This is a genomic window from Segatella hominis (assembly GCF_004535825.1).
Classification (GTDB): Bacteria; Bacteroidota; Bacteroidia; order Bacteroidales; family Bacteroidaceae; genus Prevotella; species Prevotella hominis.
In genome coordinates, this window is the sequence record NZ_SGVY01000014.1 from 1 (window position 1) to 57,160 (window position 57,160).

General features: G+C 42.6%; 65 protein-coding genes and 5 tRNA genes (1 of these 70 cut by a window edge). 10 read left to right on the forward strand and 60 right to left on the reverse strand.

The window, feature by feature from the left end:
* Positions 1-137: 137 nt before the first annotated feature.
* From EXN75_RS06810 to EXN75_RS06835, 6 genes are all read left to right on the forward strand, one after another.
* Positions 138-1,394, forward strand: a complete 1,257-nt coding sequence (locus tag EXN75_RS06810; RefSeq protein ID WP_134843259.1) for an OmpA family protein — start codon at positions 138-140, stop codon at positions 1,392-1,394.
* A 20-nt stretch (positions 1,395-1,414) separates the two neighbouring features.
* Positions 1,415-2,329 carry a FimB/Mfa2 family fimbrial subunit gene (locus tag EXN75_RS06815; RefSeq protein WP_134843260.1) on the forward strand — a complete coding sequence of 305 codons (915 nt, stop codon included), beginning with the start codon at positions 1,415-1,417 and terminating at the stop codon, positions 2,327-2,329.
* 62 nt (positions 2,330-2,391) lie between these two features.
* Complete coding sequence (locus EXN75_RS06820) at positions 2,392-3,306, forward strand: fimbrillin family protein (protein ID WP_134843261.1); 915 nt, start codon at positions 2,392-2,394, stop codon at positions 3,304-3,306.
* A gap of 33 nt (positions 3,307-3,339) precedes the next feature.
* On the forward strand, positions 3,340-4,329 hold the full coding sequence (locus tag EXN75_RS06825; RefSeq protein WP_134843262.1) for a fimbrillin family protein: 990 nt from the start codon (positions 3,340-3,342) through the stop codon (positions 4,327-4,329).
* 31 nt (positions 4,330-4,360) lie between these two features.
* Positions 4,361-5,863: a fimbrillin family protein gene (locus EXN75_RS06830; RefSeq protein ID WP_134843263.1), complete on the forward strand. Its 1,503-nt coding sequence runs from the start codon at positions 4,361-4,363 to the stop codon at positions 5,861-5,863.
* A 249-nt stretch (positions 5,864-6,112) separates the two neighbouring features.
* Entirely contained in the window at positions 6,113-6,421 is a 309-nt protein-coding gene (locus tag EXN75_RS06835; RefSeq protein WP_223176154.1) for a LytTR family DNA-binding domain-containing protein, read from the forward strand.
* Between the two features lie 424 nt (positions 6,422-6,845).
* On the opposite strand, the gene EXN75_RS06840 is transcribed toward EXN75_RS06835, so the two are convergent.
* The 6 genes from EXN75_RS06840 to EXN75_RS06865 all read right to left on the reverse strand — a co-directional run bounded on the left by EXN75_RS06840 (position 6,846) and on the right by EXN75_RS06865 (position 13,339).
* On the reverse strand, positions 6,846-8,156 hold the full coding sequence (locus EXN75_RS06840) for a DUF58 domain-containing protein (protein ID WP_134843265.1): 1,311 nt from the start codon (positions 8,154-8,156) through the stop codon (positions 6,846-6,848).
* A 44-nt stretch (positions 8,157-8,200) separates the two neighbouring features.
* Positions 8,201-9,166, reverse strand: a complete 966-nt coding sequence (locus tag EXN75_RS06845; RefSeq protein WP_134843266.1) for an AAA family ATPase — start codon at positions 9,164-9,166, stop codon at positions 8,201-8,203.
* Positions 9,167-9,212: 46 nt separating this feature from the next.
* On the reverse strand, positions 9,213-10,598 hold the full coding sequence (locus tag EXN75_RS06850; protein ID WP_342776604.1) for a DUF4350 domain-containing protein: 1,386 nt from the start codon (positions 10,596-10,598) through the stop codon (positions 9,213-9,215).
* Positions 10,588-11,274: a DUF4129 domain-containing protein gene (locus EXN75_RS06855; RefSeq protein WP_134843268.1), complete on the reverse strand. Its 687-nt coding sequence runs from the start codon at positions 11,272-11,274 to the stop codon at positions 10,588-10,590. Before EXN75_RS06855 ends, EXN75_RS06850 begins: the two co-directional genes overlap by 11 nt.
* A 37-nt stretch (positions 11,275-11,311) precedes the next feature.
* A complete protein-coding gene (locus EXN75_RS06860; RefSeq protein ID WP_134843269.1) occupies positions 11,312-12,292 on the reverse strand; it encodes a hypothetical protein in 981 nt (326 codons plus the stop codon).
* A gap of 87 nt (positions 12,293-12,379) precedes the next feature.
* Entirely contained in the window at positions 12,380-13,339 is a 960-nt protein-coding gene (locus EXN75_RS06865; RefSeq protein ID WP_134843270.1) for a stage II sporulation protein M, read from the reverse strand.
* Between the two features lie 128 nt (positions 13,340-13,467).
* Here EXN75_RS06865 and EXN75_RS06870 point away from each other — a divergent pair, with 128 nt between their 5' ends.
* A complete protein-coding gene (locus tag EXN75_RS06870; protein WP_134843271.1) occupies positions 13,468-14,196 on the forward strand; it encodes an RDD family protein in 729 nt (242 codons plus the stop codon).
* Position 14,197: 1 nt separating this feature from the next.
* Here the strand turns inward: EXN75_RS06870 and EXN75_RS06875 are convergent, their stop codons facing one another.
* Positions 14,198-17,236 (reverse strand): PEP/pyruvate-binding domain-containing protein, encoded by a 3,039-nt coding sequence (locus EXN75_RS06875; protein ID WP_134843272.1) that lies wholly within the window; start codon positions 17,234-17,236, stop codon positions 14,198-14,200.
* 141 nt (positions 17,237-17,377) lie between these two features.
* On the opposite strand from EXN75_RS06875, the gene EXN75_RS06880 reads away from it, so the two are divergent.
* Positions 17,378-18,103 carry a septal ring lytic transglycosylase RlpA family protein gene (locus tag EXN75_RS06880; protein WP_408005934.1) on the forward strand — a complete coding sequence of 242 codons (726 nt, stop codon included), beginning with the start codon at positions 17,378-17,380 and terminating at the stop codon, positions 18,101-18,103.
* A gap of 170 nt (positions 18,104-18,273) precedes the next feature.
* Here EXN75_RS06880 and EXN75_RS06885 read toward each other — a convergent pair whose 3' ends face one another.
* From EXN75_RS06885 to EXN75_RS07145, 53 genes are all read right to left on the reverse strand, one after another.
* Positions 18,274-19,131 (reverse strand): hypothetical protein, encoded by an 858-nt coding sequence (locus tag EXN75_RS06885; RefSeq protein WP_118116693.1) that lies wholly within the window; start codon positions 19,129-19,131, stop codon positions 18,274-18,276.
* Between the two features lie 180 nt (positions 19,132-19,311).
* Positions 19,312-19,809, reverse strand: coding sequence for a 50S ribosomal protein L17 (gene rplQ, locus EXN75_RS06890; RefSeq protein ID WP_118116695.1), 498 nt, complete (start codon positions 19,807-19,809; stop codon positions 19,312-19,314).
* A 28-nt stretch (positions 19,810-19,837) separates the two neighbouring features.
* Entirely contained in the window at positions 19,838-20,833 is a 996-nt protein-coding gene (locus tag EXN75_RS06895) for a DNA-directed RNA polymerase subunit alpha (RefSeq protein ID WP_118116698.1), read from the reverse strand.
* A 12-nt stretch (positions 20,834-20,845) separates the two neighbouring features.
* On the reverse strand, positions 20,846-21,451 hold the full coding sequence (rpsD, locus tag EXN75_RS06900; RefSeq protein WP_118116700.1) for a 30S ribosomal protein S4: 606 nt from the start codon (positions 21,449-21,451) through the stop codon (positions 20,846-20,848).
* Positions 21,452-21,502: 51 nt separating this feature from the next.
* Entirely contained in the window at positions 21,503-21,892 is a 390-nt protein-coding gene (gene rpsK / locus EXN75_RS06905) for a 30S ribosomal protein S11 (RefSeq protein WP_022122153.1), read from the reverse strand.
* Positions 21,893-21,912: 20 nt separating this feature from the next.
* On the reverse strand, positions 21,913-22,293 hold the full coding sequence (rpsM, locus tag EXN75_RS06910) for a 30S ribosomal protein S13 (RefSeq protein WP_006848813.1): 381 nt from the start codon (positions 22,291-22,293) through the stop codon (positions 21,913-21,915).
* Between the two features lie 98 nt (positions 22,294-22,391).
* A complete protein-coding gene (gene rpmJ / locus EXN75_RS06915) occupies positions 22,392-22,508 on the reverse strand; it encodes a 50S ribosomal protein L36 (protein WP_006848814.1) in 117 nt (38 codons plus the stop codon).
* Between the two features lie 17 nt (positions 22,509-22,525).
* Positions 22,526-22,744 carry a translation initiation factor IF-1 gene (gene infA, locus EXN75_RS06920; protein ID WP_022109852.1) on the reverse strand — a complete coding sequence of 73 codons (219 nt, stop codon included), beginning with the start codon at positions 22,742-22,744 and terminating at the stop codon, positions 22,526-22,528.
* Positions 22,745-22,746: 2 nt separating this feature from the next.
* Positions 22,747-23,547: a type I methionyl aminopeptidase gene (gene map / locus EXN75_RS06925; RefSeq protein ID WP_118116702.1), complete on the reverse strand. Its 801-nt coding sequence runs from the start codon at positions 23,545-23,547 to the stop codon at positions 22,747-22,749.
* Between the two features lie 15 nt (positions 23,548-23,562).
* Positions 23,563-24,900, reverse strand: a complete 1,338-nt coding sequence (gene secY / locus EXN75_RS06930) for a preprotein translocase subunit SecY (RefSeq protein ID WP_118116704.1) — start codon at positions 24,898-24,900, stop codon at positions 23,563-23,565.
* Positions 24,901-24,904: 4 nt separating this feature from the next.
* The gene (gene rplO / locus EXN75_RS06935) at positions 24,905-25,351 is read right to left on the reverse strand and encodes a 50S ribosomal protein L15 (protein WP_118116706.1); all 447 of its coding nucleotides are present in this window, start codon (positions 25,349-25,351) and stop codon (positions 24,905-24,907) included.
* 25 nt (positions 25,352-25,376) lie between these two features.
* Positions 25,377-25,553 (reverse strand): 50S ribosomal protein L30, encoded by a 177-nt coding sequence (rpmD, locus tag EXN75_RS06940; protein ID WP_134843273.1) that lies wholly within the window; start codon positions 25,551-25,553, stop codon positions 25,377-25,379.
* 16 nt (positions 25,554-25,569) lie between these two features.
* Complete coding sequence (gene rpsE, locus EXN75_RS06945; protein ID WP_118116710.1) at positions 25,570-26,082, reverse strand: 30S ribosomal protein S5; 513 nt, start codon at positions 26,080-26,082, stop codon at positions 25,570-25,572.
* A 6-nt stretch (positions 26,083-26,088) separates the two neighbouring features.
* A complete protein-coding gene (rplR, locus tag EXN75_RS06950; RefSeq protein WP_118116712.1) occupies positions 26,089-26,433 on the reverse strand; it encodes a 50S ribosomal protein L18 in 345 nt (114 codons plus the stop codon).
* A gap of 18 nt (positions 26,434-26,451) precedes the next feature.
* A complete protein-coding gene (rplF, locus tag EXN75_RS06955) occupies positions 26,452-27,024 on the reverse strand; it encodes a 50S ribosomal protein L6 (RefSeq protein WP_118116714.1) in 573 nt (190 codons plus the stop codon).
* Positions 27,025-27,038: 14 nt separating this feature from the next.
* Positions 27,039-27,434 carry a 30S ribosomal protein S8 gene (rpsH, locus tag EXN75_RS06960; protein ID WP_118116716.1) on the reverse strand — a complete coding sequence of 132 codons (396 nt, stop codon included), beginning with the start codon at positions 27,432-27,434 and terminating at the stop codon, positions 27,039-27,041.
* A gap of 76 nt (positions 27,435-27,510) precedes the next feature.
* The gene (rpsN, locus tag EXN75_RS06965) at positions 27,511-27,813 is read right to left on the reverse strand and encodes a 30S ribosomal protein S14 (RefSeq protein WP_118116718.1); all 303 of its coding nucleotides are present in this window, start codon (positions 27,811-27,813) and stop codon (positions 27,511-27,513) included.
* A gap of 5 nt (positions 27,814-27,818) precedes the next feature.
* Positions 27,819-28,373 (reverse strand): 50S ribosomal protein L5, encoded by a 555-nt coding sequence (gene rplE / locus EXN75_RS06970; RefSeq protein ID WP_022122149.1) that lies wholly within the window; start codon positions 28,371-28,373, stop codon positions 27,819-27,821.
* Complete coding sequence (rplX, locus tag EXN75_RS06975; RefSeq protein WP_118116720.1) at positions 28,373-28,690, reverse strand: 50S ribosomal protein L24; 318 nt, start codon at positions 28,688-28,690, stop codon at positions 28,373-28,375. Before rplX ends, rplE begins: the two co-directional genes overlap by 1 nt.
* A gap of 19 nt (positions 28,691-28,709) precedes the next feature.
* The gene (rplN, locus tag EXN75_RS06980) at positions 28,710-29,075 is read right to left on the reverse strand and encodes a 50S ribosomal protein L14 (RefSeq protein ID WP_004369535.1); all 366 of its coding nucleotides are present in this window, start codon (positions 29,073-29,075) and stop codon (positions 28,710-28,712) included.
* Positions 29,076-29,077: 2 nt separating this feature from the next.
* On the reverse strand, positions 29,078-29,344 hold the full coding sequence (gene rpsQ / locus EXN75_RS06985; protein WP_006848827.1) for a 30S ribosomal protein S17: 267 nt from the start codon (positions 29,342-29,344) through the stop codon (positions 29,078-29,080).
* Positions 29,345-29,346: 2 nt separating this feature from the next.
* Positions 29,347-29,541: a 50S ribosomal protein L29 gene (rpmC, locus tag EXN75_RS06990; RefSeq protein ID WP_006848828.1), complete on the reverse strand. Its 195-nt coding sequence runs from the start codon at positions 29,539-29,541 to the stop codon at positions 29,347-29,349.
* Between the two features lie 2 nt (positions 29,542-29,543).
* Positions 29,544-29,972, reverse strand: a complete 429-nt coding sequence (gene rplP / locus EXN75_RS06995; protein ID WP_118116722.1) for a 50S ribosomal protein L16 — start codon at positions 29,970-29,972, stop codon at positions 29,544-29,546.
* Positions 29,973-29,986: 14 nt separating this feature from the next.
* Positions 29,987-30,715 carry a 30S ribosomal protein S3 gene (gene rpsC / locus EXN75_RS07000; protein ID WP_118116724.1) on the reverse strand — a complete coding sequence of 243 codons (729 nt, stop codon included), beginning with the start codon at positions 30,713-30,715 and terminating at the stop codon, positions 29,987-29,989.
* 8 nt (positions 30,716-30,723) lie between these two features.
* On the reverse strand, positions 30,724-31,128 hold the full coding sequence (gene rplV, locus EXN75_RS07005; protein WP_118116726.1) for a 50S ribosomal protein L22: 405 nt from the start codon (positions 31,126-31,128) through the stop codon (positions 30,724-30,726).
* A 36-nt stretch (positions 31,129-31,164) separates the two neighbouring features.
* The gene (gene rpsS, locus EXN75_RS07010) at positions 31,165-31,431 is read right to left on the reverse strand and encodes a 30S ribosomal protein S19 (protein ID WP_006848832.1); all 267 of its coding nucleotides are present in this window, start codon (positions 31,429-31,431) and stop codon (positions 31,165-31,167) included.
* Between the two features lie 10 nt (positions 31,432-31,441).
* Positions 31,442-32,269, reverse strand: coding sequence for a 50S ribosomal protein L2 (gene rplB, locus EXN75_RS07015; protein WP_118116728.1), 828 nt, complete (start codon positions 32,267-32,269; stop codon positions 31,442-31,444).
* A gap of 8 nt (positions 32,270-32,277) precedes the next feature.
* Positions 32,278-32,571 (reverse strand): 50S ribosomal protein L23, encoded by a 294-nt coding sequence (rplW, locus tag EXN75_RS07020; RefSeq protein WP_118116730.1) that lies wholly within the window; start codon positions 32,569-32,571, stop codon positions 32,278-32,280.
* A gap of 17 nt (positions 32,572-32,588) precedes the next feature.
* On the reverse strand, positions 32,589-33,218 hold the full coding sequence (gene rplD, locus EXN75_RS07025) for a 50S ribosomal protein L4 (protein WP_118116732.1): 630 nt from the start codon (positions 33,216-33,218) through the stop codon (positions 32,589-32,591).
* A complete protein-coding gene (gene rplC / locus EXN75_RS07030) occupies positions 33,218-33,832 on the reverse strand; it encodes a 50S ribosomal protein L3 (RefSeq protein WP_118116734.1) in 615 nt (204 codons plus the stop codon). Before rplC ends, rplD begins: the two co-directional genes overlap by 1 nt.
* 20 nt (positions 33,833-33,852) lie before the next feature.
* Complete coding sequence (rpsJ, locus tag EXN75_RS07035) at positions 33,853-34,158, reverse strand: 30S ribosomal protein S10 (protein ID WP_006283658.1); 306 nt, start codon at positions 34,156-34,158, stop codon at positions 33,853-33,855.
* Positions 34,159-34,267: 109 nt separating this feature from the next.
* Positions 34,268-36,382: an elongation factor G gene (fusA, locus tag EXN75_RS07040; RefSeq protein WP_118116736.1), complete on the reverse strand. Its 2,115-nt coding sequence runs from the start codon at positions 36,380-36,382 to the stop codon at positions 34,268-34,270.
* A 24-nt stretch (positions 36,383-36,406) separates the two neighbouring features.
* Positions 36,407-36,883 carry a 30S ribosomal protein S7 gene (gene rpsG / locus EXN75_RS07045; RefSeq protein WP_118116738.1) on the reverse strand — a complete coding sequence of 159 codons (477 nt, stop codon included), beginning with the start codon at positions 36,881-36,883 and terminating at the stop codon, positions 36,407-36,409.
* 180 nt (positions 36,884-37,063) lie between these two features.
* Positions 37,064-37,444, reverse strand: a complete 381-nt coding sequence (gene rpsL, locus EXN75_RS07050; protein ID WP_022110378.1) for a 30S ribosomal protein S12 — start codon at positions 37,442-37,444, stop codon at positions 37,064-37,066.
* Positions 37,445-37,784: 340 nt separating this feature from the next.
* Positions 37,785-38,105, reverse strand: a complete 321-nt coding sequence (locus EXN75_RS07055; protein ID WP_118116740.1) for a DUF3467 domain-containing protein — start codon at positions 38,103-38,105, stop codon at positions 37,785-37,787.
* A 335-nt stretch (positions 38,106-38,440) separates the two neighbouring features.
* Entirely contained in the window at positions 38,441-42,772 is a 4,332-nt protein-coding gene (gene rpoC, locus EXN75_RS07060; protein ID WP_118116742.1) for a DNA-directed RNA polymerase subunit beta', read from the reverse strand.
* Positions 42,773-42,803: 31 nt separating this feature from the next.
* Entirely contained in the window at positions 42,804-46,616 is a 3,813-nt protein-coding gene (gene rpoB / locus EXN75_RS07065; protein ID WP_134843274.1) for a DNA-directed RNA polymerase subunit beta, read from the reverse strand.
* Between the two features lie 108 nt (positions 46,617-46,724).
* The gene (gene rplL, locus EXN75_RS07070) at positions 46,725-47,102 is read right to left on the reverse strand and encodes a 50S ribosomal protein L7/L12 (RefSeq protein ID WP_089543935.1); all 378 of its coding nucleotides are present in this window, start codon (positions 47,100-47,102) and stop codon (positions 46,725-46,727) included.
* Between the two features lie 57 nt (positions 47,103-47,159).
* Positions 47,160-47,678: a 50S ribosomal protein L10 gene (gene rplJ, locus EXN75_RS07075; protein ID WP_118116747.1), complete on the reverse strand. Its 519-nt coding sequence runs from the start codon at positions 47,676-47,678 to the stop codon at positions 47,160-47,162.
* An 18-nt stretch (positions 47,679-47,696) separates the two neighbouring features.
* Positions 47,697-48,389, reverse strand: a complete 693-nt coding sequence (gene rplA / locus EXN75_RS07080; protein WP_118116749.1) for a 50S ribosomal protein L1 — start codon at positions 48,387-48,389, stop codon at positions 47,697-47,699.
* Between the two features lie 21 nt (positions 48,390-48,410).
* The gene (rplK, locus tag EXN75_RS07085) at positions 48,411-48,851 is read right to left on the reverse strand and encodes a 50S ribosomal protein L11 (protein WP_118116751.1); all 441 of its coding nucleotides are present in this window, start codon (positions 48,849-48,851) and stop codon (positions 48,411-48,413) included.
* Positions 48,852-48,909: 58 nt separating this feature from the next.
* Complete coding sequence (gene nusG / locus EXN75_RS07090) at positions 48,910-49,452, reverse strand: transcription termination/antitermination protein NusG (protein ID WP_118116754.1); 543 nt, start codon at positions 49,450-49,452, stop codon at positions 48,910-48,912.
* Between the two features lie 12 nt (positions 49,453-49,464).
* Positions 49,465-49,653, reverse strand: coding sequence for a preprotein translocase subunit SecE (gene secE, locus EXN75_RS07095; RefSeq protein ID WP_118116756.1), 189 nt, complete (start codon positions 49,651-49,653; stop codon positions 49,465-49,467).
* Between the two features lie 16 nt (positions 49,654-49,669).
* Positions 49,670-49,742, reverse strand: a tRNA-Trp gene (locus EXN75_RS07100).
* A gap of 58 nt (positions 49,743-49,800) precedes the next feature.
* Positions 49,801-50,997: an elongation factor Tu gene (gene tuf / locus EXN75_RS07105; RefSeq protein WP_118116758.1), complete on the reverse strand. Its 1,197-nt coding sequence runs from the start codon at positions 50,995-50,997 to the stop codon at positions 49,801-49,803.
* Between the two features lie 71 nt (positions 50,998-51,068).
* Positions 51,069-51,140: transfer RNA gene (locus EXN75_RS07110), tRNA-Thr, on the reverse strand.
* Positions 51,141-51,154: 14 nt separating this feature from the next.
* Positions 51,155-51,227, reverse strand: a tRNA-Gly gene (locus EXN75_RS07115).
* A gap of 13 nt (positions 51,228-51,240) precedes the next feature.
* Positions 51,241-51,322: transfer RNA gene (locus EXN75_RS07120), tRNA-Tyr, on the reverse strand.
* A 14-nt stretch (positions 51,323-51,336) separates the two neighbouring features.
* A tRNA-Thr gene (locus EXN75_RS07125) sits at positions 51,337-51,410 on the reverse strand.
* 101 nt (positions 51,411-51,511) lie between these two features.
* Positions 51,512-51,811: a ribosome hibernation-promoting factor, HPF/YfiA family gene (gene hpf / locus EXN75_RS07130; protein WP_022110492.1), complete on the reverse strand. Its 300-nt coding sequence runs from the start codon at positions 51,809-51,811 to the stop codon at positions 51,512-51,514.
* 22 nt (positions 51,812-51,833) lie between these two features.
* Positions 51,834-52,715, reverse strand: coding sequence for a tyrosine-type recombinase/integrase (locus EXN75_RS07135; protein ID WP_118116790.1), 882 nt, complete (start codon positions 52,713-52,715; stop codon positions 51,834-51,836).
* Positions 52,716-52,855: 140 nt separating this feature from the next.
* Entirely contained in the window at positions 52,856-53,047 is a 192-nt protein-coding gene (gene rpsU, locus EXN75_RS07140) for a 30S ribosomal protein S21 (protein ID WP_006848852.1), read from the reverse strand.
* Between the two features lie 224 nt (positions 53,048-53,271).
* Complete coding sequence (locus EXN75_RS07145; RefSeq protein WP_134843275.1) at positions 53,272-55,077, reverse strand: aminopeptidase P family protein; 1,806 nt, start codon at positions 55,075-55,077, stop codon at positions 53,272-53,274.
* Between the two features lie 550 nt (positions 55,078-55,627).
* Here EXN75_RS07145 and EXN75_RS07150 point away from each other — a divergent pair.
* Positions 55,628-56,620, forward strand: coding sequence for a malate dehydrogenase (locus EXN75_RS07150; protein ID WP_118116762.1), 993 nt, complete (start codon positions 55,628-55,630; stop codon positions 56,618-56,620).
* Between the two features lie 322 nt (positions 56,621-56,942).
* A protein-coding gene (locus EXN75_RS07155; protein WP_134843276.1) for a DUF3737 family protein crosses the window boundary here: on the forward strand, positions 56,943-57,160 show its start. 643 nt of this gene lie beyond the right edge of the window; 218 of the gene's 861 nt are visible here — the first part of the coding sequence; it begins with the start codon at positions 56,943-56,945; the stop codon falls past the right edge of the window.

Consider the following 57,160-nt stretch of genomic DNA (forward strand, 5'->3'; position numbering starts at 1 on the left):
CGCTTTATGGGGTAAGGGGATTTTGTGTCTGCGACATTTCTGTTGTGCAAGAAATATGTACAATAAAATGAATTTTGTCGCTTTGCAAGCAAAATCCCACTAAACCCTATAGGTTGCGGATTTGAGGGGTAAAAAAAATGAATGATATGATAAATTATTTGACAACAAAAAATCGGTTGCTGGTTGCAATACTTGCATTTATTCTTCCATTTTCTTTTGCGAGAGCAGAAGTAAAAGAAGATGGAAAGACTATTTCGCAAGGCTGGTACGTCGGTATTGAGGGTGGAATGCCTTTCGGTTTCTCTACTTTCTCAAGTTTCGGACATGACAAGACGCACCTCGGTTGGGCTGCTGGCTTATATGGGGGCTATCGTTTTAACTCCATCTTCTCGGCAGAGTTATCTGCTAAGTATGGAGAGATGAACTTGTCTGCACAAGACTGCTGCGTAGAACGTAACTATTGGTTGGGTAGCGACGGTATGCTTTACAACGCAGGTGTCTTAGGCATGGATAGTTGGGAGTATGCTAATCTGAAAAGCCATGTCAGGATGGGCAGATACGGAGCAAGAGTGAACGTTCATCTCCTTGGGCTGTTCCATAAGACAGCTAACAGCCGATGGGATTTGGCTGTTTCACCTCATATATATATGGTGACAACCAAGGCAGACGTTCAGACTTTGGCAGATGATGCCAAGGTAATGAAAGGTTCTACCAACTGGCATTTGGGTTATGGTGCAGACTTGCAGGTGGGCTACCAACTGACTTCATGTCTGAAATTGGGCATCTATTCCGGTTTGACTCGTCTTACTGGCGAACGTATGGACGGAATGCCAGAACATCTGCATAAGAACAACTTTGTTTGGGAAAGTGGCGTAAGATTAGGAATTAACCTCTCAAAAAAGAAGAACAAGGTAGCAGAAACTCCATCAGTTCCACAAAAGGAGGTTCTACAACAGGAGGTTCTACAACAGGAGGTTCTACAACAGGAACCAACTTCTTCGGAGAATGTCAATCAGAAAGAAACAGTGGATAAGGCTGAAACAAAAGTTGTTGAACAAGACATAAAAGAATCTGCAAAGGTGACTTTCCCTGTCATATATTTCACCTTCAATAGTATCGACATCCAACAAAATGAAGAGACTAAATTGAATGATATTCTCAAAACATTGAAAGAGAATCCGAACATGAAGGTGACGGTAACAGGTTGGTGTGACACAAAAGGCAGCGTGGCTGTCAATAAACGTATATCTCGCCAGCGTGCAGAAACCGTAAAAACTTGGCTTGTGAAGAATGGCATAGAGGCTAATCGCATTACTGCCATAGGAAATGGTAGCGATGACACCCAAGATGCGGATAAGGCTCGCCGAGTAGAGACTAAAGACAATCATAAGTAACCCATAAAACAAGACAGATAATGAAAGCAAAAAGAAGATTTAATATTTGGTTATGGGTGCTGTTATGCGTCCCATGCCTGTTGGCAAGTTGCGACCATAATGTTCATGATGGTGAGGAAGAAGGTGGCTTGTCAGTATCGCTCCCTTGGGCAGATGAAGCCGACCAAGGTACGGATGTGAATGACGTGAAACTCTGGATATTCAATGCCGATGACGGTTCGCTTGTAGAGGAAAAACATTATGGAAGTGCGCAGGAGGTGGCAAGCCAACGCTTCGCTCTTCCAGTTGGGCATTATCAGATTCTGGCTGCCACTAACCTTATAGAACCATTCTTTATCGGTGAGGCTACAAGGGCGACCCTCAACATGAACCAACTCATGTTTGGATTGTCCAATCCAAGTGCCTCTCCCGACCATGCCTATTATGGTGTCACGGACATCGGTATAGACAAATCAAATGTCAACTACATAACAAAAAATGAAATGCGCCATATACTTGCAGAATTGACCATCTTCATTGAAGGAGTTCCTGACAATTTTGCAATGATAGGTAAGGTTCTGAATGTGGCAACCGGACTCCTTCCCCTGCAAAGGAATGAGGATGGAACATTCGGGACGGCAAGCTATACCAAGGAAGAGTGTGATATACCTTTGAGAATCGCAGTGCCTGGCGAAACTTTAAAAACGGAAACATTACGCTTGATGCCGACAGCCAACGGTTTACATACCACCAAGTTGTTTATCCAACTGATTTCTCCTGGGGGAGTAGTTAGCAACTACGACATCGAAGCACCCGTCATGAAATCTGGCGGCAAGTACAAGATTAATTTGGAATTTGAGGAGATGAAACCTTACATGTATCTTACGAGCACGAAGATAGATGATTGGACTGAGGAATGGATTTATCGTGGTGAAATCCTGAATCCTGAAGATTAAGCAATCCTCTCATTTAAGCAAGAATCAAAACAAGAATATAAACATAAATATAGTAAAAGACAATGAAAAAGAAGACTTATCTCTTTGCCCTGATGGCAATGGCTTTGACATTGGGCAGTTGTTCTGACAACGAGAACGGTATCGGAGGCGAGACCTCCAAGTATATCACCGTTTCAACCAGTATCGGCAATATGACACGTGTTGCCACAGATGAGAAGGGTGGACAAACCTTTGAAGAGGGTGATGAAATCAGTGTATATGCCTGGACTGGCGATGCAACTGTTGCTCCAGAGACACGCGAGCGTGTGGTGAATAACGCCATCAACAAGTTGACTAACGGTTCATGGGTATCCACTCCACAAATGCTTTGGAAGAACAACCGTGACAAGCATTATTTCATCGGTGTGTATCCAACTGCAGCAATATCCGACCTTTCTGCCGGAGAATATACATTCGATGTGAACAAGCAAACAGAAAGCGACCTCTTGGTGGCAGTCAACAAAGATGGCTTATCCTATAATGTCGATGAACAGCAACCTGTTCCTCTTACCTTTACCCATGTAATGGCAAAACTTGTGGTGAACCTTACCTATAAGAACCAGTGGGGAACAGAGGGACCTACCGTAGATAAGGTAGTTGTAGGCAATGCCGCAAAAAAAGCAACCGTCAATTATCTGACCAAGGTTGTCACCCCATCTGCTGTAGCAGAAGATAAAGCAGATTTCGACATGCCGGTTTTAACTGCCAACAAGAAATATGCTTCCATCATCATCCCGCAGGATGGTGTTCAGAAGATTACCATCACCATTGGCGGCAAGGACTTCATCTACGACAACGGCACACCTTTCAAGTTTGAGAGTGGCAAGATTACCACCATCAACCTGGAGGTAGGACGTGACGTCATAAAACTTGGCGATGTAAACATCTCTGACTGGGGTTCTACAGGCGAACCTATCAAGGGTGAGGCTTACGATTAACTTTCTTAAAATTAAAACATAAAATTCAACAATATGAAAGCAATTAAAATATTAACAATGGCAGCTTTGGCAACGGCAGTTTTTGCCAGCTGCTCCAACGATGAGGATTTGGCACAGAGCAATTATCCAATGAACAATGTGGTTAGAATCATGACAAGTGTAGATGGCATGAATACCCGTGCCTCTTACGGAAACAGCACCGATAAACTTAATTCGTTTGGCTTCTGCATCAACAATGCAGGTAGTGACAAGTATACCTATGATAATATCAAGGTAACAAAGGAAGGCAACAATTGGAATCCTGCTACCCAAATGTTGTGGCAGAATTCAACTACCGCTGTTGACATTCTGGCTTATGCGCCATATCAGGAGACTACCGAAGATGCAACTGGCAAAGTTAAAGTCTTCGGAAAGACTGATTATGCCTTTTCTGTAAAAGAAGACCAAAGCAATGCTGAAGACTATTCATCCGACCTTATTGTATATAAGCAAACGGGATTCACGCCTGGTACGAATTTGAATACCAACCAGGCGGTTAATGTCGCATTCACCCATCTTCTCAGCCAGCTGAATCTCACTATCGAGTTGAGAGACCAGTTTAATCAGGATGAAAAAAAGCCTGTTACGTCAGCAACCGTAACTGATGTCAAGGTGGATGGCACCTTTATCCGCAGTAAGGTGAATTTTGCAGCAGACCCTATAAGTGTTCAATTTGACGGCATGGCATCAAAAGCCATTACTCCAGAAACTGTAGCATTCACGAAGGCTGATAAAACAACCGACCATGCCACCTTCAAATATTCTGCCATTGTGATTCCGCAGAGAGTTTACGCAGGACAATTATGTATTAAGTTCAAGGTGGATGGCACTGATTACATCTGGACTGGCACCGACAATGCGCTATTTGAATCTGGTAAAAAATATGAGTTGCATCTGTTGGTTGGTAAGGATGTAGTGCAAGGGGGCGTCATAACAGCGAGGCCGTGGGGAGAAGAAACCATTATCGAAAAAGAGACTGATTAAAGAATTGTTTGACATTTAAAATAGACAAGATATGAAGATTACAAGATATATGGGAGCATTTGCAGTTATAGCAATGCTTGCCGCTTGCTCTACAGATGACGAGCAGGGCACTAACACTGCTGCCAATGAGGTGAAGATTACTGCCAACGTTGGTGGAAACAGCATTTTTACCCGTAGTAATCCATTGGGTACAGAAGCGGAACAACAGAGTTTTAATGAGAACGATGTAATCAGTGTAACGACTGAGGGCAAAACCGTTATTTATAAGAAGACGGGCGAGGTATGGGCACCTGCGAATGCTGGTGACTATCTGGTCTGGACGGGTAATGCCCAGGCTTTCGAGGCTTGTTATCCTGAGAAGGCGGATGAAAGTACCACCAATTCTTTCTCTGTAGGTTATGTCTCAGCAGACCAATCTACAGTTGACAAAATAGAGAAGTCAGATTATATGATAAGCAGAGAAGCTATAGAAAAGGCATATATACCTTCCGACAGACAGTTGACATTGAACTTTGAACGTCAGACGGCTCGCGTCATTGTCAAAGTAAGCGGGTTTGGAGATGAGTTCAAAGATCTTAACCCTACGCTTTCTGCCGTAGAAGTTTATTCTAAGCTGAAAGTTCCTGCAGGAGAAAGTGACAGCTACGCAGCCATCAAAACTTATAAAAAAGAAGAAAGTGGCAACAATGTGTTCTATGCTTTGGTATCTCCTGGAGATGCCAATTCTACAGAGAAATTCCTCAAACTCACTGTGACATACAATGATGGTGAGGGCAAGGCAACTCAGACTACAAAACTGGATGTAACGGGAATTCCTGCTCTTGACAAAGCTATGAGCTATACCTATGATGTAAAAATAGGTAAGGACAAAGCTACAATAGGAAATGTAAGTGTTACGGATTGGGGTCCTGGCGATGACATTACTGGTGGCGATGCTGTAACAACTACAGAAAATGCTGTACTAATTATAAAAAATGCTTTGGCTGCGGGCAAAAAGAACATTGAAATCAAAAATTTGCCTGCAAATGCAGATAAGAGTGTGTTTGATGCTATAAGAGAAGCTCTAAGCAGTGCAAGTGAAGGCAGTATAGATTTAACTGTTTATGGAGTTGAGGCTTTGCCGTCTAGTGCATTTTTGAATTGTAAACCGCTGAAAGTTATTAACTTGCAAGATGTAAAGAGTATAGAGTCGGTGGCTTTTCAGGATTGTATTGGTCTTAAAACAATCTATGCTCCGAGAGTTTCATCTATAAGTGACTTTGCCTTTGCCGATTGTCCACAACTAAAATCGGTGACATTAGGTAATATTTCCGCTGCAGGTATCCGTATCTTTGATAATGTATATACTGAAGTTGTAGATTTAACTTTGTCAAAAGATCAAAAGGTTATGACAAAAAAAGATATTGAAGCGTGGCAATCTGATGAATCTAAGAATTATATAAATTCTGAGGATCATAAAAGTGTACAATTTCTTGGAAAACGTTTCCTATCCATAAAATGTGGAAGTAGAATATATAAATCAACAAATATTTAGAAATTAATAACATTAGATAAACTCCTAAGCTGGGCAGGAGTATTAGGTGCTCAGCAATTATATTTACCCGCACCTCACGGGAAACGACAAGGGTCTATATGCCACGATGACAAGTGGCGTATAGACCCTTCATCGTACCCTGATGTCTGTTTGGTGGATAATATGGCTGTATGGTGGTTTCGTGCTACCTGTTTTCATGGTTTGAAGTACCTTTGCGTTAATCGTGAGGTGCTCAAACAAAATTATATTATGAGAACAGAAATGAAAGCATCAAACGAGTGTTTGTACCCTACCGATGTATTCTTGGTTAGTTGTGGTATGGGATGCAAGCGCATCACCGTCACTGACATTGCTTATATTGAGGCAATGAAGGACAACTGTGTTATTCACATGATTGACGGCAAGTGTTATACTCAATCTTGTCCTATGGGAGACATTGAGCCAGAGTTGAATCTCATAGTTTTGGAAAGTATAATGAACTTACATCTGGATATTTTTCCATTGAAGGATCTACACAAAGCCACAAACTTACTCTTGGATCATAGTATTTCACTTTGACAGCAGCTTTAAGCTGTGCAATGTGGAAGCGTTTCTTTAGGTATAAAATAGTATGCCATTGTAAAAGTTTTTATACTTTTGCAATAGCATAGTTTAATGATACAAAATAATGATGAAACAAACTTTTATACTTCTGTTCTCCTGTTGGTGGCAAGAGTTTGCAGTCTTGAGGTGGAGTGTAATTTACTGATTTCCAGTAATATAGATGATAGAAAATCTGCATGACCTAACGAAGCGCTTCATTAAGGTCTAATGATGCGCTTCATTAACACTTAACGATGCGCATCATTAACACCTAACGATGCGCATCATTAGACCTTAATAAAGCGCATCGTTAGAGTTCGTACTTGCACTTCTTTAGAGGAAATGGAACTTAAATATATATTTGTTAATAAAAATATCAAATTCTTAAATCATTTTCATATCACAACAATTCACGAGTCTTGATTTCGAGATATTTATTAAGTACATCAACCGAAAGAGCCTCGGGCGTGGTAAGCAAAGCCAAGATGCCACGCTGCTTGAGCGAAGAAACGATGAGACGCTGCTCGTAAGCAAACTGCTCGGCAACAACATGACGATAATATTCCTCATCACTTTCGGAACGAGTGGCAAGATAGTCTTTCACTTCATGATCCTCAAAGAACACCACCAAAAGACGATGACGGCGGTTGAGCTGAAGGAGATAAGGCAACTGCCTCTCCATGCTGATGCGATTGGCAAAGTTCGTATAAAGTATCAGGAGTGAACGCTTGGTGATGTGCTGGTTGACCTCTGCCACCAAAGCTGAATAATCGGATTCGGCAAAGCGGGTCTGCTGGCGATAAAGCATTTCAAGAATATTCTGCATGTGCCCTGTACGACGGGAGGCTGGAACAAAATCCTCAAAATGGTCGCTGAACGTTACAACACCTGCCTTGTCTTCCTTTCTCATCGCAATATACGAAAGCACCAGCGAGGCATTGATGGCATAATCAAGGTAGGTCATACCCCGGAAAGCCTGTTGCATCACCCTACCCTTATCAATGATATTGAAAACCTGCTGAGAACGCTCGTCCTGATATACATTCACCATCAATCTGGAAGTGCGGGCTGTGGCTCGCCAGTTGATCAACCGGAAATCATCGCCCGAAACGTAATCCTTGATTTGTTCGAATTCCGTATGATTGCCCACCTTCCGTATTTTCTTGATACCCATTTCCGCAAGATTGTTGCTCATAGCCAACAATTCATAACGGGTAAGCATCAGATAGGAAGGATACACCTTGACATCACAAGGCTGGCACAGCGTAAACCGACGCTGCACCAAACCTATCGGTGTGGAAGCGAAAACACGGACATGCCCAAAGGAATAAACTCCACGCTCCGTAGGACGTAGCTTATACCTGATATTCTTTCCCTCTCCCATCGCCAACTTCAAACGAAAGAGAACATCTCGGCGCTGGAAAACCGGCGGAATCTCATCTATGATTTCCAACCGAACAGGAAAGGAATAGATACTCTCCACCCGGATGTTCACTTCATTGTCGTCGCCATTGGAAAATCGCTCCGATAAAGTGCGACTGGCCATCATTCCCCGCTCATGATACAACAGGAATAATTCAACAAAAACCAGAATGACAAGGGCAAGGAACATCCATCTCCCTACATCAAACAGCAGGGGGAAAACATACCCAGCCCCCGTCATCAAGACCAAGAAGGCAAGTACTATATAAAATCTCTTCGTTAAATACACCTTAAATCAATTGAATTCTTCACTCTTCGTTCTTCACTCTTCACTTACTTCGGCACCTCCACCTTATCTATCAGCCGTTGTGCCACCTTATAAGCCGTATAGCCTTCCATCTCAGCTTCTGCCGTAAGCATGAGTCGATGCTGCAAGATAGATGGTGTTACGAACTTGATGTCTTCTGGAGTGACAAAATCACGACCTTGCAAAAGAGCGTATGCCTTGCTCGCCTGCAACATGGCAACTGAGGCACGAGGGGAAGCACCCAGATAAACGGCACGTGTGGTGCGGGTCTGCTGAACGATCTGTGTGATATAACGCAGAAGGCTCTCATCAACAACGACAAGGTGCATATAAGAGCGCAACTGGAGCAATTCTTTCTTTGTCAACACAGGTTGGATATCAGTCAGTTTCACCAAATCAGTTTGATGTTCATGGCGCTTCAATATTTCCAGTTCTTCATCAGCCGTAGGATAACCCATCGTTACTTTCATGAGAAATCTGTCGAGCTGCGCTTCGGGTAAGCGATAAGTTCCTTCTTGTTCCACAGGATTCTGGGTAGCAAGGATGGTATAAAGGTCACCCATCTTGTGGGTACAGCCATCTATGCTGACCTGACGTTCTTCCATCACCTCGAAAAGAGCAGCCTGAGTCTTTGCTGGTGCACGGTTGATTTCATCTACCAATACAATATCAGCAAACACAGGACCTTCATGGAACTCAAACTCCTGATTCTTGACATTGAAAATATTTGTACCCAACACATCACTCGGCATCAAGTCGGGAGTAAACTGTACACGACTAAACTTGGCATCTACCAACCGGGCCATCAATCGCGCCAAAAGGGTTTTGGCAACTCCAGGCACACCCTCCAAGAGCACATGACCATTAGCCAAGAGGCAAGTCAAGACCAGATCCACCGCCTTGTCCTGTCCTACTATCACCTTGGATATTTCTTCACGAAGACACTCTATCTTTTCTGAAAAAAGAGTCAAATCCAATCTTTGTTCTTCCATTGTTTCCTATGATTTTAAATAAAAGACTTACTTTTCTTATCCTACGCTAACCATTCTTAGCGTGCCTAACTATAGTATCCATTGCATCTATCAAACTCCGCATTTCTTCAACTGAGATATTGCCCTCCGAATGTAGGACCAAGCGAATTTGTCGAATCACCTTCTTCAATCTATCGCTGTTCATACCAGTTTTCTCGGCAAGGAGCAGATATTCACGGTCATCAGTATTCACATCAGATATGTCCACACCAGCCGTTTTTCTCAATTCCTCTGCGAAGAGTTTAAACTTTTTCCTGACCAAATCCACATGATCCTTACGTTGATAGTAGAGTGTTCCAATGAGTTGGATAAACTCCAAAGACCGATTGGCAGGCTTCGACAGGATAGGGATGACCCGTTGCCTACGACGAGCGGTAAATATCATAAAGAGAACGACACCCAACAGCGCAAGATAAAGAGCCCATCGCAATGGTGGGCGCTTGATGAACTCCCGGAATGGAGATTGCTCCGCCACAAGCATGGCATCGGTCTTGACATACGCCTCCGTTCTATACACTGGCAAATCCGCCAGATAAGACATCAATCGGAATATATAGACAAATGTGTTGCCTTCCAACATTCCATAGTTGGTGAAAAGCAATGGCGAAGAGACGAAAATGACCTCACCCTTTCCATACGGAACAGACACCGCCGTAGGTACTTTCTTGATGGCGAAAGTATCGATTCGTTCTATCCTTTCTTTTTCATCCACAATAGTGTCAAAGCCAGTAAAATCTCCGACATACAAAGAGTCTTGTCTGTAATCATACCCTGCCGTTGACAAAGTATAAGCCAGTCTTTTCACCTTTGGAACAGAATCCACGAAAAGGGTTCCACCTACCATATTGTAGAACATTCTATAAGACTGAGCTGCATACATCGTCTCCCGGTTATTCCAATAAATGGTATCGTACATATCATTGTCATGCGCTTTGAGACCGGCTAAGATGCCACGCAACGAAAAGTACGTTCCGTCTTCTATTCTCACATTGAAGGTACGTTCCAATTCATCCACCACTACCGTATCGGCATTCCGACCATCATCAAAACTACTTGAAGCAACCACCATGACCTTGCCTCCACGGCGAGCGATATTGCAGAGATACTTGACATCCAACTGTTTCAAATTTTGCTGATCCACGACCATCAACACGGAGATTTTCTCCTTGGCATGCTCCTGATCAAGTTGGAAAAACGTCTTTTTCGTCACATGATAACCATTGGGCAAAGATTGGGTCAAGACACTGTCAAAGACAAAACAGCCCAAAGGTTGCTTATCTACATGGCTAAAGGTAGGAGACCATACGAACTTCTTGGGCAGATTGACTTGCAAAAGACAGAACAGCACAAAGAGGACTAACATGACAAAAAGGAAATTACGACTACTTTTCATCACGACCTCCTTCCTTCTTGAAAGTTCCTACATTTTGTTCGGCAGAACCATCTCTATCTGAGTTCTTTACAAAGTTATCCACACTTGCCTGCAGATTGTGCATATCTCGAATCATGTCCTTGTCAGCACCAAAGCCACCATAGCGAATTCGCACAAACAGACTGGTCATTCTCTTGAAGTCGGCCTGTCGGAACTCAAACGTATATTGAGTAGGAGTCTTGAAAGGTTGCCACTCTATTTGGTGATAGTCACTCAAAGACTTCAATGTCTGAAGATACATCAATCGCAATGCCTCACGGAAATTCTCATTCTCCAATGCTTTTTTTATTTCACTTGGGAAATCAATGCCATATATCGTATCTTCCGTAACCTCGTATTCCATCGGTTTCCTTCGTCCTGAACGAGCGAACAGCTCAGGATGCTTCCACAAGAGGAACGCCAAGACTGCTCCCAATGCCGCCAATCCGATACATATCCATAAAGTGTCATGATGGTCCTGATAGAAATTGCTGCCAAAGATATTCTCGAAAAATTCGTTCAGCCTTTTCGCTATCCAGTCCATCAAGCTATCTTGGGAAGGCACTAACTCTCGACCATAAGCGTAATCGTCATCCCGCCGCCAAACTTGCAGTCGGGCGGTATCAATAACCAAGGTGTCGGAAGGATTGGAAAACATATCTCTCTACAACAAATATAAATAATGTATAAAATGATTAGACTTTGAATAGATCGTCATCATCCTGACTCTTGTCTGCCATTTCCTCAAAATCGTCAATACCTTGACCAACAGACATATCATCAAGTTTCTCAGCGGCATGACTATAGAGATAACCCGTACTGATAAAAAACAAGTTGTAAATCAAATAAGAGCCTATCCACATGACAACGCCAAAGATATATTGGAGAATAACAAAGGCAACACTACCAACAAATGTTTCCTCACCTGCATAAGCCTGCACGAATAGCGTCTTGACAAAGACACACACCTCCCAAGGCATGACAAAGACAAAAGAAACGACATTCGACAACAGGCTCAAGACAAATCCCAAGCCAAAGATTCCTCCCCATGTGCTCCATCCCAAGCGAAAGCCACGAACATAAGCCCGCCATACAGAGATATCCTCAAATATATAGGTAGGTGTAACCAATATCAAAGGTACACCAAAAGCAACGACCGCCGCTACTGCCAAGAAGCAAAAGATGGCTGTCATCGCTCCAGAATTTATCGCTACCCCTAAAGCTATCACGGTAAAAAAGACTGCCAAGAACGCGATGCCTATCAGAGAACCAACCAGTCCGCATTTGAACAAACGCCAAGCATTTCGGCGGAAAGAAGGTTTCAACTCCTGGAAAGTAACACCTTGCAAGCCATCGTCATGAGCATTATAAAACTGCATCATAGAAAACACAACCGTTCCTATCCAAATATAAGCTGCCAAAGAAGTTGGCAACAAGAGGGCGTAAGAAAAGAGCATACTGTAACTGAGTTCATCATCAAACATGGAATTACCAGAACTAACATCCACCATATTTTGCATCAAACTGTTCAGCGACAAGGCTCCTACGAATGCCAACGGCAAGATACCATACAAAGCATAACGAAGCAGTATTTTCCAATTCTGCTTGACAAACTCGAAAGTGACATTAAACTTCTCTCCGAAATCCCTCTCTTTGTAAAATACGATTTTATCCATAAGCTATCTTTATTAAATAATTCAAAACTGACTGGTTCTTAATGAATGAAGTTGTAATCTAAAGGACATTCTTTTCTGCCTATCAACTTACTTTTTCTTCTGCCGATGTCTGATCTGGGGTAAAACCACAAAATAACCTATGACAAAGACGAAAGAGACGATGATAATCGACAAGCGAAAATAATTAGAAATTTCCGTATGTCGTGTTACAAATCCTTCGATAAAACCAGCGAATATAAATATAGGTACAGTACCGACAATAATCTTCATTCCCCTTTTCGCACCATGACGAAAAGATACGATACGCGAATACGTGCCAGGTAACAGCCAGCTGTTACCCATCGCCAACCCTGCCGCTCCTGCAATAATCAATGCAGAAATCTCAAGTGTTCCATGAAGGAAAACGGCAAGAAAAGATTCATACAAGAGACCATGCTGGGCGAAGAATGTCTCAAAGCATCCCAACATCACACTGTTTTGGAATATCAGAAAACCCGTGGCGATACTGGTAAATATACCAGAAACAAATTCCAGGAATGACACACTAATGTTATTGAGGGTAATGCCCAAGAACATATTCAGTTCATCTCCACCATCATAAACCGCCATCGGTTTTCCATCCTTGATATTCTGCAATGTCATATCCACATAATAATCTCCCAATATAATACGACAAAAGTCGGTATCAAAGCATTGGGATACCACACCGATGAATACACTGATGAAGAATATGCAGAAAGAAGCCAAAAGTAACTTTCGAGCCTCAAACATCGTCAAAGGAACTTCCTGCGTCCAAAACGTAATCAGGCGAGACCACTTCTCCCGTTTGTTACGATAAATGGAATTATGAAGGCTTGAAGCCAGATTGTTGAGATAAAGGGTAATACGAGAATTAGGGTAATGTGTTTGCGCAAAAGCCAAGTCAGATGTAAGGTCGGTATAAGTATCGGCCAAAACATCCGGCGTTTGGGAAGCGGCATCGTCAATAATGATCTCTGCACGTTGCCATTTATCTATGTTATTTCTTATAAAGGCAAATTCTTTCACAATTCTTTTATTATAAGGGAAAATTCGGTTACGATTATTTTATTTTTCCTAAAAATTGATGCAAATTTAAGTAATTATTCTTATATTTGCAAACAATTTAAGCATTATCTTCTTAAAACAATAGAAAAATGACAAATTCAAACATCATAACCAATCAATTTGTAAGAATCAACCAAACACCAGCGAGTATCGGTGAACGAGTGTTGGCTCGCATCCTTGACACCATATTCATATCTTTTGGATTCACTGGTGTCTATTTTTTGTTTGATGGGCTTATGGGGAGCATGGACGAAACACGTTGGCTCATGTTCTTATTCTTTATGCTTGTCATATTTATCTGGATGTATGATTTCTGGTGGGAAACATTAAACAACGGACAGACTCCGGGGAAATATATCATGAAGTTAAGAGTCATCAACAAGAATGGGTCACGACCAACCATGGGTTCTTTTTTCATGAGATGGCTTCTCAGCACAATAGACGTAGGATGTGGGGGTATTGGCATGCTCTTCATCATACTCACCAAAAATTCACAACGATTAGGAGACTTGGCAGCAGGAACAATGGTCATCAAACTTACCGACATCCGAAAGATACACATCTCCCTGGACGAATTCTATTATGCCAAGAAAGATTACCATCCTGTATATGAGGAAGCCAAGAATCTCTCACAAGCACAAGTCGCCGTCATAGAGAAAGCCCTGTATTCCTCCAATGGCAACCATGAAAACCAAATAGAGACCTTGGCAGATAAAGTTGCGAAGTTCCTCAAGGTGCAGCCCAAAGAAAATAGCAAGGAAAAATTCCTTGCTACCATTCTTTATGACTATAATTATTATCTCATGGAATTAATCTAAACTACCCATGCAGGAGCACGGCACCCTCCTGCTTCTTGCCATCCATCAGAATTTTCATCGGATGCTCGAAGCAAACATGGCGCACATACTGCGTTTCCTCTACCGCCGGCATCGCATCCAATATCTCCTTATTGACGAATCCTCCTTCTTCTGTGTTTGTATCTACCGTAAAGTAACCTACCCCGAAAGAGGTAAGATTCTGGAAGAAATGGGTGCCCTGACTTGGGTCGATATTATAGTTCTTCAACGCTACTTCTACGATGACACGGGCGGCACTGATATGCGGCCACTTGACCGGAACGCCTAAATAATGATCGCTTGAACCCCAGCGGCCAGGTCCTATCAAGACGTAATTCTTTCCTTCGGCAAGGAACTTGCGGTTGATTCGTTCTATATCATCAGCCACATAGAAATTGTTCATCGCAGAGAACTGATCATCATATTTAACATAGACTACATCTGTGACGTCCTCACTGATTCCATGTCCCAATGAATTGTGGGAACGGAGCAGACAATCTGCATCTGGTATCGCCTTCACATCCTCATCAAGCATCTCCTTAGCATCCACTATCGGACGAATCTGGAGAAGATAGAACTCACAGGTTTTATCATCATTGATATTGCATGCAAACTCGATTTCCACAGGACGGCGCATCGCCTCGGATCCAGATTTCATCGACATCTGCATCAGCTCCGGCAGTGGTACCACGCCATGCTGGAGTACACTGGCAAAGGTAATCAGCTTTCTTCCCGTTTCATACACGCCATCATTGATGACCTGATCGTATGGGTCGAAAGTAGAGGCGATATAGGTAAGACTCTGGTCTTCTACCGCATCCTTCACACGGAGCTTGAGGATATTGAAGCCATCATCCACCTTGAAATCCTCACCCACATGTTTCATGTCGAGAGCATAGAACTGGGTTTGGGTATCACGCAAAGCCATCTCCATCTCTGAAGTCTGTAACACTTGGGTTGGATGATAAGGGCAAACTCTCAAGGTTTGTCCACCATCAACGATATATTTCCCCAATCCAAGAGCCAGACTGGCAATACCTTCCTCCGCCGTTTCGTCGCCAATCGGATAATAATTGAGGGAGCGTAGCACACCACTCATCGTCGGATAAAACCGGTCGCCATAATTCTTACCCACTACCTGTTGCAGAATAACAGCCATCTTCTCCTGATCAATCACATTGCTGGTAGCTGTCATATACGCCTTCGAATCACGATAGAAAACAGAAGCATATACTCCCTTTATCGCACAAGCCAACATCTGGAGCATCTGATACTTATCCTCCAGATATGGAATCATATAGGTGGAATAAATTCCTGCGAAAGGCTGATAGTGAGCATCCTCAAGAAGCGAACTTGAACGGATGGCTATAGGACTCTTCGTTGCCTCAAAGAAAGTGAAAAAATCAGCAATCAGGGAATCCGGTAACTGAGCATGAAGGAAATGCTTCAATATCTCATCATCACTTGCATCACTTAAAGCTATCGGATAGAGATTATTGCTCATCATAAACTCATCAAAAATATCAGTACAAAGCACGACTGTTTTTGGAATCTGAACAGTGGCATTCTCATACTGATTGAACTCCGGATGGCGCTTGATGATATTGTCGAGGAAAGCCAGTCCTCTACCCTTTCCACCCAAGGAGCCTTCACCAATACGGGCAAAGTGGGCATACTTATCGAACTTCATTCTATCAAAGACTGCCACGACTCCAAGATTTTTCATATGACGATATTGCACAATGGCATCAAAGATAATCTGACGGTGGGCATCCACATCTTGAAGTTTTTGCCAGGTGACATGCTTCAAGAAAGCAGATACAGGGAAGATGGCTCGGGCGCACAACCAACGGCTCATGTGATTACGACTGATGTGATAAAGCATCGAGTCGTTAGGAATATTGAAAATATTATCCTGCAGTTCCTTTAAACTGCGGATACGCATGATCTCCTCATGAGTTTTCGGATCTCTGAAAATGAAATCTCCAAAGCCCATGTGTTCCTCCATCAAACGACGCAAATCTACACTCATCTTCTTGGAGTTCTTATCTACAAAACGAAAACCTTCAGCCTCTGCCTTTGCTCGATTTTCACTCTCAGAACTCTCGAGGATAAGGGGCACAAAGGAATCATTCTTTCGGATATAACGGAAAAGCTGCAAACCCGCATCTGGACATTTTTCGCGACCAAAAGTATCCGTTGCATGCTTTGGTTGCACATCCTCATCCACAACATTACCAAAAGCTTTGGCTGCACTCTTTAAAGGAAAACGAGCATCACTAATGACACCAAGGGTATTATCAGAATACTTGTCATATAGTTTTTTTGCCTCTTCATATGTACGTGCCAATACCACTTTCGGACGACCACGCATACGCATGGTAGCTGCATGACGGTTCAGCGCTTCTTTGGAGAAGTTCTTACTCTGTTCAAGAATATAATTATAAAGATTTGGCAGAATAGAACTATAGAAACGTATAGAATCTTCTACCAAAAGTATCATCTGGACACCTGCCTCCTGAATATCATGCTCCAAATTCATCTTATCCTCTATCAACTTAATAATAGAAAGGATCAAGTTGGTATTACCCAACCAACAGAATACATAATCGAAGATGCTCAAATCCTCATTCTGCATACGCTTGGTAATACCATGAGAGAATGGAGTCAACACAACACAGTGAATATTAGGAAACTTACCTTTGATATCGCGGGCAACATCGAAAGCATCATTATCAGCATTACCTGGCATACAAATCACCAGATCTACAATTGTAGAACGCAAGACTCCAGCTGCCTCTTCTGTGGTAGAAACTTGGGTAAAAGTTGGCGGATAACGTAATCCTAACTCCATATACTCATTGTATATCTTTTCTTCAATACGCCCATCGTCCTCTAACATGAAGGCATCATAAGGGTTAGCTACAATAAGTACATTGTATATGCGACGCATCATCAGATTAACAAATGATACATCCTTTAAATAGAATTTATTCCACTCTTGAGGTACATTATTCTCCATAATTGTAAGATTTAGCAATGCAAAGATACTGTTTTTCTTATATTTACTTGCATTTTTCAACATATTTTTTTAAATTTGCAGCATTATAATAGAATTTACTGATATATTACGCTGTAAAATCAATAGATAAACCCATAAACTATGTTTAGATTTAAAGAAGCATTTCTTGCTAAATATAAAGGAAAAGCGATAGCAGACATTAAAGAGGGAGGAAAAATCCTCCTGAAAATCTTGCCGTGCTTTTTCACTATATTCAGCATGCCGTGTATGGCGCAAAAGCAGCATGGAAAAGCATCCTATTATTCAAAAAAAACAACGGGAGCCAGAACTGCCAGTGGACAGAAACTTCACCACGACAGTTTGACGTGCGCCCATAGATTCTATCCATTTGGTACCAAGCTGAAAGTAACAAATCTCAGTAATAAAAAAACAGTTATAGTGAAGGTTACAGACAGAGGCCCCTATGGTAGAGGACGAATTATTGATCTCTCGTGGGGTGCTGCTAAAGCTATAGGTATGTTATCACAAGGTGTAGCTACTGTAAAAGTAGAAATGATAGACAAGCCTATTCCTTATCGCCCAGAAGATCCAAAATTACCTCATATCGACTTTGAAGTAGCAGAATCAGACTATGATTTTCCGCAGAAATGGAATCACAAAGAAAAACATGAGAGTAAGCCACACCAACATGGAACAGAATCAGGCAAAAAAGAACATTTAAACAAACATCAAAAGGATATTAAAGAAGAACAACAAGAGCATAAAAACAAAACCGGGAACTTTGCTGAGCAAAAACATAATTCAGAACATAAACATAATACAGAACACTATCAAAGCAAAGAAGGAAATAAGACAAAAAGGAAATAGAATAAACAAAGATAAAGAATAATTTGAGATTATCATTTTCAAAATAAAAGCAAAAAAGCCTCAGTAAGAAAACTTCAAGATCTTACTGAGGCTTTAAAATATTCTAAATACCATTCTCATAAATAAATAAGAGAAAATGAATGTCTTAAAAAACTAAGAAAACACTAACACTACTTAGTCGTAGGTATATTAAATTCATTCACCTTAGAAATTGCTTTATCTCCATGAATTACAGATACACAAAATCGAGCTATACCAGGCTTTAAACGTGAGTCTGCCTTTACCATTGCAGTATAACGAATACCTTTACCGGCATCTATTTTTTCCACATGTATATTTGGAGATATGTAGATATGCTTATTTCCTGTGGTTTCGACAACTGTAGGAACTACATCATAGACAGGACGATTTCCACGATTGAAGACTTCAAATATAACTTTGCAAGTTTCATTCCTATTCAGCGCGTTATCTTGATTATCATCCACAAAACGAGCATTGACGATTTCCAATAAAGGACAATAAGATAAACCAGCAGTATTAATTTCATCAACTGTGCTGCTTGAACTTGGATAAGAAGTTATAGGCTGTTGAGCACTATATGAACCTGTATAGTCTGAACCCGTAAAATCATATAATCTATCATCTCCACTATTGGTGGAATCAAAACCACTGTTAGTGTTAGGATTATATAAATAGGTATCATCAGCATTATGCGAAGACCTGTCATATCCTTGGTTTCTTTGATAATCTGCATCTTGTCTTTGACGGATACGCTCCCGTCTTTGTTGAATACGCTCCTCTTGTTGCTGATCAGCCTGATTACCTATAGCAGCACCTACAGCAGCACCACCAGCCATACCAATGATTGTACCAATATCAGAGCCACGAGGGCCACCAGCTATTCCACCAATAGCAGAACCTAAAATAGAACCAAACGATCCACCAACATATGCGCCACTACCAGTATAAGTTCCACAACTACTAAGAAGTAACGCAGAACTAAATAATAAAATCAAAGGCTTTTTCATATCTAAATAAAATTAAATCCCACATTTGTGAACATACTATATATTCATTTGATGGTGCAAAAATAAGAAATAAAAAGCAAAGTCTAACAACAAAATCCCTAAAAATATAGGGAAAATCCCTAAAAAACAAAAAAGCGCTTTCATCAAAAAGATGAAAGCGCTCATATTGAGATATTGAAATTATTCAGCCTTTGGAGCTTCCTCAGCTACAGTCTCAGCAGCTGCATTCTCAGCAACTGGAGCATCCTCAGCCTTAGCCTTGCGGCTACGACGAGTCTTCTTAGCTGCTGCCTTAGGAGTCTTAGCCATGTTCTCATCAAAGTCAACAAGCTCGATGAATGCGATTTCAGCAGCATCACCTTGACGAGTACCCAACTTGATAATACGTGTATAACCACCAGGACGATTAGCTACCTTCTCTGCAACCTCACCAAAGAGAGCCTTAACAGCATACTTGTTCTGAAGATAACGGAAAACAACACGACGTGAAGTTGTAGTATCATTCTTTGAACGAGTAATTAATGGCTCAACATACTTCTTAAGAGCCTTTGCCTTTGCAAGAGTCGTAGTGATTCTTTTGTGCTCACTCAAGATAAGAGATGTTGCCATGTTAGCCAACATCGCATTACGATGAGAAGCAGTACGACCTAAATGGTTGAATTTTTTATTATGTCTCATTTTAATTTAAATCATTTAAGACAAGAGATTAACCCTCCTTGTCTAATTTATACTTTGAAATATCAGTTCCAAAAGAAAGATTCAGACTCTCGAGCAAATCATCAAGCTCTGAAAGCGATTTCTTACCAAAATTGCGGAACTTCAAGAGATCAGTCTTATTATACTGAACCAAATCACCTAAGGTCTCTACATCAGCTGCCTTCAGACAGTTGAGTGCACGAACACTAAGATTCATATCTACGAGACGAGTCTTAAGCAACTGGCGCATGTGAAGAACTTCTTCATCAAACTCCTGATTACTCTCTTGGTCTGGACTTTCAAGAGTAATTTTCTCATCAGAGAAGAGCATAAAATGATAAATAAGAATCTTCGCAGCCTCTTTCAATGCATCCTTTGGACTAATGGAACCATCTGTTGTAACTTCAAGAGTCAGCTTGTCATAATCAGTTTTCTGTTCAACACGATATGGCTCAACTGCATACTTTACATTACGAATAGGGGTGTAGATGGAATCGATTGGGAGAACGTTGACGTCAGTGCAGAATTGACGATTCTCATCAGCAGGAACGTAACCACGACCCTTGTTAATAGTAAGATCAATCTGCATCGAAGCTTTGGCATCTAAATGACAAATCACCAAATCAGGGTTTAACACTTCAAATCCAGTCAGATACTTACCAATATCACCTGCCTTGAATTCTGTAGAATTCTCAACGGTGATACTAACTTTCTCATTCTCGAATTCTTCTACTACTTGCTTGAATCGAACTTGCTTGAGATTCAAGATAATGTTGGTAACATCTTCCTTTACACCAGGAACTGAAGAAAATTCATGCTCAACACCACTAATACGGATAGTATTGATTGCATAACCCTCCAGCGATGAAAGGAGAATGCGGCGTAAGGCGTTACCGATGGTAACTCCAAAGCCAGGCTCTAAAGGACGGAATTCAAACTTTCCGAACTTATCATCAGCCTCCAGCATTACTACTTTATCAGGTTTTTGAAATGCTAATATCGCCATTAATTTAATGATTTATTTAGAGTACAACTCAACGATTAACTGCTCCTTAATGTTCTCAGGGATATCGGCACGCTCTGGCTTGTGCAAGAATTTACCGCTCTTAGAATTGTCATCCCATTCGATCCATGGATATTTGCTATGATTGAAACCAGCAAGTGCTGCCTCTACAACTTCGAGAGATTTAGACTTCTCACGAACACCGACAACCATACCTGGCTTAACAGCAAAAGAAGGAATGTTAACTACCTTGCCATCAACAACGATGTGCTTGTGACCAACCAACTGACGAGCTGCAGCACGAGTTGGAGCGATACCCAAACGGAAAACAACGTTATCAAGACGGCTTTCAAGATTCTGAAGGAGAACCTCACCGGTAATACCATCAGCCTTAGCTGCCTTTTCGAACATATTACGGAACTGACGCTCTAATACACCATAAGTGTATTTAGCTTTCTGCTTCTCTGCCAACATGACACCATACTCAGACATTTTTCTGCGACGGTTATTGCCATGCTGTCCAGGAGGGAAGTTTCTCTTGGACAAAACTTTGTCTGCGCCGAAGATTGGTTCACCAAAACGGCGTGCAATTTTAGATTTCGGACCTATATATCTAGCCATAATATAAAAAAAATGCTATAATTATTTGTATCTTAAATACTATATAAAGCGTTATACACGACGACGCTTAGGAGGACGACAACCATTATGTGGTAATGGAGTTACGTCAACAATCTCTGTAACCTCGATACCTGCACCATGAATAGCACGGATAGCAGACTCACGACCATTACCTGGACCTTTAACGTATGCCTTAACCTTGCGAAGACCAAGATCAAAAGCTACCTTAGCGCAATCCTCAGCTGCCATCTGAGCTGCATAAGGAGTATTCTTCTTAGAACCACGGAAACCCATCTTACCAGCAGAAGACCAAGAGATAATTTGACCTTCATTATTAGCAAGAGATACAATAATGTTATTGAATGAGCTATGTACGTGAAGCTGACCAATAGCGTCAACGCGTACGTTTCTCTTCTTAGATGTTGCTTTTTGCTTTGCCATAATTAATTTCCTCCTTAGAATTACTTAGTAGCCTTCTTCTTATTAGCAACAGTCTTCTTCTTACCCTTGCGAGTACGAGCATTATTCTTTGTGCTCTGACCACGAACAGGAAGACCATTACGATGTCTAACTCCACGATAACAACCAATATCCATCAGTCGCTTGATGTTCATCTGGATCTCAGAACGGAGATCACCTTCAACTTTGAACTCAGCGCCGATAATTTCACGGATCTTGGCTGCCTGATCGTCAGACCATTCGCTGACTTTCAAGTCACGGTTTACACCTGCCTTATCCAATATCTTTGCTGAACTACTTCGACCAATACCATAGATATAGGTCAATGCGATTTCGCCACGCTTATTCTGGGGCAAATCTACTCCAACAATTCTTATTGCCATTGTTTAATAAAAAATTAAAAAATTAATACCTTTCGTTAAAAGCGGTGCAAAAGTACGACTTTTTTTTCAAATAGCCATGCTTTTACAAAACTTTAACATTAACCCTGACGTAATTTCATCTTAGGGTTCTTCTTGTTGATAACGAACAGACGACCTTTACGACGAACAATCTTACAGTCTGCTGAACGCTTCTTTAATGATGCTCTTGTCTTCATAACCTTATATATAAATATTATTTATATCTAAAAACAATTCTACCCTTTGTAAGGTCATAAGGGCTCATTTCTACCTTAACCTTATCACCAGGCAAAATTTTGATGTAATGCATTCTCATCTTACCAGAGATATGAGCTGTAATATCAACACCATTCTCTAATTCTACCCGGAACATAGCGTTAGATAACGACTCTACAATTGTTCCGTCTTGTTCAATAGCGGCTTGTTTTGCCATAATTAAAATTTTTGTCCTTCTAAATGTTCAACTTCTACGAATGAAGATAAAATTTCAGCTTTACCTTTTCGAACAACAATCGTATGCTCAAAATGAGCAGCAGGTTTGTGATCCAAAGTAACAATACTCCATTTATCAGCAAGCATACCTATCTTACGATTTCCCATAGTAACCATTGGTTCTATGGCTAAACACATGCCGGATTTTAGCAAAATACCATTTCCTTTACTCCCATAATTAGGAACAGAGGGGTCTTCGTGCATCTCTTTACCAATTCCGTGCCCTGTAAGTTCTCGTACGATACCATACCCGAATGATTGGCAGTAATCTTGTATCGCAAAACCAATGTCACCAATGTGATTTCCAGCTACGGCTTGTTCAATTCCTAAAAATAATGATTTTTTAGTAACTTCAAGCAATTTACGTTTTTGTTCGGAAATATCACCGACCGCAAATGTATAACAGCTATCACCATTATATCCATCAAGTAATGTTCCGCAATCAATAGAAATTATATCTCCATCATCAAGAACATCATTGTCTGAAGGAATACCATGTACTACAACATCATTAATAGATGTACAAATACTAGCAGGAAAAGACTCTCCATATGGATTAGGAAAATTTTTAAACGTTGGAATAGCACCATGATCACGGATAAATTCCTCTGCTATCCTATCCAAATGAAGAGTCGTCACACCTGGTTTTATATGTTTACCTAATTCAGCAAGAGTCAGACCAACGAGTTGGTTTGCCTTACGCATTAGATTAATTTCATCCTCTGTCTTCAGAAATATCTTCATTTCAAAAGAAAAAGATTAATATGCAGCAACACCACCTTGGCGGGTATGGCCCGAATTTAAAAGACCATCATAGTGGCGCATAAGCAAGTGACTCTCGATCTGCTGTAAGGTATCTATAACTACACCCACTAAAATCAACAGAGAGGTTCCTCCAAAGAATTGAGAGAAAGCCTGCTGAACATCGAGAAGTCCTGCAAGTGCAGGCATAATCGCAATAAATGCTATAAATAATGAACCTGGTAAAGTAATACGAGACATTACGGTATCAATGTACTCAGCAGTATCCTTTCCTGGTTTAACACCTGGAATGAAACCATTGTTACGCTTCATATCCTCAGCCATCTGAGTTGGGTTCAATGTAATAGCAGTATAGAAATATGTAAATGCAATAACCAAGATTACATAAACAACATTATACAACAAACTGCGGTTATCCATCAACTGCTGAACAACGCTGGAAGCATTTTCAGACTGATAGCGAACTATCGCCAATGGAATGAACATTAAAGCCTGAGCAAAGATGATAGGCATTACGTTGGCTGCAAAAAGTTTCAAAGGGATGTACTGACGAGCACCACCATATTGCTTATTGCCGACCAGACGCTTAGCATACTGAACAGGTATTTTACGAGTACCTTGCACCAAAAGAATAGAAGCACAAACTACAGCATAAAGGATCAAAATCTCAACGATAAACATAATAAGACCACCACCAGAAATTGCCTGCAAACGAGAAGTAACCTCCTGAACGAATGCCTGTGGCAAACGGGCGATAATACCAATCATAATAATCAGAGAAATACCATTACCAACACCTTTATCAGTAATACGTTCACCTAACCAAAGGATAAACATACTTCCTGCTGCAAGAATAATAGTAGCCGGAATCATGAAGACCGTCCAACTGATACCAGTTGCCAAAGCATTAGCTGCTTGCATCTTCAAGTTCAAAAGGTAACTAGGAGCCTGAAAGACCAAAATGGCTACAGTCAGGACTCTAGTGTACCATTGTATTTTTTTGCGGCCACTTTCACCTTCACGCTGCATCTTCTGGAAATAAGGTACAGCGACAGCGAGAAGCTGCATAACAATTGAAGCTGAGATATAAGGCATAATTCCTAATGCAAATATAGACGCATTGGAAAATGCACCACCAGAGAACATGTCCAAAAGCGACATAAGACCGCCTGAGGTCTGCGACTGAAGTTTTTCCAACATGCTCGGATTGATACCAGGAAGTACAACAAACGAGCCAAAACGGTAAATAGCCGTAAACAGAAGAGTAATGAGGAGTCTCTGACGGAGGTCCTCAATCTTCCAACAGTTCTTTAGTGTCTCAATAAACTTTTTCATTTACTTAGATTATAGTTGCGTTACCACCTACTGCCTTGATTGCTTCTTCGGCAGTCTTTGAGAAAGCATTAGCTTCAACTTCCAATTTTGCTTTAAGTTCACCATTGCCGAGAACCTTAACGAGAGCCTTACCATTAGTAAGACCAGCCTCTTTAAGTTCAGCAATACCAATCTTAGTAAGGTTCTTTGCCTCAGCAAGAGCCTGAAGAGTAGAAAGGTTTACAGCAAAATACTCCTTATGGTTGATATTCTTGAAACCAGCCTTTGGAACACGACGCTGCAATGGCATCTGACCACCTTCGAAACCAATCTTTCTCTTATAACCAGAACGAGCCTTGGCACCCTTGTGACCACGGGTAGAAGTACCACCGAGTCCAGAACCTGGACCACGACCAATACGACGACGTGAGTGGGTAGAACCTTCAGCAGGTTTTAAATTATTTAATTTCATAATCGTTCCTAATTTAAAAGATTAATTAATCTACTACATTAACGAGGTGATGAACCTTACGGATCATACCACGGTTGCTAGGAGTATCCTCTACCTCAACAACCTGAAAAATCTTGTGGAGACCCAGACAAGCGAGTGTACGCTTCTGATCTACCGGAGCACCGATTTTACTCTTAATCTGCTTGACTTTAATTGTTGCCATATTCGATAAATCCTAATTAACCGTTAAATACTTTATCCATACTGATACCACGCTCACCTGCAACAGTGTATGCATCACGCATCTGAGCAAGAGCAGCGATAGTAGCCTTTACAAGGTTGTGAGCGTTAGAAGAACCCTTTGACTTAGCAATTACGTCCTTAACACCAACACTCTCAAGTACAGCACGCATAGCACCACCGGCCTTCAAACCGGTACCGGCAGCAGCTGGCTTAAGAAGAACCTTAGCACCACCAAAAGCTACCTCAACCTCATGAGGAACAGTACCCTTTAAAACTGGAACTTTTACCAAATTCTTCTTGGCAGCCTCAGTACCCTTAGCGATAGCAGCAGTAACTTCGCCGGCCTTACCAAGACCATAACCGATAACGCCATTACCGTCACCAACAACGACGATAGCAGCGAATGTGAAAGTACGACCACCTTTAGTAACCTTAGTTACACGGTTGATAGCAACCAAGCGATCCTTAAGTTCTACATCATTATTAACTTTTACTTTATTCATTGCCATAATCGTTTAAAATTTAAGACCACCCTTACGAGCACCATCAGCCAACTCCTTAACACGACCATGGTAAAGATAACCATTACGGTCGAAAACTACTGACTCTACACCAGCAGCCTTTGCCTTTTCAGCAACGAGCTCGCCTACTTTAGCAGCCTGCTCCTGCTTAGGCATCTTCTCCAAACCAAGTGAAGAAGCAGAAGCAAGTGTGGTACCTGTCAAATCATTAATAACCTGAGCGTAAATCTGCTTGTTAGAGCGGAAAACACTAAGACGTGGACGCTCAGCTGTTCCATTAACATTCTTACGAATACGGAACTTTATCTTAATTCGTCTTTCTACTTTCTTTGTTGTCATAATCGTAAATAATTAAAATTACTTAGCTGAAGCACTCTTACCAGACTTTCTGCGAATAACTTCACCCTTGAACAAGATACCCTTACCCTTGTAAGGCTCAGGCTTACGGAAAGAACGAATTTTTGCACAAACGAGTCCTAACAACTGCTTGTCACAAGACTCCAATGTAATGATTGGGTTCTGATTTCTTTCAGACTTAGTCTCAACCTTAATCTCCTTAGGTAACTGAATGAAGATAGGGTGTGTATAACCTAAAGCAAATTCGATGAGATTACCCTGGTTTGAAACACGGTAACCAACACCAACCAACTCCATAGTCTTAGAATAACCAGCGCTAACACCAACAACCATGTTGTTAACGAGAGAACGGTACAAACCATGGAAAGCCTGCTTCTGCTTAGAATTAACAGGACTATTTTCATCAATCTCAAATACAATGTGACCATCTGCAACATTCATCTTGATAGATGGATCAATCCACTGAGAAAGTTCACCCTTAGGGCCTTTTACAGACACTACATTAGAATTAGCATCAAAATTAACGGTAACACCTGCAGGGATACTAATTGGCAATTTTCCTATTCTTGACATATTCAATCCTCCAATTAATAAATATAGCAAAGAACCTCACCACCGATCTTAAGATCAGCAGCCTCTTTGTCTGTCATTACACCTTTGGATGTAGATAAGATAGCAATACCTAATCCGTTAATAACTCTTGGCATGTCCTTGTAACCAGTATACTTACGCAAACCTGGAGTAGAAACACGCTTCAAACACTTGATAGCGTTTTGCTTGGTAGTTGGATTGTACTTCAAAGCAACTTTGATAGTACCCTGAGGACCATCCTCTACAAACTTGTAGTTAAGGATGTAACCTTTCTCGAAGAGGATCTTAGTGATCTCTTTCTTCAAGTTAGACGCAGGAACTTCAACAACACGGTGATGAGCCATGATTGCATTTCTGAGTCTTGTCAGATAATCTGCTATTGGATCTGTCATAAAAATAAAATGTTTAATTAATCGGGACGACCCCGACAATATTAAATAAAATAAATCTTTCTAACCTAAAAGGGGATTACCAGCTAGCCTTCTTAACGCCTGGAATCAAACCTGCTGAAGCCATCTCACGGAACTGGATACGAGAAAGACCGAACTGGCGGATATAACCCTTTGGACGACCAGTGATCTTGCAACGATTGTGAAGACGGATAGGGTTTGCATTCTTTGGAATAGCCTGAAGCTTACGAGCTGCCTCGTATGCTTCAGCTGGGTCATTAGAAGTTGCAATAATCTTTTTCAGTGCTTCGCGCTTTTCAGCGTAACGAGCTACAAGCTTTGCACGCTTAACCTCGCGAGCTTTCATTGATTCTTTTGCCATATCTCTTAGTCTTTATTTGCGTTCTTGAATGGAAGACCGAATGCCTTCAAAAGAGCAAAACCTTCTTCGTCAGTCTTTGCTGTTGTAACGAAGGTAATGTTCATACCCTGGATGCGATCGATTTCATCGATATTGATCTCAGGGAAGATAATCTGCTCAGTAATACCCAAAGTGTAATTACCACGACCATCAAACTTGCTTTCAATACCCTTGAAGTCACGGATACGAGGAAGAGAAACACGAACGAGCTTCTCCAAGAACTCATACATACGCTCACGACGCAATGTTACCATAACACCGATAGGCATCTTCTTACGAAGTTTGAAGTTTGCGATATCCTTCTTAGAATATGTAGCAACAGCCTTCTGACCTGTAATTGCTGTAATCTCATTAATAGCTACATCAACAATTTTCTTGTCCTGTGTAGCATCACCGAGACCCTGGTTGATAACAATCTTCTTCAATACAGGAATCTCCATAGCAGAAGAGTAGTTGAACTGCTTCTGCAAAGCTGGAGCGATTGTCTCTTTATATACTTTCTTTAACTGTGCTGTATCCATTACTTGATTTCCTCCCCTGACTTTTTAGCGATGCGAACAACATTTTTACCCTCATGCTTGATAGCTACTCGTGTAGCCTTGCCACTCTTAGGATCGATCAAGCTTAAATTAGAGATATGAATAGGAGCCTCTTGCTTTACGATGCCTCCCTGAGGATTCTTAGCAGAAGGCTTCATGCTCTTAGATACCATGTGTACACCTTCAACAATGGCACGATTCTCATCAACGAGAACCTTGAGCACCTTACCAGTCTTGCCCTTATCTGCACCGGCAATAACGATAACATTATCGTCTTTCTTTATATGTAACTTACTCATTACTTTAAATTTTTAATAATTAAAGAACCTCAGGTGCCAAAGAAACGACTTTCATGTTGACTGCACGGAGCTCACGAGCAACAGGACCGAAGATACGGCTACCACGAAGCTCACCAGCATTATTGAGCAATACACAAGCGTTATCATCGAAACGGATGTAAGAACCATCAGCACGACGAATTTCCTTCTTTGTGCGAACAATCAAAGCCTTTGATACTGCACCTTTCTTCAAATCACTTGATGGGATAACGTTCTTGACAGAAACGACAATCACGTCACCAACACTTGCGTAACGACGGCCTGTACCACCGAGAACTCGAATGCAAAGAGCCTCGCGAGCACCGCTGTTATCACATACTGTAAGTCTTGATTCTGCTTGTATCATAATTACTTAGCTTTTTCTACGATTTGTACTAATCTCCATCTTTTTGTCTTAGACAGAGGACGAGTTTCCATGATCATAACAGTATCACCTACGTTAGCCTCATTATTCTCGTCATGTGCATGGTACTTCTTTGTCTTCTGGACAAACTTACCATAAATAGGGTGCATTTCCTTGAACTTAGCTGCAATAACAATGGTTTTATCCATTTTGTTGCTAATAACAACACCCTGTCTTACTTTTCTTAAATTTCTTGTTTCCATCTGGACCATTATTATTTGTTAAGTTCTCTCTGACGAAGTTCAGTTTTCATACGTGCGATATCACGACGAGCAACCTTAATCTCTGATGGATTCTCAAGTGGAGTTACATTGTGGTTGATCTTCTTCTTGTTCAAAGCGTCAACTGCTGCCTCCAACTTCTCAACCAATTCCTTGGTTTCGATATTTTTAATTTCTGCGATCTTCATAATTAAGCGTTTTTATCGTAATCACGTCTAACAATAAACTTAGTCTTAACAGGAAGTTTCTGTGCTGCAAGACGAAGACCCTCTTTAGCAACATCAAAACTAACTCCCTCTACTTCGAAGAGAATGCGACCTGGTGTAACAGGAGCAACCCATCCTGCAGGATCACCCTTACCTTTACCCATACGGACATCAGCAGGCTTACGAGTGATAGGCTTATCAGGGAAGATACGGATCCACACCTGACCCTGACGATTCATGTAACGGTTCAATGCTACACGAGCTGCCTCTATCTGACGGCTATCGATCCACTTTGGCTCAAGAGTCTTGATACCGAAAGAACCGAATGCCAATTGTGTACCTCTGTGAGCGTTGCCTTTGTTGCCACGTCCATCTTGAGGTCTTCTATATTTTACTCTTTTTGGCTGTAACATGATAGCTTTCTAATTTAACGGTTATTGTTTTTCTTGCGATTACCACCACGGTTTGAGCGACCGTTACCACGGTTGTTGCCCTTGTTATCAGCAGTAAAGTTAGGAGTAAGATCAGCCTTACCATAAACCTCACCACGGCAAATCCAAACCTTGATACCAAGCAAACCTACCTTAGTAAGTGCTTCGCACTGGCAATAATCGATGTCTGCGCGGAATGTGTGAAGAGGAGTACGACCCTCTTTGTACATTTCCTTTCGTGCCATTTCAGCACCATTCAGACGACCAGTAATCTGAATCTTGATACCCTCAGCACCAGCACGCATAGTGTTGGCAACTGCCATCTTGATAGCGCGACGATAAGCAATCATGTGCTCAATCTGGCTAGCGATGTTCTTACCTACGATAGTAGCATCAAGCTCAGGCTTCTTAACCTCGAAGATGTTGATTTGAATATCTTTCTTATAAAGCTTCTTCAACTCTTCCTTCAACTTATCTACATCCTGACCACCTTTACCAATGACAATACCTGGACGGGCTGTACAAATAGTAATGGTAACAAGTTTCAATGTACGCTCGATAACGATACGAGAAACACTTGCCTTAGCAAGACGCTCGTTAAGATACTTACGGATTTTCTGATCCTCTACGAGGTTATCACCGAAGTTCTTACCACCGAACCAATTTGAATCCCAACCACGGATAATACCAAGTCGGTTACTTATCGGATTAACTTTCTGTCCCATTCTACTATTTATTTATCGTCATTAGTTTTTGCATCTACAAAAAGAGTAACATGGTTAGAACGCTTGCGAATTCTATAACCACGACCCTGTGGTGCAGGTCTCATACGTTTCATTGTAACGCCTCCATCAACAAAGACCTTACTGATATAAAGCTCACCATCCTCAGCTTTGCGATCATTCTTAGCTTCCCAGTTAGCGATAGCTGAACGGAGTAATTTCTCAACGTCAGCAGATGCCTGCTTCTTAGAGAAGCGAAGTACTCCGAGTGCACGGTTAACCTCCATACCACGAATCATGTCTACAACGTAGCGCATTTTACGTGGAGAAGAAGGAACGCCTACCAACTTAGCGAAGTACAAGTTTTTACGGGCCTCTTTCAATTTCTCAGCCGCAATATGTTTTCTTGCTCCCATTATTTACTTAATATTTTAAATGGTTTAACCCTTAGTTTACTTTCTGTTACCAGAGTGGCCACCGAAACGACGAGTTGGAGCAAACTCTCCAAGCTTGTGTCCTACCATATTCTCTGTAACATAAACAGGGATAAATTTGTTACCGTTATGAACTGCAACAGTATGTCCTACGAAATCAGGAGATATCATTGAAGCTCTAGCCCATGTCTTAACAACATTTTTCTTGCCACTTTCGTTCATTGCAAGAATTTTCTTCTCCAAAGAAACGTTGATATATGGACCTTTTTTAAGTGAACGACTCATAATTTACTCTTTATTTTTTGTTAGCTCTTTCAATAATATACTTGTTAGAAAGCTTCTTAGGTGCGCGAGTCTTAAGACCCTTAGCGTACAAGCCCTTACGTGAACGTGGGTGACCACCACTCTGGCGACCTTCACCACCACCCATTGGGTGATCAACAGGGTTCATAACAACACCACGGTTGTGAGGACGACGTCCCAACCAGCGTGAGCGACCAGCCTTACCAGACTGCTCAAGAGCGTGATCAGAATTACCTACACTACCGATAGTAGCTTTACAAGCACTCAAAATCTGGCGCAACTCGCCAGAAGGGAGCTTAATAACACAATAACTGCCCTCACGAGAAGTCAACTGAGCAAAATTACCAGCCGAACGAACCAACAAAGCACCCTGACCAGGACGCAACTCAATGTTGTGGATCACTGTACCAACAGGGATGTTTGCCAAAGGAAGACAGTTACCGATTTCAGGAGCAGCCTCTGCACCTGACATCAAAGTAGCGCCTACCTGAAGTCCGTTAGGAGCAATAATGTAACGTTTTTCACCATCAGCATAGTAAAGCAATGCGATACGAGCAGAACGATTAGGATCGTACTCGATTGTTTTAACAACTGCTGGAACACCATCTTTCTCACGTTTGAAGTCGATTAAACGATACTTCTGCTTATGACCACCACCAATGTAGCGAACGGTCATTTTACCGGTGTTGTTTCGACCACCGGTAGAACGCTTACCGTAAACGAGAGACTTCTCTGGCACGGATGCAGTAATATCCTCGAACGTGCCAATAACTTTGTGTCTTTGACCCGGAGTAACCGGTTTTAATTTACGTACTGCCATTTTTTATTTTAAATATTGCTATAAAAATCAATTGTTTCGCCCTCTTTCAGAGTAACGATTGCCTTCTTGAACGCATTCTTCTGGCCCTTAACAAGACCTGCCTTAGTATAACGAGCAGAGCGCTTGCCTGAGTAACGCAGAGTGTTTACGTCAACTACTGTAACATTATACAGACTTTCAACTTCCTTCTTAATCTCGAGCTTATTAGCCTCAGGACGAACAACGAAGCCATAGCGGTTAGGCTGCTTGTCTGTAATCTTGGTCATCTTCTCAGTAACCAATGGTTTGATAATAAATGCCATATTCTAATATCTCCTTTTTACTTTGTTAAGATTTGGTCGATTGTCTCAAGCGACTTTTCAGTAATCACTACAACATCAGCATTCAAAATTTTGTACGAATTGACGTTAGATGCGAGGATAACCTCAGAGCGCTGTAAGTTACGAGCAGACAAATATACGTTTTTATTTGATTCTGGCAAAACGAAGAGTACCTTTTTGCCCTCGATTTTAAGATTCTTAAGAACACTTAAGAATTCTTTAGTCTTTGGAGCCTCAAAAGTGAAATCTTCCAACATCACGATAGAGTTCTCCTGAGCCTTGTAAGACAGAGCAGACTTACGAGCAAGAATCTTTACTTTCTTATTCAATTTGAAGCGATAATCACGTGGCTTAGGACCAAAAACGCGAGCACCACCTACGAGTACAGGTGAGTTAATATCACCACGGCGAGCACCACCGCCGCCCTTCTGACGACCAAGCTTACGAGTAGAACCGCTCATCTCGCTTCTCTCCTTAGACTTAGCTGTACCCTGACGCTGGTTAGCGAGATACTGCTTTACGTCGAGATAGAGAACGTGATCGTTAGGCTCAATACCGAAGATTGCATCATTAAGAGCTACCTTACGGCCGGTCTCCTGACCTTTGATATCTAATACGCTAACTTCCATTATTTCTCAATTAAAACAGTTGAACCTTTGCATCCAGCGAAAGAACCCTTCACGATAAGAAGATTCTGCTCTGGAATAACCTTTAACACCTGAAGGTTCTGAGTAGTAACTCTGTCACCTCCCATTTGGCCGCCCATGCGCATACCCTTGAATACCTTAGCTGGGTAAGAACATGCACCAATAGATCCCGGCTTACGAGCGCGGTCATCCTGACCGTGAGTAGACTGACCTACACCACCGAATCCGTGACGCTTAACAACGCCCTGGAAGCCTTTACCCTTTGATGTACCAATGACATCAACGAACTTGCAGTCGTTGAAGATTTCAACTGTAATGGTGTCACCGAGGTTGTACTCCTCATCAAACTTGAACTCGGCCAAGTGCTTCTTAGGTGTTGTGCCTGCCTTCTTGAAGATTCCCATCATAGGCTGAGAAGTTCTCTTCTCTTTAGCCTCACCGAAACCTAACTGATAAGCCTTGTAACCATCCTTCTCTACAGTTTTAACCTGGGTTACAACACAAGGACCTACTTCGATAACAGTGCACGGAATATTCTTACCGTCGGCACTGAAAACGGATGTCATTCCGATTTTTTTTCCAATTAATCCTGGCATTTCAATTTAAATTTAAATAATTAGACTTTGATTTCTACTTCTACACCACTTGGCAATTCAAGCTTCATCAAGGCATCAACTGTCTTAGCTGTTGAGCTGTAGATGTCGATGAGACGCTTGAAATCTGAGAGCTGGAACTGCTCGCGAGACTTCTTATTAACGAAGGTACTGCGGTTTACAGTAAAAATACGCTTGTGTGTTGGCAATGGAATAGGACCACTAACGATAGCGCCTGTTGCCTTAACAGCCTTCACAATCTTCTCAGCTGACTTGTCAACCAACTGGTGGTCGTAAGACTTCAGCTTAATTCTGATTTTCTGACTCATTTTTAAAATTAAGTTATTATTTATATGAATTATTTAGTCTAATGGAAGAAGAGGTACGCTGCTTAAGAGTCATTCGCTAAGCAGCGCCTCATCTTACCGTTATTTCTTATTAAAGGAGTTCTGCGTGACCCTTAACCTCCTCCAACACAGCCTTAGCAATTGTTGAAGAAAGAGGTGCATGATGATCGTACTCCATAGAACTTGTTGCACGACCAGAAGTGATAGTACGCAAAGCTGTTACATAACCGAACATTTCAGCCAATGGAACCATTGCCTTTACGATGCGAGCACCGCTACGACCTTCTTCCATACCCTGAACGAGACCACGGCGCTTGTTCAAGTCACCGATTACGTCACCCATGTTCTCTTCTGGAGTAACAACCTCTACCTTCATGATAGGCTCCATCAAAACAGGACCTGCCTTAGGGCAAAGTACCTTGAATGCCTGATGTGCAACCAACTCGAATGACAACTGGTCAGAGTCAACTGGGTGGAAGCTACCATCGGTCAAAGTTACCTTCAAACCTGTCATTGGGAAGCCACCAAGTACACCATTTGACAAGCAATCAGCGAAGCCCTTCTGTACAGATGGGATGAATTCCTTAGGAACGTTACCACCCTTAACTTCGTTGATGAACTGCAAGTCGCCTTCCTTGTAATCCTCATCCTTAGGACCGATGGTTACATCGATACAAGCGAACTTACCACGACCACCAGACTGCTTCTTGTAAGTCTCACGGCTCTGAGCTGTCTTAGTAATAGCCTCCTTGTAGTTAACCTGAGGCTTACCCTGGTTACATTCAACCTTGAACTCACGCTTCAAGCGGTCGATGATGATATCCAAGTGGAGCTCACCCATACCAGAGATGATAGTCTGACCGCTCTGCTCGTCTGTACGAACTGTGAAGGTTGGGTCCTCTTCAGCCAACTTAGCGAGACCATTGTCCATCTTAGCGATGTCAGCCTGGCTCTTTGGCTCAACTGCAATAGAGATCACAGTATCAGGGAATGTCATAGACTCCAATACGATTGGGTGATCCTCATCACAGAGTGTATCACCAGTACGGATATCCTTGAAACCTACACCTGCACCGATATCACCTGCGTCGATAGACTCCATAGGGATTTCCTGCTTAGAGTTCATCTGGAACAGACGGCTGATACGCTCGCGCTTGCCAGAACGTGGGTTGTAAACATAAGAACCTGCAACAACCTTACCAGAGTAAACACGGAAGAACACCAAGCGACCCATGAATGGGTCTGTAGCGATCTTAAATGCGAGAGCAGATGTTGGCTCATCCTCAGATGGCTTACGATCCTCTTCCTCTTCAGTATCAGGGTTGGTACCGATGATATTTGGAGTATCCATTGGTGAAGGCAAGAATGCACATACATAGTCGAGCAATGGCTGAACACCCTTGTTCTTGTATGAAGAACCGAGCAACATTGGGCAGCACTCCATAGCGCAGCAACCCTTGCGGATAGCAGCGAGGAGCTTCTCCTCTGGAATATCCTTACCATCGAGGTAAAGCTCCATAACCTCGTCATCGAAGTTAGCAGCACCCTCAAGGAGCTTATCACGCCACTCAGCAGCCTCATCAGCCAAGTCAGCAGGAATATCCTCTACGTCATACTCAGCACCCATAGTCTCATCGTGCCAAAGGATTGCCTTCATCTTAATCAGGTCAACTACACCCTTGAAGTTCTCCTCAGCACCAATAGGAATCTGAATAGCAATTGGGTTAGCGCCCAAGATATCCTTCATCTGCTGAACTGTCTCGAAGAAGTTAGCACCAGAACGGTCCATCTTGTTTACATAACCAATACGAGGTACATTATACTTATCAGCCTGGCGCCATACAGTCTCTGACTGAGGCTGAACACCGTCAGCAGCAGAATATGTAGCAACAGCACCATCGAGTACACGGAGTGAACGCTCAACCTCAGCAGTGAAGTCAACGTGTCCCGGAGTATCGATCAAGTTAATCTTATAAGACTTACCAAGATAATTCCAGTTACAAGTAGTAGCTGCAGAAGTAATAGTGATACCACGCTCCTGCTCCTGGGCCATCCAGTCCATAGTTGCAGCACCATCGTGTACCTCACCGATCTTATGAGTCTTACCTGTATAGAACAAGATACGCTCAGATGTTGTTGTTTTACCGGCATCGATGTGCGCCATGATACCGATGTTACGTGTCAAATGTAAATCGCGATTTGCCATTTTCTTATATACCTATTAATTAAATTAGAATCTGAAGTGAGCAAATGCACGGTTAGCCTCAGCCATACGATGCATATCCTCCTTACGCTTAAATGCACCACCCTGGTTGTTGTAAGCATCCATAATCTCAGCAGCCAACTTATCTGCCATAGTCTTACCACCACGCTTACGAGCGAATGCAATAAGATTCTTCATAGAGATACTTTCCTTACGATCAGGACGAATTTCAGTAGGAACCTGGAATGTAGCACCACCGATACGACGGCTCTTAACCTCTACCTGAGGAGTGATGTTATCGAGTGCCTGTTTCCAAATCTCAAGTGCAGACTTTTCCTCGTTAGCCATCTTAGCCTTAACGGTATCCAATGCATTATAGAAAATTTCATATGATGTATTCTTCTTACCATCATACATCAAGTGATTAACGAACTTTGAGACCTTCTGGTCGTTGAAGACTGGATCTGGGAGGATCACACGCTTCTTTGGTTTTGCTTTTCTCATTTTTAATTGAAAAATTTTAAATTCTGCGGAGGCTGTTTACTGTTCTTCAACGTTCGCACCCGAACATTTACTCAACCTATTTACTTCTCCAGCAAAACGTTTTGAATAAAAATAATGTTTTTACCTAAACTCCCAACCTTCTCCGATCGTGAGTTTTCGGTTTTGTCTAAATTTTAAGAATTACTTCTTAGCCTTTGGACGTTTAGCACCGTACTTAGAACGACGCTGTGTACGATTTGCAACACCTGCAGTATCAAGAGTACCACGAACGATGTGATAACGTACACCTGGAAGATCTTTAACACGACCACCACGAACCAACACGATTGAGTGCTCCTGCAAATTGTGACCCTCTCCTGGGATGTAAGAGTTAACCTCTTTAGAGTTTGTCAAACGAACACGAGCAACCTTACGCATTGCTGAATTAGGCTTCTTAGGAGTTGTGGTGTAAACACGAACGCAAACACCACGACGCTGAGGACATGAATCCAAAGCTGGTGACTTACTCTTGTCAACCAAAACCTGTCTGCCTTTTCTTACCAATTGTGAAATAGTAGGCATAATTAAACTTTTTAATTTATATATTATTTTTTTGTTATTATCTACCAATTTTTCGAAGAAGCCACTTCGTCGGTGCCTTTTTCGGGGTGCAAAGTTACGATTTTTCCTTTAAACCACCTAATTTATCTAAAAGCAAATTTCATGCAACTTTAAATTTTAACTAAAAATAACTTTTCTATATTGAAATTAAAAAGTAAATGGGTAAAATTGCCCCCTTTTGCAGCAATTGTTACAATGTTGTTAGAGCTTTTCTATAGTATGTCTGTTAGGTTATAACGACTCTATTAATATCAGTTTTTTATTGGCTAATTTAGTATAAGAAAGTATGCTATACAAAGGGTTAAGCTTCACCCTTTGGAATCTTGAATGGAGCAATTGGCTCTTCAGGAGCCTGTGGCAACTTGATTGTACCAAATGCCTGTTCGAAATTATAGATATTACTCTGCAGAGCCTGCAACAAACGCTTAGCATGTTCTGGAGCCATAATCACGCGACTCTTAATCTGTGGCTGTGGCATTCCTGGCATTACGCATGCAAAGTCTAAGATGAAATCTGAAGTGGAGTGAGTGATGAGCGCCAAATTAGAATATGTGCCCTCTGCTACTTCAGGATTAATACCCATTTGAAACTGGTTCTGATTGTCTTTTTTATTATCTTCCATATTTCTTTAAGTTTATAAGGTAAAACATTTAATTAACGGATGCAAACTTACACAAAAAATCTGATATGAGCAAACTTTTTAGCTATTTTTTAAAGAAAGACAGAAATAAAAAGCGAAACAAATGAGAATAGAAACAACAAATTTCAGAGAATCAAAAATTAAACATCAAAGGGCAAAAGCAAATTCGTCTTAGAATAAAAGCCAAAGATCATATAAACAAAATGGGTATATCATTGCTGACATACCCATTTTTATTATGTATATATACATTATTATATTTGTATATAGAAATCTATTTACTGTTATCTCCTATTTATTATAGAAGTCAAGCAGCATTACTCACCAATAGAAGGGTCTGTATAGTCGAGTACATTCTTTCTGTTGGCCTGCATACGCTCATATTCTTCCTTAGAGCCTACGATAAGTTTATCCCACTGACGAAGACCAGTACCTGCAGGAATCAAGTGTCCGCAGATTACATTCTCCTTCATACCCTCGAGATAATCTACCTTACCACGGATGGCTGCCTCATTCAAGACCTTAGTAGTTTCCTGGAATGATGCAGCACTCATGAAGCTCTTAGTACCAAGAGCTGCACGGGTGATACCCTGAAGAATCTGAGTAGATGTAGCAGACACAGCATCACGTACCTGAACGAGTTTCTTGTCACGACGCTTCAATGCAGAGTTCTCATCACGCAACTTACGGGCTGTAATGATCTGACCAGGCTTGAGATTCTCGCTATCACCGGCATCGGTAACAACCTTCTTACCCCAGATACGATCATTCTCTTCTGCAAAGTCGAGTTTATCTACCAACTCCTGCTCAAGGAATGTAGTATCACCTGGATCGTCGATTCGAACCTTACGCATCATCTGGCGCACAACAACCTCGAAGTGCTTATCGTTGATAGCCACACCCTGAAGACGATATACGTCCTGAATCTGGTTTACGATATACTCCTGAACGGCAGTAGGACCCATAATAGCAAGGATATCGCCTGGAGTTACACTACCATCAGACAATGGAGTACCTGCACGTACGGCATCGTGCTCCTGTACCAGAATCTGCTTTGAAAGAGATACGAGATACTTCTTCTGGTCACCAGTTTTAGAAGTAACGATAATCTCACGGTTACCACGTTTTACCTTACCCATTGTTACCTCACCGTCGATTTCAGAAACGACAGCAGGGTTAGATGGATTACGTGCCTCAAGCAACTCGGTTACACGTGGAAGACCACCGGTAATATCACCAGCACCACCTACGGCACGTGGAATCTTAACCATTACCTCACCAGTCTTGATAGTTTGACCATCCTCAACAGCCAAGTGACCACCTACAGGGAAGTTATAAGTACCGAGAACCTCACCATTAGCACCGATTACATCACAAGATGGAACCATTGCCTTATTCTTAGAGTCGGTGATGATCTTCTCCTCAAGACCAGTAGTTTCATCGACCTCAGCACGATAAGTAGCATCTTTCTGTACATCATTGAATTTCAATGTACCAGCATACTGGCTCACGATTACGGCGTTGAATGGGTCCCACTTAGCAATGACAGTACCCTTATCTACGATTTCACCTTCTTTATGATAGAGAGAAGAACCATAAGGTACATTCAATGAAGAAAGAATGATATTTGTATTAGGATCTACGAAACGGATTTCAGCAAGGTGGCTTACAACCTTCTCGCAATTAATATCGTTACCTTCCTCATCTTCCTCTACGAATGGAACAGTGCTCAACTCGTCGAATTCGATACGTGCCTTGTTCTTTGCCTCAATCTTAGCATTAGCTGCAGCGTTGGAAGCAATACCACCGGCATGGAATGTACGGAGAGTCAACTGAGTACCAGGCTCACCGATAGCCTGTGCTGCGATGACACCCACAGCCTCACCCAACTGTACCATGCGGGCAGTAGCCAAGTTGCGGCCATAGCACTTCATGCAGACACCCTTCTTGCTTTCGCAAGTGAGTACAGAGCGGATTTCCACACTTTCGATAGGAGAATCCTCGATTGCCTTAGCCTTAGCTTCAGTAATCTGATCACCAGCAGCAACAATCAATTCGCCAGTTGTAGGATGGATTACATCGTGTACAGAAACACGGCCCAAGATACGCTCATAGAGAGAAGAGATAACCTCATCACCATTCTTCAAAGCTGTGCAAACCAAGCCGCGCAATGTACCACAATCCTCTTCTGTAATGATCACGTCATGAGAAACGTCTACAAGACGACGGGTGAGGTAACCTGCATCGGCAGTCTTCATAGCGGTATCGGCAAGACCCTTACGCGCACCGTGGGAAGCGATAAAGTACTCCAACACAGACATACCCTCCTTAAAGTTGGAAAGGATAGGGTTTTCAATGATCTGCGCACCTTCAGCACCAGCCTTCTGAGGCTTAGCCATCAAACCACGCATACCAGACAACTGCTTAATCTGATCCTTAGAACCACGGGCTCCAGAATCAAGCATCATATACACTGCATTGAATCCCTGGTCAGCCTCGGTCATTTCCTTCATCAGGATATTACCCAAGTCGGTGTTAACGTGAGTCCAAGTATCAATTACCTGATTGTAACGCTCCTTGTTGGTAATGAAACCCATATTATAGTTGTTGGTGATTTCCTCAATCTCCTTCTGACCTCTTGATACGATTTCCTCCTTCTCTGGTGGGATAATGATATCACCAAGGTTAAATGAAAGACCTGCAACATAAGCCATGCGGTAACCCAGGTTCTTGATACCATCAAGGAATTCACAAGCCTGTGCCATACCCACACTCTTGATTACGTCAGAAATCAGGCCACGCAATGTCTTCTTTGAGATGACATCATTGAAGAAGCCTACCTCTTCTGGAATAATCTGGTTGACGATCACACGACCTACAGATGTTTCCACCATACGCTTCTGTGGCTTGCCATCTACAACATCGTTAACGATTACCTTAACCAGAGAGTGAAGATCGCAACGACCTTCATTACGGGCAATCAGAGCCTCCTCCGGACCGTAGAATGTCAAACCTTCACCCTTAGCACCTGGGCGGATCTTAGTAATATAGTAAAGACCGAGCACCATATCCTGAGAAGGAACGGTGATAGGCGCACCATTGGCAGGGTTCAAGATGTTGTGGCTCTGGAGCATCAGAATCTGTGCCTCCAATACTGCCTCATTGCTCAATGGAAGGTGAACAGCCATCTGGTCACCATCGAAGTCGGCGTTGAACGCAGTACAAGCCAATGGGTGTAATTGGATAGCCTTACCCTCAATCATCTTAGGCTGGAAAGCCTGGATACCAAGACGGTGAAGTGTCGGAGCACGGTTCAGCATAACCGGATGACCCTTCATCACGTTCTCCAGGATATCCCAGATAACAGGTTCGCGACGGTCAACAATCTTCTTGGCACTCTTAACAGTCTTTACGATACCACGCTCTATCAACTTACGGATGATGAATGGTTTGTAAAGCTCAGCAGCCATCAACTTAGGAAGACCGCACTCACCCATCTTCAACTCAGGACCTACAACGATTACGGAACGTGCAGAGTAGTCAACACGCTTACCGAGGAGGTTCTGACGGAAACGACCCTGCTTACCCTTCAAAGAGTCAGAGAGTGACTTCAATGGACGGTTGCTCTCGCTCTTTACAGCAGAACTCTTGCGTGAGTTGTCAAACAAGCTGTCCACTGCCTCCTGCAACATACGCTTCTCATTACGGAGAATTACCTCAGGAGCCTTGATTTCTACGAGTCGCTTCAAACGGTTATTACGGATGATAACACGACGGTAGAGGTCGTTCAAGTCAGAAGTAGCGAAACGACCACCATCAAGCGGAACCAAAGGGCGGAGCTCAGGAGGAGTCACAGGAATTACCTTCATGATCATCCACTCTGGCTTGTTGATGCCCTTGCTTGCACGGAAGCCCTCTACTACCTGAAGACGCTTCAAAGCCTCGGTCTTGCGCTGCTGGCTTGAATCGTTGTTGGCATGATCGCGAAGCTCGTAAGACAAGCTGTCGAGATCAATGTTCTGAAGCAGTTCATAGATTGCCTCAGCACCCATCTTGGCAACAAACTTGTTAGGATCATCATCTGCAAGATATTCATTTTCAGGATCCAGATGATTGTCAAGAATATCAATATACTCTTCCTCTGTGAGGAGGTCGAGCTTATGAGAACCGTTGATTTCGAGACCGTCAGCATCAGTTTTTCCTTCCAGCACACCTGGACGGATCACTACATACTTCTCATAGTAGATGACAGCATCCAGTTTCTTGGTAGGCATACCCAGGAGGTAACCTATCTTATTAGGAAGGGAACGGAAATACCAGATGTGAGCAACAGGTACGACGAGTTCGATGTGACCAGCACGCTCACGGCGCACCTTCTTCTCAGTCACCTCAACACCGCATCGGTCGCAGACGATTCCCTTGTAGCGGATACGCTTGTACTTGCCGCAGGCGCACTCATAGTCCTTGGTAGGACCAAAGATGCGCTCGCAGAACAAGCCGTCACGTTCCGGCTTATATGTACGATAATTAATGGTTTCAGGCTTAGTCACCTCACCATACGAATTTTCCAAGATCTCCTCTGGAGAAGCAAGACCGATGGTAATCTTCGTAAAATTATTCTTTACCTTTGTATCTTTTTTGAAAGCCATGTTTCTATATCTAAATTAGGGGTTCTCAAAATTAATCAAGTTTGATGCTCAATCCAAGACCACGAAGCTCATGGAGCAATACGTTGAGAGACTCTGGAATGCCAGGTGTTGGCATTGGGTCGCCCTTCACGATTGCCTCGTATGCCTTGCTACGTCCTACAACGTCATCCGACTTGATAGTCAGAATCTCCTGCAATACGTGGCTTGCACCGAATGCCTCGATGGCCCAAACCTCCATCTCTCCGAAACGCTGACCACCAAACTGTGCTTTACCACCAAGTGGCTGCTGAGTAATCAGAGAGTAAGGACCGATAGAACGAGCGTGCATCTTGTCTTCTACCATGTGACCCAACTTCAAGAAGTAAGTCATACCTACGGTAGCTGGCTGGTCGAACTTCTCACCTGTCTCACCATCATAGAGGTAAGTAGAGCAGAAACGAGGCAGGCCTGCCTTGTCTGTCCATACTGAGAGATCCTCAAGATGAGCACCGTCGAAGATAGGAGTAGCAAACTTCACGCCCAGCTTTTTACCAGCTGCACCCAGGATACACTCAAAGATCTGACCCAGGTTCATACGAGAAGGCACACCCAATGGGTTCAATACCATATCTACAGGACGACCATCCTCCATGAATGGCATATCCTCAAGACGTACCACCTTAGAAACGATACCCTTATTACCGTGGCGACCGGCAAGCTTATCACCTACCTGAATCTTACGCTTCTTGGCGATATAAACCTTAGCCATCTGAAGAATACCTGATGGAAGTTCATCACCGATAGTAATAGCAAACTTACGACGCTTCAACTCAGCATCCAACTGCTTGTACTTGCGGATGAAATTCATGATCAGCTTCTGGATCAAGCTGTTGGCATGCTCATCGTCTGTCCAGTTGTTAGACTGTACACCATCATATTCGAGGTTCTTCAGAGCAGTTGTAGTAAACTTAGAACCCTTAGTGATAATCTCAGCACCAGAATAGTCTTTCACACCCTGAGAAACCTTGCCCTCAGTCAATGTGAGCAACTTATCTACGAGGATATCCTTCAAGTCCTCACCCTTTGCCTCATATTCCTCGTCGATTTTAGCGAGAATTATCTTATCCTGCTTCTTAGATTCGCGAGTCTTGATAGCACGAGAGAACATCTTCTTGTCGATGACGATACCGCTCAGAGAAGGGTTAGCCTTCAATGAAGAATCCTTCACATCACCAGCCTTGTCACCAAAGATAGCACGGAGCAATTTCTCTTCAGGAGAAGGATCACTCTCGCCCTTAGGTGAAATCTTACCGATCATGATGTCACCTGGCACGATACGAGCACCAACACGTACTACACCATTATCATCCAGATCCTTAGTAGCTTCCTCACTTACGTTTGGAATATCGCTAGTAAATTCCTCAACACCGCGCTTAGTCTCACGCACGTCGAGAGAATACTCATCTACGTGAACAGATGTCAATACATCATCACGTACCATACGCTCTGAGATAACGACAGCATCCTCATAGTTGTAACCCTTCCAAGGGATGTAAGCCACGAGCAGGTTGCGACCCAAAGCCAACTCACCATTCTCAGTAGCATAACCCTCTGTCAGGATATCACCCTTCTTCACGCGCTGACCCTTGTTACAGATAGGACGCAAGTCGATGGTCATATTCTGGTTGGTACGGCGGAACTTAGGAATACGATACTCCTTGAGTGCAGGCTCGAAACTTACAAACTCCTCATCCTCAGTACGATCGTAGAGAATGCGGATAGTAGTAGCATCTACGTATTCGATAACACCCTCGCCCTCAGCAGTAATCATCGTACGTGAATCCTCACATACCTGCTTCTCAAGACCTGTACCTACGATAGGTGCATCATTGTGAAGCAATGGAACTGCCTGGCGCATCATGTTACATCCCATCAAAGCACGGTGACCATCATCATGCTCCAAGAAAGGAATCAAACCTGCAGATACAGAAGCAATCTGCTGTGGAGATACGTCCACGTAATCTACATTATCTGGAGTTACAACAGGATAATCGGCATCCTGACGGCATTTTACTACGTCGCGAATGAAAGCACCATCCTCTGTCAGAGGTGCATTACCCTGTCCGATAATCTTTTCTTCTTCGTCCTCAGCAGTCAGGTAAACCACATCCTCGTTTGCCATATCCACCTTGCCGTCTCTAACCTTACGGTAAGGAGTTACGATGAAACCGAGGTCATTGATCTTGGCATACATACAAAGTGAAGAAATCAAACCGATGTTTGGACCTTCAGGACTTTCAATAGGACAAAGACGACCATAGTGAGTATAGTGTACGTCACGAACCTCGAAACCGGCACGCTCACGAGACAAACCTCCAGGACCTAAGGCTGAAAGACGACGCTTGTTAGTAACCTCTGCCAACGGGTTGGTCTGGTCCATGAACTGTGACAATGGGTTGGTACCAAAGAATGAGTTGATCACGCTTGAGATAGTCTTGGCATTGATCAAGTCGGTTGGAGTGAACACCTCGTTGTCACGTACATTCATACGCTCACGGATAGTGCGGCTCATACGAGCCAAACCTATAGAGAACTGATTAGCCAACTGCTCACCAACTGTACGTACACGGCGGTTAGACAAGTGGTCGATGTCATCGACAGTAGCACTTGAATTGATCAGCTGGATCAGATATTTGATAATTTCAATGATATCATCTTTAGTCAAGACACGAACATCCATATCGGTATCGAGTCCCAACTTCTTGTTGATACGGTAACGACCTACCTCACCCAAGTCATAACGCTTGTCAGAGAAGAAGAGGTTCTGGAATACTTCGCGTGCACTTGCATCATCGGCAGGATCTGCATTACGCAACTGGCGGTAGATGTAGTTCACGGCCTCTTTCTCAGAGTTACTTGGGTCCTTTGCCAAAGTATTGAAGATGATAGTGAACTTATTTGCAGCTTCCTCATCCTTGTGGAGAAGCACAGTAGAAGCACCACTTTCGAGGATTTCCTCTACATTTTCCTCAGTAAGTTCAGTCTCACGCTCCATGATTACCTCGTTACGCTCGATAGATACAACTTCACCAGTATCCTCATCCACGAAGTCCTCATTCCAGCTTTTCAATACACGAGCAGCAAGTCTCTTGCCAATAGCAGCCTTCATGTTCTTCTTATTTACCTTCACTTCCTCAGCGAGGTCGAAGATCTGAAGGATGTCCTTATCCTGCTCATAACCGATGGCACGGAGCAAAGTAGTGACAGGCAACTTCTTCTTACGGTCGATATAGGCATACATGACGTTGTTGATGTCAGTAGCAAACTCAATCCAGCTACCCTTGAATGGGATAATACGTGCAGAATAGAGCATCGTACCATTAGCGTGAACACCCTGACCGAAGAAAACGCCAGGAGAGCGGTGCAACTGAGAAACGACAACTCGCTCAGCACCATTGATCACGAAAGTACCATTATCAGTCATATAAGGTATAGTACCCAAGAATACATCCTGGATAAAAGTACCGAAATCCTCATGGTCAGGATCCGTACAATACAGCTTCATCTTAGCCTTCAAAGGTACGCTATATGTAAGCCCTCTCTCCAAACACTCATCGATAGAATAGCGAGGCGGGTCAATATAGTAATCCAAGAACTCAAGAACGAAATTATTACGAGTATCGGTGATAGGGAAGTTCTCAGAGAACACCTTATACAAACCGTCATTCTTGCGTTCCTCAGGCGGAGTATCCAACTGTAAGAAGTCTTTAAAAGACTTTAACTGCACATCGAGGAAATCCGGATATGGGTACGGATTATGAACGCTGGCAAAATTTACTCTGTTATCAACAATTTTTGTAGCCATTAGAAGTATTAAATGGTTTTATTAACATTATAAGAAAAGACACAAAAAGGTTAGGACTCGCCTACTGGGAGAATCCTAACCAATATGTAAGAGATGTATTACTCTAAATTACTTGAGCTCTACCTTAGCACCAGCCTCTTCGATAGCCTTCTTAAGGTTCTCAGCCTCGTCCTTAGATACACCCTCCTTGATAGTAGAAGGAGCACCGTCTACGAGATCCTTAGCCTCTTTCAAACCGAGACCACAAGCCTCCTTAACAGCCTTAACAACCTGGAGCTTAGCGCCACCAACCTCAGCGAGGACTACGTCGAAAGAAGACTTCTCCTCAGCTGCAGCTGCACCACCAGCAGCAGGACCAGCAGCTACAGCTACAGCTGCAGCAGCAGGCTCAATACCATACTCGTCCTTGAGGACTGTTGCCAACTCATTAACTTCCTTAACAGTAAGATTTACTAACTCTTCTGCAATAGCTTTAATATCTGCCATTTTTATTCTAAATTTTAATTTTATTTATACTATGAAATGATATAACATTGTGATTGATTACTCAGGACGCTCGCCCAATGTCTTAAGCACACCATGAATAGTGTTGCTTCCTGATTGAAGAGCAGAAATAACGTTCTTTGCTGGAGACTGGAGCAAAGCAACAATCTCTGCAATAACCTCGCTCTTGCTCTTGATTGCTGAAAGTTCAGCGAGTTTGTCAGCGCCTACATAGACGCCTTCCTCAGCATAAGCAGCCTTGAGAGCTGGAATGCCATCCTTCTCGTATTCCTTCAACAACTTAGCTGGTACGTTAGCCACGTTAGTGAACATAACTGCTGTAGTACCCTTCAAGCTTCCATAAAGTTCAGAGAAATCGATGTCTGAAGCCTCGAATGCCTTGTGAAGCAAGGTGTTCTTAACAACAACCATCTTGATTTCATTCTGGAAGCACTTGCGACGAAGTGCACTTGTCTTCTCAGCGTTCAATCCTGTAAGATCTACAAGATAGAAGTGAGGAAACTCCTGAAGCTTCTGTCCAAGTTCGGTGATAATAGTATCTTTAACTTCTTTCTTCATTTTACAAAACTTTTAGAGTTATTCAACTGATTTAGGATCAATCTTGATACCCTTACTCATAGTGCTAGAAATAAAGATACTCTTGATATATGTACCTTTAGCAGCAGCAGGCTTCAACTTGATAACTGTATTGATGAACTCCTTAGCATTTCCGTAGATCTGCTCAGATGTCATGCTAACCTTACCGATTGAAGTGTGGATAATACCAGCCTTATCAACCTTAAAGTCAATCTTACCTTGTTTAACTTCCTTAACTGCCTTAGCAACATCCATAGTTACAGTGCCACTCTTAGGGTTAGGCATCAAACCGCGAGGACCGAGAACACGACCCAAAGGACCGATCTTACCCATGCAAGAAGGCATAGTGATGATAACATCAATATCTGTCCAACCACCCTTAATCTTCTCAACATATTCGTCGAGACCTACGTAGTCAGCACCTGCTTCCTTAGCAGCAGCTTCCTGATCAGGAGTACAGAGAGCGAGCACACGTGTTACCTTACCAGTACCATTTGGCAGTGAAACAACACCGCGAACCATCTGGTTAGCCTTACGTGGATCAACACCTAAGCGTACATCGATATCGAGAGATGCATCAAACTTGGTTGTGGTAATTTCCTTAACCAACTCTGCAGCCTCTTTCAAAGTGTATGCCTTCCCTGCTTCAACCTTATCAGCTACTGATTTTTGATTTTTTGTCAGTTTACTCATTTTTCTAATTGAAGTTTTAAATTATTTACCAGGGAAGTCCCCTTTTACAGTAATACCCATACTTCTAGCAGTACCAGCGATGAGCTTCATAGCTGATTCAACAGTAAAGCAATTCAAGTCCTTCATCTTATCCTCAGCGATAGTCTTTACCTGATCCCAAGTAATAGTAGCTACCTTCTGACGGTTTGGTTGAGCAGAACCTGATTTAACTTTAGCAGCTTCTTTCAACTGTACTGCAGCAGGAGGAGTTTTGATTACGAAATCGAATGACTTGTCAGTGTAGTATGTGATAACGACTGGCAACACTTTACCTGCTTTATCCTGGGTGCGGGCGTTGAACTCCTTGCAGAATCCCATAATATTAATACCTTTAGAACCCAGTGCAGGTCCAACTGGAGGTGAAGGATTTGCAGCGCCACCTTTAATCTGTAATTTGATTAATCCAGCAACTTCTTTAGCCATTTCTTTGTTAATATTTAAAATTGAAACTTATAAAGGAGAATGTGTCCGTAACGGCACATTATTCCTTTTCTACTTGCGTATAATTTAACTCTAACGGAGTTTTACGTCCGAAGATCTTAACCATCACCTTCAGCTTATGCTTCTCGGCGTTTACCTCTTCGATAACACCACTGAAACCGCTGAATGGACCATCTGTTACCTTCACAGTCTCATCAACTGCGTATGGCACATCGAGATTTTCTTCAAACTCTGTCTCCTCTGCTGTACCCAACATACGATTGATATCAGACTGAGGAACAGGTGTTGGCTCATCCAAACCTCCAAGGAAACCTAAAACATTAGGCATGAAACGCAACGTGTGCGCAACATCACCTTTCAGTTTAGCTTCAACAAAAACGTAACCTGGAAGAGAAACCTTCTCTTTAACTACACGTTTACCATTGCGCACAGTTGCATGTTTTTCCACAGGAATCAGAATCTGTGAAACATGTGCTGCGAGCAAATCGTTGTGCTTCATTTCAGCCTCGATGTATTCTTTCACCTTAGCTTCCTTGCCGCTTACGGCTTTCAGCACATACCATTTATTACCTGTTGCTGCCATTTCCTATAAAAATTAACCTGGATAAACAACGCCCATGAGAGCCCTAAAAATAGAGTCCATTGCGAACACCACTAATGCAATGACAAGGGAAGCAGATAATACAACCATTGCACTGTGAGTAAGTTCGGCACGAGTTGGCCAAGTAGTCTTATGCGCAAGTTCATCGTAACATGCCTTGCAATAATTTACTATCTTATTCATATTATCTTCTTATTAGCACGGGTTGAAGGGCTCGAACCCTCGACACCTGGTTTTGGAGACCAGTGCTCTACCAACTGAGCTAAACCCGTAAGTAGCTCCCACTTCCGCAGAAGCGGGAGCCTTTATCTAGTAAATAGAGTATTCTAATTACTTAATGTCGTCAAGAATTGCAGTGATCTGACCAGAACCTACTGTACGACCACCCTCACGGATAGCGAAACGAAGACCCTCGTTCAAAGCAACCTTGTAGATCAATTCAACCTCGATCTCAACGTTATCACCTGGCATTACCATCTCAACTCCCTCTGGAAGCTTGATTTCACCAGTACAGTCCATTGTACGGAGGTAGAATTGTGGACGATATTTGTTACCGAATGGAGTGTGACGACCACCCTCTTCCTTCTTCAATACATAGATAGAAGCCTTGAAGTGATCGTGAGGAGTAATAGCACCTGGGTGTACGACTACCATACCACGCTTAACCTCAGCCTTATCGATACCACGGAGAAGCAAACCTACGTTATCACCTGCCTCACCCTCAGCGAGCACCTTGCGGAACATCTCAACACCAGTGATGACAGACTTCTTGTCCTCACCAAGACCGAGCAACTGAACTTCGTCACCAACCTTGCAACGACCAGTCTCGATACGACCTGTAGCAACAGTACCACGACCTGTGATTGAGAATACGTCCTCGATAGGCATCAAGAATGGCTTATCAACCTCACGCTCAGGCTCCTGAATCCACTCGTCAACTGTATCCATCAAAGTCTCAACAGACTTAACCCACTTCTCAACACCATTCAAAGCACCGAGAGCAGAACCACGGATGATAGGAGTATCCTCTTCGTAACCATACTGCTCGAGGATTTCATGAACTTCCATTTCAACGAGTTCGAGCATCTCCTCATCGTCAACCATATCGCACTTATTCAAGAAAACAACCAAGCGAGGTACGTTTACCTGACGTGCAAGAAGTACGTGCTCACGTGTCTGTGGCATAGGACCATCAGTAGCAGCAACTACCAAGATAGCACCATCCATCTGAGCAGCACCAGTAACCATGTTCTTTACATAGTCAGCGTGACCCGGACAGTCAACGTGTGCATAGTGACGCTTTGCAGTTTCATACTCGATGTGAGCAGAGTTGATGGTGATACCACGCTCTTTCTCCTCAGGAGCATTATCAATCTGATCGAATGACTTAACTGCCTCAGATGTACCGAGCTTCTCGTTCAATACCTTAGAGATAGCAGCGGTCAGAGTAGTCTTACCATGGTCAACATGACCAATTGTACCAATGTTAACATGCGGTTTGGTACGCACGAATTCTTCTTTAGCCATAGCTTTTCTTTTTATTTATATAAATGAATAATCTGTTCCTCTACCATCCTTAGAAAACTACCGAACGATAGAGCTGTAACTGAGAGTTGAACTCAGGACCTCTTCCTTACCAAGGAAGTGCTCTACCACTGAGCTATTACAGCAAGTTAATAAATTGAGCGGAAAACGGGGCTCAAACCCGCGACCCCCAGCTTGGAAGGCTAGTGCTCTATCAACTGAGCTATTTCCGCAAGTCAAAAGAAGTGGGTGGTGATGGATTCGAACCACCGAAGGCATAGCCAGCAGATTTACAGTCTGCCCCATTTGGCCACTCTGGTAACCACCCTTTTCTTTTTCTTGAGCCTCTTGTCGGATTCGAACCAACGACCCCGAGATTACAAATCACGTGCTCTGGCCAACTGAGCTAAAGAGGCAATCTTTACAGCCGCAATACGACTGATTTTTCCACCTATCGGAAAACGGCTGCAAAGATACAACATTATTTTGAATCTACAAATTTTTTTTCGACTTTTTTTTATCGATTGCGCATTTTTTCTTTAAATTTGGTCAATTGAACCTTCATAGAATCCACTGCCTGGTCAATTCCCTCTTCAAATGTATCGCATGTCTTCTCAACAAATAGTTTCGATCCAGGAACTGCGATTTCCAGGTGAACTTCCTTATTCAAGGCTGTGGCAGGCTTTACGACCTTTAATTGCACCTCTACTTTCTGTATATCTTCGTAAGTTTTTTCTAACTTGGCGATTTTCTTCTCGATAAACGCCTGTAACTTCTCGGTAGCATCGAAATGAATCGACTGAATCTTAATTTCCATAGTGACCTCCAATTTTAAAAGGTTATGCCCTGGGATGGGCTTCTGTATAAACTCGCTTCAACTGCTCGAAGGTGGTATGCGTATAGATCTCCGTGGTGGAGAGCCGGGCATGCCCGAGCAATCTTTTCAAACTTTCTATTCCTGCGTCATGATTCAGCATCGCCGTAGCAAATGTATGTCTCAAGACGTGCGGACTTTTCTTTTTCAACGAGCATACTCTTGATAAGCACTCCTTCACGATTTCTCTTACTTTGGCAGACGTCATTCTTTTTCCCTTATCTGAAAGGAACAAGGCTGGAGATTGGCTCTCCACGGTCTGATTGCGCAAGCGGATATACGCTTGGAGGGTTTCATCAAGCTCGTTTCCAAAAGGTACGATGCGCTGCTTGTTGCCCTTGCCGGTAATCTTGATTTCGTGGTTCACAAAACTGATCGCCTCATCATCAAGTCCTACCAATTCCGATAATCTCATACCTGTTTCATAGAATGTCATTATAATAGTACGCGCACGCACGCTATCATAATCTTCACCCCATTTCTGCCTGTCCAGAAGTTCATTCACCTCGCTCTCTTTCAAGAACTGCGGTAAAGGTTTCTCCTTTTTGGGCGTCAGAATGCTATGTGCTGGATCAGTATCTACATAATGCCTTGTCAATGCATACCGGTAGAAAGTGCGAACTGCACTCAGCCGGCGACCGACAGATGATGCCTTATTGCCTTTATCCATCATAGCCTCCATCCAGTTACGGATAATATCGGAGTCAATGGTCTCCCAAGTGAGGGAGTCTGACAGATTCTGGAAGTATGTTTCAAAGGCCCGAAGGTCTTCCGCATAGCTGTCTATTGTCATTTGCGAGCGATTCATCTCGCATTTCAAATAGTCCAAAAATCCATCAATATTCAACATAACGCTACTCGTATTCTTTTTACGGCAACGAAATTAAGGAAATTATTTCAAACTACCAAATTTTTTGAGGATTTTTTAATCTTTCTGCCAAACTTTGAGGATATTCTCGAGGAAAATCCTCAAAGATGGCGGTAAAATTACTCCTCGTTAGCGCGCAACTGCTGTACGTAGATGGCGTGTTCCATCTTGAGACGCTTCAAAACAGATGGCTTGTCATACTGCTGACGAGCGCGAAGCTCCTTAACAACACCTGTCTTTTCAAACTTTCTCTTAAACTTCTTGAGAGCTCTCTCGATGTTCTCACCGTCCTTAACTGGTACAATAATCATTTTTTTGCTTTTAATTTATTATGTTAAACTTATAATTTCTGAGCGAAAAGGGCACGATGCCACAATTTGCGGGTGCAAAATTACATCTTATTTATCAAATAACCAAGATTTTAGCCGACTTTTTGCACAAAATCGTTCATTTTGTGGCATTTAGCCCATTTTCATCCTCTCTAAAACTTCATTTTCTGCTGAAAATCATGCTTTTAGATACAGGAGTACAACTTTTATCTGCCGGAAGACATCACTCTATCCACCGGACGCGTTGCTTCCCTCAACCATTCCAGGTCTTCGCCTTCGAGATAAGGAGAAAGCTTTTCAAAAACATCACGATGATAGGTATCGAGCCATTCGATTTCTTCTGGCTGAAGCATGCTGAAATCTACCGGAGTCAGGTCGATAGGACAAAGCGTGAGGGATTCCATCTGCAGGAATTTGCCGAATTCCGTCGTCTGATAGTCTTTTATCAATAATGTATTCTCGATTCTCACTCCGAATTTGCCTGAAAGATAGAGCCCCGGCTCATCGGTCACGGTCATGCCGGCACGCAAAGGAGTGGGCTTCCATTCCATACGGATTTGGTGAGGGCCTTCGTGTACACTGAGATAAGCCCCCACTCCATGTCCCGTACCGTGCAGATAATTATACCCCTCGCGCCACATGCATTCCCTGGCCAGAGCATCCAGTTGAGTGCCCGATGCGCCATCAGGGAATTTGGCGAGTTCCAGTTGGATATGTCCTTTCAGCACTAGCGTATAGACGTGCTTCATCTCCTCTGTCACAGGTCCGAGCGCTATCGTACGGGTGATATCGGTGGTTCCATCCTGATATTGTGCTCCGGAATCTATCAGAATCAGACCTTCCGGCTTGAGAGCAACATCCGTTTCAGGCGTCGCCTCATAGTGAACAATGGCACCATGTGCCTGATAACCGGCTATCGTATCAAAGGAAATATCACGGAAAAGATGCTGCTCTGCACGAAGCGAAGTAAGTTTGCGGTCGATGGAAATTTCAGTCTGTCCACCAGCCTCCACAGCCGGTTTGAGCCATCTCAGGAACTTGACCATCGCCACTCCGTCTCTCAGCATTGCCTGTCGGAAACCCGCGATTTCCCTATCATTTTTCTGTGCTTTCATCGCTGGAATAGGTGATTTTCCTGCAATAATCTCCTGACATTTCACGGTTTTCCACAGAAAATAGCTGGTTTCATCGCCATCCAGAAGGATATTATACTCGGAATATCGCTCCAATCCTTCAGCCACCTTATTATATGGATAGAGCGAAATGCCGTTTTCAGTCAGATAAGCCTTCACCTCGTCATTGATTTTAGCAGAATCCACATAGAGCGAAACCTGCTGGGAGGAGATGAGAAGATAACTGACGAAGACAGGCACACAATGAACATCTGTGCCACGGAGATTGAGTGTCCAGGCGATATCATCGAGCGCAGAAATGAGCATTCCGTCGGCATGACGCTGGCGGAGAGCAGTCCGGATGCGGGAAATCTTGGAAGCAACGGATTCTCCTGCAAATTCCATCGGCTGAATTTCTACAGGATTGGCTGGGATGGCAGGACGATCTGTCCAAATCAGCCCCAATGGGTCTAAATTGGTTCTCACCGTGATGCCACCCGACTTCCGAAGATCGGCTATCAGCCCCATCATTTCGTGATAGGAATTTACCATACCATCGAGGCCCACTTCTGCATTTTCGCCCTGCAATTCCTGAGCAAGCCATTCAGAAATAGTAGGAGTACCCTCAATTTTCTGCTTCATCAACTGGAATTCCGTACCCTTCAACTGCTCCTCGGCAGCCAGGAAATAACGAGAATCAGTCCACAAAGCAGCTGATTTCATCGTAACCACCGCCGTTCCGGCAGAGCCGTTGAATCCGGAAATCCAAGTTCTACCCTGCCAATGATCGGCCACATATTCGCTCTGATGAGCGTCTGTACTTGGGAAAATAAAGGCAGAAAGATGCTCTCGGCGCATCACTTCCCTCAAACTTTCCAATCTCTGATTGATTTCATTCATAATTTTATCTCTATTATTTAATTTGCATCTGATTATATCTCTATCATATCCTAATTTGCGTCTGATTAAATCTCTGTCATACGTCTTAGTTTGCATCTGATTAAATCTCAGCGATATCTTCATCTCTGAGATTCCATTCTGAGCATTTTACACCTTATTATATATATAGGGAAAAGAAGCATCAGAAGAATCGCCCCAAAGGCGCAGAAAGAATCACCCCTAAAAATTACAGAAAGAATCATCAAAATAATCCAGTAGAATCTTCGAAAACGACTGAAAGATTCGATAAAAACCAGCCGGAAGCAGGAATTTTTCTTTCCATCAGAACGCATTTTGCTAATTAGAGATTACAAAGATAATAATTTTAAGAATTAACAACAAATTTAAGCGCAAATAAATGCACGTTTTACATTACTTTTTAGTAATTTTGCGGTCGGAAAAGAAAAATGAAGGTAAATATACTTTCAGATAGGTTCCACACCTCTCAGAGAGGGATTTCGGCAGTTAAGAAAAAGAATTTATAAACAACTTAATATAAAAAATTGTAGTTATGGAATTTTTAACTAATGACAAGCTTTTGATCGTCGGTGCCGGCGGTATGATTGGTTCTAACATGGTTCAGAGCGCTTTGATGCTCGGTCTTACTCCAAACATTTGTCTCTACGATATCTACGAGCCAGGTGTTCACGGTGTATTCGATGAGATTCAGCAGTGTGCATTCCCAGGCGTTAACGTAACTTATACTGTTAACCCAGAGGAGGCTTTCACTGGTGCTAAATATATCATTTCTTCAGGCGGTGCTCCTCGTAAGGAGGGTATGACTCGTGAGGACCTCCTCAAGGGTAACTGCAAGATTGCAGCAGAGTTCGGTGACAACATCAAGAAGTACTGCCCAGAGGTAGAACACGTAGTTGTTATCTTCAACCCAGCTGACGTTACAGCTTTGACAGCATTGATCCACTCAGGTTTGAAGCCAAACCAGTTGACATCACTCGCAGCTCTCGACTCTACTCGTTTGCAGCAGGCTTTGGCCCTCGAGTTCGGTGTACAGCAGGATAAGGTAACTGGTGCTCACACTTATGGTGGTCACGGCGAGCAGATGGCTGTATTCGCTTCTCAGGTTAAGGTTGACGGCAAGCCATTGTCAGAGATGGGTCTTTCTGACGAGCGTTGGGAGGAGATCAAGCACCACACAGTACAGGGTGGTTCTAACATCATCAAGCTCCGTGGCCGTTCTTCATTCCAGAGCCCAGCTTACAATGCAGTGAAGATGATCGAGGCTGCTATGGGTGGTGAGAAGTTCACATTGCCTGCTGGCTGCTATGTAAACCACGACAAGCTCGGTTTCAAGAACGTAATGATGGCTATGCCTACTACTATCGACAAGACTGGCGTTCACTTCACAGAGCCTACAGGTACTGAGGAAGAGCTTGCAAGCCTCGCTAAGTCTTACGAGCACCTTTGCAAGATGCGCGATGAGATCGTAGAGCTTGGTATCGTTCCTCCAGTAGCTGAGTGGAAAGAGATGAACCCTAACTTGTAATTCTTCTTCTTAGAATTTTTATAAGTGAATGAGATAGGGCTGAATTGTGAGATGATTTCTTGCGATTCAGCCTTTTTCTTTATTCCTTAAAGAAACTGTCATTACTGTATCTGTCATTACTGTCATCAGCTGTATTTTGCCAATAATGCCATTACGTTCATGGCTTGCTGGTTCAAAATCAGCCCATAATGGTTATTTTTTCCGTAATTTAGATGAAATGACTTTGGCATATTTTTTGTAATTTTGCAAACGAGAAAGAATTCATCCCCCAAAAGATGGGAAATAGTTGGGAAAGACAAATCATAATATTAAAGAAAGAAAAATGGAACTGATTAAAAACAAAACTTTCGGTGGTGAACGCCCACTCTTTGGCGCGCACGACGCCCGTTTGGAAGATATCACTATCACTGATGGAGAATCAGGTATCAAGTGCTGCAAGAACATAGAATGCCACAACTCTAAATTCTATGGAAAATATCCTTGGTGGCACGTGGACGGTTCTCTCATCACAGACTGCTATTTCGCACCTGAAAGCCGATC

Excerpts from the sequence above, each read along its gene's own strand:
- EXN75_RS06810 (WP_134843259.1), top strand. The coding sequence starts at position 138 with ATGAATGATATGATAAATTATTTGACAACAAAAAATCGGTTGCTGGTT.
- EXN75_RS06815 (WP_134843260.1), top strand. The coding sequence starts at position 1,415 with ATGAAAGCAAAAAGAAGATTTAATATTTGGTTATGGGTGCTGTTATGC.
- EXN75_RS06820 (WP_134843261.1), top strand. The coding sequence starts at position 2,392 with ATGAAAAAGAAGACTTATCTCTTTGCCCTGATGGCAATGGCTTTGACA.
- EXN75_RS06825 (WP_134843262.1), top strand. The coding sequence starts at position 3,340 with ATGAAAGCAATTAAAATATTAACAATGGCAGCTTTGGCAACGGCAGTT.
- EXN75_RS06830 (WP_134843263.1), top strand. The coding sequence starts at position 4,361 with ATGAAGATTACAAGATATATGGGAGCATTTGCAGTTATAGCAATGCTT.
- EXN75_RS06835 (WP_223176154.1), top strand. The coding sequence starts at position 6,113 with ATGAGAACAGAAATGAAAGCATCAAACGAGTGTTTGTACCCTACCGAT.
- EXN75_RS06845 (WP_134843266.1), bottom strand. The coding sequence starts at position 9,166 with ATGGAAGAACAAAGATTGGATTTGACTCTTTTTTCAGAAAAGATAGAG.
- EXN75_RS06850 (WP_342776604.1), bottom strand. The coding sequence starts at position 10,598 with ATGAAAAGTAGTCGTAATTTCCTTTTTGTCATGTTAGTCCTCTTTGTG.
- EXN75_RS06855 (WP_134843268.1), bottom strand. The coding sequence starts at position 11,274 with ATGTTTTCCAATCCTTCCGACACCTTGGTTATTGATACCGCCCGACTG.
- EXN75_RS06860 (WP_134843269.1), bottom strand. The coding sequence starts at position 12,292 with ATGGATAAAATCGTATTTTACAAAGAGAGGGATTTCGGAGAGAAGTTT.
- EXN75_RS06870 (WP_134843271.1), top strand. The coding sequence starts at position 13,468 with ATGACAAATTCAAACATCATAACCAATCAATTTGTAAGAATCAACCAA.
- EXN75_RS06875 (WP_134843272.1), bottom strand. The coding sequence starts at position 17,236 with ATGGAGAATAATGTACCTCAAGAGTGGAATAAATTCTATTTAAAGGAT.
- EXN75_RS06880 (WP_408005934.1), top strand. The coding sequence starts at position 17,378 with ATGTTTAGATTTAAAGAAGCATTTCTTGCTAAATATAAAGGAAAAGCG.
- EXN75_RS06885 (WP_118116693.1), bottom strand. The coding sequence starts at position 19,131 with ATGAAAAAGCCTTTGATTTTATTATTTAGTTCTGCGTTACTTCTTAGT.
- rplQ (WP_118116695.1), bottom strand. The coding sequence starts at position 19,809 with ATGAGACATAATAAAAAATTCAACCATTTAGGTCGTACTGCTTCTCAT.
- EXN75_RS06895 (WP_118116698.1), bottom strand. The coding sequence starts at position 20,833 with ATGGCGATATTAGCATTTCAAAAACCTGATAAAGTAGTAATGCTGGAG.
- rpsD (WP_118116700.1), bottom strand. The coding sequence starts at position 21,451 with ATGGCTAGATATATAGGTCCGAAATCTAAAATTGCACGCCGTTTTGGT.
- rpsK (WP_022122153.1), bottom strand. The coding sequence starts at position 21,892 with ATGGCAAAGCAAAAAGCAACATCTAAGAAGAGAAACGTACGCGTTGAC.
- rpsM (WP_006848813.1), bottom strand. The coding sequence starts at position 22,293 with ATGGCAATAAGAATTGTTGGAGTAGATTTGCCCCAGAATAAGCGTGGC.
- rpmJ (WP_006848814.1), bottom strand. The coding sequence starts at position 22,508 with ATGAAGACAAGAGCATCATTAAAGAAGCGTTCAGCAGACTGTAAGATT.
- infA (WP_022109852.1), bottom strand. The coding sequence starts at position 22,744 with ATGGCAAAACAAGCCGCTATTGAACAAGACGGAACAATTGTAGAGTCG.
- map (WP_118116702.1), bottom strand. The coding sequence starts at position 23,547 with ATGAAGATATTTCTGAAGACAGAGGATGAAATTAATCTAATGCGTAAG.
- secY (WP_118116704.1), bottom strand. The coding sequence starts at position 24,900 with ATGAAAAAGTTTATTGAGACACTAAAGAACTGTTGGAAGATTGAGGAC.
- rplO (WP_118116706.1), bottom strand. The coding sequence starts at position 25,351 with ATGAAATTAAATAATTTAAAACCTGCTGAAGGTTCTACCCACTCACGT.
- rpmD (WP_134843273.1), bottom strand. The coding sequence starts at position 25,553 with ATGGCAACAATTAAAGTCAAGCAGATTAAGAGTAAAATCGGTGCTCCG.
- rpsE (WP_118116710.1), bottom strand. The coding sequence starts at position 26,082 with ATGGCAATGAATAAAGTAAAAGTTAATAATGATGTAGAACTTAAGGAT.
- rplR (WP_118116712.1), bottom strand. The coding sequence starts at position 26,433 with ATGACAACAAAGAAAGTAGAAAGACGAATTAAGATAAAGTTCCGTATT.
- rplF (WP_118116714.1), bottom strand. The coding sequence starts at position 27,024 with ATGTCAAGAATAGGAAAATTGCCAATTAGTATCCCTGCAGGTGTTACC.
- rpsH (WP_118116716.1), bottom strand. The coding sequence starts at position 27,434 with ATGACAGATCCAATAGCAGATTATCTGACAAGACTCAGAAATGCAATC.
- rpsN (WP_118116718.1), bottom strand. The coding sequence starts at position 27,813 with ATGGCAAAAGAATCAATGAAAGCTCGCGAGGTTAAGCGTGCAAAGCTT.
- rplE (WP_022122149.1), bottom strand. The coding sequence starts at position 28,373 with ATGGATACAGCACAGTTAAAGAAAGTATATAAAGAGACAATCGCTCCA.
- rplX (WP_118116720.1), bottom strand. The coding sequence starts at position 28,690 with ATGAGTAAGTTACATATAAAGAAAGACGATAATGTTATCGTTATTGCC.
- rplN (WP_004369535.1), bottom strand. The coding sequence starts at position 29,075 with ATGATACAAGCAGAATCAAGACTTACAGTATGTGATAACAGCGGTGCT.
- rpsQ (WP_006848827.1), bottom strand. The coding sequence starts at position 29,344 with ATGGTCCAGATGGAAACAAGAAATTTAAGAAAAGTAAGACAGGGTGTT.
- rpmC (WP_006848828.1), bottom strand. The coding sequence starts at position 29,541 with ATGAAGATCGCAGAAATTAAAAATATCGAAACCAAGGAATTGGTTGAG.
- rplP (WP_118116722.1), bottom strand. The coding sequence starts at position 29,972 with ATGTTACAGCCAAAAAGAGTAAAATATAGAAGACCTCAAGATGGACGT.
- rpsC (WP_118116724.1), bottom strand. The coding sequence starts at position 30,715 with ATGGGACAGAAAGTTAATCCGATAAGTAACCGACTTGGTATTATCCGT.
- rplV (WP_118116726.1), bottom strand. The coding sequence starts at position 31,128 with ATGGGAGCAAGAAAACATATTGCGGCTGAGAAATTGAAAGAGGCCCGT.
- rpsS (WP_006848832.1), bottom strand. The coding sequence starts at position 31,431 with ATGAGTCGTTCACTTAAAAAAGGTCCATATATCAACGTTTCTTTGGAG.
- rplB (WP_118116728.1), bottom strand. The coding sequence starts at position 32,269 with ATGGCAGTACGTAAATTAAAACCGGTTACTCCGGGTCAAAGACACAAA.
- rplW (WP_118116730.1), bottom strand. The coding sequence starts at position 32,571 with ATGGCATTTATTATCAAACCATTGGTTACTGAGAAGATGACCAAGATT.
- rplD (WP_118116732.1), bottom strand. The coding sequence starts at position 33,218 with ATGGAAGTTAGCGTATTAGATATCAAAGGTCAGGAGACCGGCCGTAAG.
- rplC (WP_118116734.1), bottom strand. The coding sequence starts at position 33,832 with ATGCCAGGATTAATTGGAAAAAAAATCGGAATGACATCCGTTTTCAGT.
- rpsJ (WP_006283658.1), bottom strand. The coding sequence starts at position 34,158 with ATGAGTCAGAAAATCAGAATTAAGCTGAAGTCTTACGACCACCAGTTG.
- fusA (WP_118116736.1), bottom strand. The coding sequence starts at position 36,382 with ATGGCAAATCGCGATTTACATTTGACACGTAACATCGGTATCATGGCG.
- rpsG (WP_118116738.1), bottom strand. The coding sequence starts at position 36,883 with ATGAGAAAAGCAAAACCAAAGAAGCGTGTGATCCTCCCAGATCCAGTC.
- rpsL (WP_022110378.1), bottom strand. The coding sequence starts at position 37,444 with ATGCCTACTATTTCACAATTGGTAAGAAAAGGCAGACAGGTTTTGGTT.
- EXN75_RS07055 (WP_118116740.1), bottom strand. The coding sequence starts at position 38,105 with ATGGAAGATAATAAAAAAGACAATCAGAACCAGTTTCAAATGGGTATT.
- rpoC (WP_118116742.1), bottom strand. The coding sequence starts at position 42,772 with ATGGCTTTCAAAAAAGATACAAAGGTAAAGAATAATTTTACGAAGATT.
- rpoB (WP_134843274.1), bottom strand. The coding sequence starts at position 46,616 with ATGGCTACAAAAATTGTTGATAACAGAGTAAATTTTGCCAGCGTTCAT.
- rplL (WP_089543935.1), bottom strand. The coding sequence starts at position 47,102 with ATGGCAGATATTAAAGCTATTGCAGAAGAGTTAGTAAATCTTACTGTT.
- rplJ (WP_118116747.1), bottom strand. The coding sequence starts at position 47,678 with ATGAAGAAAGAAGTTAAAGATACTATTATCACCGAACTTGGACAGAAG.
- rplA (WP_118116749.1), bottom strand. The coding sequence starts at position 48,389 with ATGAGTAAACTGACAAAAAATCAAAAATCAGTAGCTGATAAGGTTGAA.
- rplK (WP_118116751.1), bottom strand. The coding sequence starts at position 48,851 with ATGGCTAAAGAAGTTGCTGGATTAATCAAATTACAGATTAAAGGTGGC.
- nusG (WP_118116754.1), bottom strand. The coding sequence starts at position 49,452 with ATGGCAGCAACAGGTAATAAATGGTATGTGCTGAAAGCCGTAAGCGGC.
- secE (WP_118116756.1), bottom strand. The coding sequence starts at position 49,653 with ATGAATAAGATAGTAAATTATTGCAAGGCATGTTACGATGAACTTGCG.
- tuf (WP_118116758.1), bottom strand. The coding sequence starts at position 50,997 with ATGGCTAAAGAAGAATTCGTGCGTACCAAACCGCATGTTAACATTGGT.
- hpf (WP_022110492.1), bottom strand. The coding sequence starts at position 51,811 with ATGGAAATTAAGATTCAGTCGATTCATTTCGATGCTACCGAGAAGTTA.
- rpsU (WP_006848852.1), bottom strand. The coding sequence starts at position 53,047 with ATGATTATTGTACCAGTTAAGGACGGTGAGAACATCGAGAGAGCTCTC.
- EXN75_RS07145 (WP_134843275.1), bottom strand. The coding sequence starts at position 55,077 with ATGAATGAAATCAATCAGAGATTGGAAAGTTTGAGGGAAGTGATGCGC.
- EXN75_RS07150 (WP_118116762.1), top strand. The coding sequence starts at position 55,628 with ATGGAATTTTTAACTAATGACAAGCTTTTGATCGTCGGTGCCGGCGGT.